The following is a 57671-nucleotide window of genomic DNA, read 5'->3' on the forward strand; positions in this document are numbered from 1 at the left end:
TATCGCACCAAGGTGTTCTTCGAACTGCCGAACAATCCGGCGATCAGCACGCCGGGCTACACGCTTGTCAACGCGCGTGCGGGGATCGAACTGGCCGGCGGCCGCTACAGCATCGGCGCATTCGCCCGCAACCTGACCGACAAGCGCTACCTGATCGATGCCGGCAACACCGGCGGCGGGTTCGGTATCCCGACGTACATCGCGGGCGAGCCGCGCCTGTACGGCGTCGAACTCGGCGCGCGGTTCTGACCGCGCACCCACCAGCACCATAGCATCAATGCGGCGGCATCGCCGCCACTCGGGGGACCATCATGACCACGATCTATAGCGACGGCGACATCGACACCAATCCGACGCTCAACCCGCACCTCAGCGACATGATCGAGGTGCGCTATTCGCGACGCCAGACGCTGATGGGCGGCCTCTCCGCGGCGACCGCGGCGGTGTTCGGGGGCATGCTGCTCGCCGGCTGCGGTAGCGACGACGGCGACGCGAGCCCGGTCAGCGTGAGCGCGACGGCCGGCGGCAGTTCGGCAGCCGGACGCGTCGCCACGTTGACGGGCAGTGCCATCGGTCAGGTCGACAGCGTCACCTGGACGCAGACCGCGGGCCCGACCGTCGAGCTTACCGGCGCGATGACCTCGGCCGCATCCTTCGTAGTACCCGGTGCCGCGACCGGCACGGTGCTCAGCTTCGCCTTCACCGCCAAATCCGCGAGCGGATCGACCGTCGCCACCGTCAACGTGACCGTGGGGGCGGCGTCGCTCGGCTTCACCGCGGTCGCCAAGAGCCTCGCCGACATGGTCTCCGTGCCCGCGGGCTATTCGGTCACCGTGCTGTACCGCCTGGGCGATCCGATCGCCGCCGGCGTCCCCGTCTATGCCAATGACGGCACCGACGTGAACTTCGCGCGGCGCGCAGGCGATCATCACGACGGCATGTCCTATTTCGGCCTGTCCGCAGGCGGTGCTCCCGACCGCAACGGCAACACCCGCGGCTTGCTGGTGCTCAATCACGAGAACATCACCCAGGCCTATCTCCATGCCAACGGGCCGACGACGGTGGGCGGCGCCCGTCCCGAGGCCGAGGCATTGAAGGAGATGGAATGCCACGGCGTTTCGGTGATCGAGACGACCCGCGCCACCGCCTGGAGCTATGTCGCGGCATCGTCGTTCAACCGCCGCATCACGCCGCTCACCCCGATGAACTTCAGCGGCCCCGTGCGCGGCGATGCGACCTTGCGCACCGCCTATTCCACCGACGGGACGGCCGGGCGCGGCACGATCAACAATTGCGCGAACGGCACGATGCCGTGGAACACCTATCTCACCAACGAAGAGAATTGGGCGGGCTATTTCCGCCGCGACACCGGCGACGCGGCGGTGCGCATCGCCAGCGGTCCGGCAGGGACCAAGGCCAACGCCTCGCTGACCCGCTACGGCATCCCCGAAAACCGCCCGGGCAATTACGGCTGGGCCACGGTCAAGCCTGCGGATACCACCAGCACGGTCTACAGCCGCTGGAACATCACCGCAGTCGCCGCGAACCCCGTCGACGGCAGCGGCGACTTCCGCAACGAAGCGTTCCAGTTCGGCTGGGTGGTGGAGATCGACCCGTTCAACCCTGCCTCGACCCCGCGCAAGCGGACCGCACTTGGCCGGATGAACCACGAAGGCTGCGAGTGCGGCCGGACGATCGCGGGCGTACGTCCGGCCTTCTACATGGGCGACGATGCGCAGAACGAATATATCTACAAGTTCGTCTCGGCGACCCCCTGGGCAGCCGCCGATGCCACCGCGACCGATCGGCTGGCGATCGGCGACAAGTATCTCGACACCGGCACGCTGTACGTGGCGCGGTTCAACGCGGACGGATCGGGCGAGTGGCTGGCGCTGGTGTTCGGCCAGGGGCCGCTGACCGCCGCCAACGCCGCCTACCCCTTTGCGAGCCAGGCCGACGTGCTGACCAACGCGCGGCTCGCCGCCGACGCGCTCGGCGCCACGCGGATGGACCGCCCCGAATGGACCGCGGTCAATCCCGCCACGGGTGAGATGTACTGCACGCTCACCAACAATTCGTCGCGTACGCCCACGAGCGCGAACGCGTCGAACCCGCGCGCCTATACCGATCCCAAGAAGCCACAGGGCGATCTCGTGAACGCCGATCCGCCGACCACGGCTCAGGCGACGCGCGGCAACGCCAACGGCCATGTCATTCGCCTGCGCGAAGCCGGCGACACGTCGGAAGCGCTGAGCTTCGGCTGGGACGTCTACGCGTTCGGCGCGGGCAGCGACCTCGACGCGACCAACATCAATCTTTCGGGCCTCGACGCGACCAACGACTTCTCCTCGCCCGACGGCCTGTGGTTCGGGTTGCCGAGTAACGCGTCGGGCACCGTCACCCCGGTGATGTGGATCGAAACCGATGACGGCGCCTATACCGACGTCACCAACTGCATGCTGCTCGCCTGCATCCCGGGCAGTGTCGGCGACGGCGGCACCCGCGTAATCAACAACACCCTCACCACCGCCGCCAACGTCACCACCACCAGTACGGTGACGACCCGAATCGGCAAGGCACCCGGCGCGACCCTGCGTCGCTTTCTGGTCGGCCCCAAGGAGTGTGAGATCACCGGCATCCACTCGACCCCGGACGGGCGCTCGTTGTTCGTCAACGTCCAGCATCCGGGCGAAAATGGCGGCCCGACCAACATCACCAGCAGCTGGCCGGCGAATCAGGGCGGCGCGGTGACGGCTCCCTCCCGTCCGCGTTCGTCGACGATCGTCATCACCAAGAACGACGGGGGCGTCGTGGGCCTATAGCCGCGTGCAGGCGAGGACCTGCCACCGCATCGTCTGCCGGACGGTGCGGACGCGCCAATCGACGCCCGTAGCATCGAGGAATCGGTGGTGGATGCCCTCCGCGCGCTGGACGAAATCGTAGAAGGTGATGCGATGGTGGGCGAGTACCAACGTCCGGCCCGGGCGAAGGAGTTGGGCCGCTTGACGGGCAAGCGGCTGCATCTCGCGGATCGGATCGAGATAGTAGAGCAGCTCGGCGATGACGATCGCGTCGTACTCGGCGCGCGGCGGCATCGCCGGTACGACCAGCCGCCTCGCGCGGGCTCGCGCCGCATGCGGGCGGATCGCGTCGGCTACCAGCGCGGTTCCTTCGCTTGTCGCCTCCGTCGCATCGAGGCGTAACGCCCGCGCAGCGAGCGAACGGCTGTTCGAGCCGTTACCCGCGCCCAGTTCCAAAACGCGCCCGATCGAACCCGGCGCCAACGCGTGGAGGATCGCAGCACGCTTCAGCGCCTCGTCCGGATTGGTCCAGGTGCGCCACGGATCGTCATCACCAGCGAACTTCGTCGCAAACCCGTCGAGGTCGATGGGCCTCATGACCCCACCTGAAAATCTTCGGTCGGCCGTACGAACGCCGCGAGATGATGCGCAGTGATGGTCATCCCCGTCGGCGAGTCCGTGATCCGTCCCGTCTGCGTTCGATAGGAACGAACGACGCGTTGCTTCATCGCGCGGGTGCGCAGATCGAGGGGAATACGCATGGGGCACGATCTGGACGTGCCGGCGGGCCACACGCGATAGCGGAGATGCAGCCCCCGATGTCGGTCGAGAGCCGACGCAACGGCCCGATGATCCGCATGAGCATCGCGGTTTACCGGGCCGACCAGCAGGTCCGGCCTCGGCATGCGCAACAGCTCCTTACGCAGCCGCCGCCGAACAATCGAGGCGACCAGAGCGCCGTCGGGCAGACCGAGGAAGCGAATGCGCGACGGCGGAACACCCAGGAACCGCATCGCTCGTCGCGTTTCCCGGCGCCGCTCGGCAACCAGTCGCGCCGGCGGCCACGTCGTGCTGCCAGGATGCGACGCGGCGCCGTCCGACACCACGATCACCCATAGCCGCGTGCCACGCCTGTGCAGCAGGTCCATCAGCCCCCATGCACCGATCGCCTCGTCATCGGCATGCGGCGCGACGATCAGGGCGTGGCGGATCGAAGACGGCAGGCTCCTCATAGCGCGGCAGCGAGCACGCCCTCCAGCACCGCCTTGCCGGCCAATAGTCGCTGCGCGTCGGGCCCAGGCTGGCGCAGATAGGCGTCGAGATCGCGCATCGCGGTGGACAGCGGGTGATCGTCGAACATGGCTTGGACGCCGACGGCCGCCGATGCGAGTGACAACGCCGCCTCGCCCGCCGAATAGACCGCGTTGCGCGCGGCGGCGACCCTGGCGACGGTGCCGGGCACGTCGATGTTCGACCAGCCGAGCGCCGCCCCACGAACCGCATCCGCCGCTGCCTGGGCATGGCGATGCAGGTCGGCCAGACGCACGCGTTGGAACGGATCGTCGCCGCGCTTTGCCCCGACCAGATGGTCGCGGACCAGATCGGCAAGCGCTGCAATGCCGCCCGCTTGCACCGCCGCGAAGCGGATCGCGCCGCCACCGAAATGAGGCTCACGCACATAGTCTCCGGGCGCGCCGATCAACGCGCCCTTCGCGACCGGCTGGTCGGCCCAGCGCGCCATGTGCGTCTCCGATCGCTTCATGCCGGTGACGCGCCACCAGGAGCGGTCCAGCGTCGGCCGCACCAGATCGAGGTCGAGAAGGATGAGCTGGCGACGACCTTCGACGTCGACCGAGATCAGGGCGTCGGTGACCAGGCCCGCCCCAGACGCGAACGCCTTGCCGCCCGAAAGCAACCCGGCGACCAGCAGCGTCGGATCGTCCAGCTGGTCGGCATTCCACACGCCGAACAGACGCCCGCCGCGTGCAGCCTCTGCGGCGCACTCAGCCTGCGCGGGCGAGCCGTAGCGGTGCACGATCTGCAGCGCGTCAACATGGCCTTCCAGCAACCTGCCCATCGGCAGGTCACGCCGGCCGACGTCGTAGAGAAGCTGCAGCAGCACCAGCAGGTCGGCGGGTGATTGCGGGTCGCCAAAGCTCGCGATCGCCGCCGACGGGCGCAACACCTCGGCACGGGACAGTGGCGCCCTCATGCGGCACCTTCCAGCATGTCGGCGTCCAACGCGGTCAGCACGATCTCGGCATGCGCCAAGGATATTTGACGCATGCCGCCCGGCGGTGCGCCGACGATGCACGCCGCAAAGGCGTCGGCATTGCGCGCCTGGTCCGCGCTGCGCTCGACATCGCACCGGCTCAAGCCCAGCAGGTCGGCGAGCAGTTGGAATTCACCGACCGCGAAGCTCGCGCGCGCTTGCGCATGCCGGTCATAGCGCCATGCTTCGTCCTCCGGGTGCGACACCGTCGTCGCAACACGCCCGGCATCGTGATCGGCGAGCATAGTCGCGAAGCCGCCCTCCGCACGTCCCTGCCGCCGCCCCGACGTACGCACGACCACCCGCGCGTCGCGCCGCAGCCGATACCCCTCGCGCCACGCCCGATCCGCGAAATCTGCATCCTCGCCACGCGAAAGCGGGAGAAATCCGTCGAGGCTCCGATAGGCGTCCGCGCGAACCGCAAGGCTGGTCGCGCTGGTCCAGTGATGGGTCGCGTCATCCTCCCATGCCACCGGATCGATGCGACGGCGGTAACGATGGAGCCTGTCGTAATAAGCAGCCAGTCGCTCGTGCAGCGATCCGGCGGCGGCACTCGCAATGACGATCTTGCCCGCGACTAGATCGGCTCCCTCGAGCGCGGCGCAGTTCGCCGCCACCCAGTCCACCGCCGGTTCACTGTCGGCGTCGGTGCTTAGTATCACGTCCGGCGCCAACGACAGGGCAAGCGCGCCGGCAGCCGCCCGCGCCCGTCCGGCGTTGGGCGGCGCAATACCCGCACTGCACCCGATTTCGATCCGGTAGCGCAATGTCGGCGCGATTTCCCGGACGACAGCGTGACTGTCATCGGTGCAACTGTCGAAAAACAGGGCTACGCCGAAGGTGGGAGCCTCGCACTGACGAGCCAGCGCGCGGAGCAGCAGGGGAAGATGAGCGGCTTCGTTTCGGACGGGTACGGCGATCGCACACGCTGGCGCCCCGGTCAGTCTTGGCAAACGCAACCCGATCGATTCCAGTCGTAGCTCACCGACGTCTCCAGCTCATGATCTATGTTAACGATCGGCTGAAGCTTTTGGTTTCTCGCACGGTGCACCGATACATCGGAGCCGCGACGGTAGCGGCGGTGCGTCTCAACCAGCCCGGGATGGAAGCTTACGGCGCTGCATCAACGCTGTGCCGGCTGCACGATCCGGAACTCTCCGCCAGCGTGCATCATGCTCATCAGGTAGAGCATGCCGTCGAAATAGCGCTGTTCGCCGGTCGGCACCGGCATGTCCCACAGCTCCTGCAGGAACGCCTTGGATACCGGCCCGGGCGTCGCGGCGAAGCCTCCTACCGCCGCTGCCGCGACCATGCCCGCCGAATGCCGGTCGGATAGTGGCTGGCCGTCGAGCGTGTACCGATCCGCAAACGTCTTGATCCCCTGACTCGACAGGAAGCGCTGATTGCGATCGCTCAGCTCCCGCTGGCGCGCATCTTTGCCGAACCACGCCCAATCGACCGACCAACTGCTCACCGTCCGCCAGCTGTCATAGCCGAATTCGACCGGTTTGCCGTCACGACCGATCACGGGGGAGCCGTCGAAGTTGCTGCGTTCCGGCGACAACGCCGTCTTCGGCCCAACGACCTTCACGAACAGGTCACGACTGACGTCCGCCGCCTTGGCCCAGAAGGCACGATCCGCCGCCGGCCCCCAGCGCGACCATAGCTCGTAAAAATGGGGAAGATGGTAGGATGCGTCGGTGGTGTTGATGTTCGTCTCCGGCACGAACCGGACCATGTTGTGGCTTTCCTCCACCATCGGACCAGCGGTGACCGGCGCGGCTTGGCGTGCCGTCGCGTACCAGGCCGGGGGCCAGCGTTCGCCCTTCTTCGCCGCCTCCGCAGCCGCCGTTCGATTGTTGGGGCTCGGCCATGGCGCGCTCGGCTGGACGAGCGCCGGTCCGTCCGGATGAATCCGGAATGGCGGCGAGCCCGTCATCGCGGCGCGGTGGCGCATGGCGGTGAGGATGTTGTCTGCCTCCGCCTTGTAGTCGTAGATCCCGGCGCCGTTGCCCCAGCGGTTTGCGGCGAAGTAGAGCGCCATCGCGTAGAACTCTTCTCCGTCGGGTGCCGCGCCGATCGATCGCGGCGTGCCGTCGGTGCTCATCGACCAGGCGAAATAGCCGAAGGAAGGGTTCGCCGGGTCGGTGACCTGCATGTGGGTCTTCGACCAGTTCCACAGCGCATCGAACTCGCACTTCCTGCCGAGTTGCACGGCGAGCATCATGCCGTAGCTCTTGCCCTCGGATCGGGCGTCGTTGTTGGCCCAGTCGGTGACGTAGGCGAGTGTCCCATTGGCGTTCGCGCCGGTCTCGAAATAGACCCGCTCCTCCTGACCGTCGCCGTGGAAGAAGCGGTCGAACGCCTGCTCGATCTTGGCGTGGGTCTCCGCTTCGGTTTTGCCGAGCTGTTCGACGAACAGGTTGCGATAGCGGCCGGTTGCGTACGCACCCTTGCCGTCGCCGGGAAACCGGCGGATCTTGCCGAGTGGCGCGTTGACGTGAGCCTGCTCTCCCCACGCGTTGGTCGCGGCGGCGGGCTTGGTGGCCGGGCGTGAAGTCTGAGCCAAAGCCGGGCTTGCGACCAAGATCGCGCCGACTGCGATTACCAGCGATGATCGCGATTTCACTTCATTCTCCATGACACCGGTCGCCCTGCCAACTTGGCTGTTAGTGACACGACTGTACCGCGCGCGGAAGCCGTAGGGATCGGAGAAGGCGGTGGAATAGCTGCAAGGCCGTCGGGTATTTAGCGCCAGCGCCTTATCTGCCTGATCTGCGGCCGATCTTGCGATCAGCCCAGGCAATGAAGTGGCTGATGTTGGGCGCATCGGTATGACCGCCGTCATGCTGGCGCCAGGCGAGGTCGCCTGCGAGCAGGTCGGTACCCTGCGACGGCATCACTGCCGTGGCGTAATCGTTGCCGCGGCCGAGATCATGCCCGCCCAGCAGGGTCCAGGCGCGCCCGGCTGCGATCGTGGCCATGTAGCTGCCCTGCTGATCGAGCCAGTTGGCGTCGCCCTGGTCCGGCACGCCGTAGCTGACGAAGGCGAGCCGCGGTGCCACCAGCGCCAGCAACTCGTGCGCATCCACCGGCAGATCGTTAGCGGTCTTGTGGCCAAGCCGCCCCCGCTCGGTTCCGTATTTCAGGAAGTTGCCTGCCATCCAATGATAGCCGCCAGTGCCGGTCAGATTCTCGACCTTCTCGCCGAAGTTGCGCCGATGCGGCTTGACCCCGCCCTCCCCCGACGACCCGATCAGTACCATCGCAAATCGTTCGTCGAACGCCGCCGTCACCAATGCCGCCTTGCCCCAGCGCGATACGCCTTCGATGCCGACATGCGCTGCGTCGACTTCCGGGCGGGTGCCGAGGTAATCCAGCAGGCGGCTTGCGCCCCAGCCCCAGGCGCGAAGCGCGCCCCATTGCGCGGGCGTTCGCGGTGCACCCTTGTTGACCAGGCCGATGATACCCTCGCGCAGCCCCGCACCGCTGTCGGGCTGGATGCTGGCCGTATCGAGCAGGGCGACGCCCCAGCCCGCGGCGATCAGCTTGGTCACCCGCTCATCCTCGGGCGGAGGCGGGAAGACGCTGCCCGGCTTGACGAGTTCGAACCCAGGATGCGCGGCGAAGATCGATGCGAAGGTCGGATCCCGCGAGATCAAGACCGCCTTCAACGCCGTGTCGAGCCGCGCCGCTTCTGCCGCGTTGGGCTGAGTGGGTGAGGGATACCGCGCCGGCGCGAACATCACCAGCAACGGCACGGTCGCTTTCGCGTCCGCCGGCAGTACCAGGGTCGCACGGACCTCGACCACGATCCCGGGCGCCGCACGATTGTCGACATGGCCAACGAGTTGCTGGGCCAGCACCGGGCGCCCGCCGAAATACTCGCGGTCCACCGACGCGACCCGCCACGTCATGCCCGCCACGCTCGCTGGGATGCGGCCATAGACCTCGCGTTCGAACAGGCCGATCAGCTCGGGCCGCCGCTGCTCCCGCCACATCGCGGCGGTGGTCACTGGCCGACCGTCCGCCATCTTCAGCAGATCCGGCCATGCCGGATAGGGGTTCGCCTTCGCTTCGTCGTAATTGGCCGCATCCGGCGCGCTCGGATCGCCATTCGCACCGGGGCGCAGTTGCGTGATGCCGAGTTGGCGCATCATGTCGGCATGGTCTTGCTCTACCGACCACGGGCCCGCCGCAAACGCGGTGGAGGCGAGAACCGCCACAACCAATGCACCACCGATGCGCCTGCCGATCATGGTCGCCCTTCATGGCCGTGCGATCGTCCGACCTTCCACGTCGCAGCGTTATGGATACCCCGATGGGAAGCAAGAGCTAAGCCACGTCATCATCTGCTACGCTGGGCGTGACGGCGTGGCCGATCTCCAGAAACCGTATGGATTGTGCTGCGAGATGGCACTTCCGGCCGGCCTGCGTTCGTCGTTATAACCGTCCGACGACCGTGGATGCCCGAAGGAGAGCGACGATGCGCGTGATGGTGTTCGTGAAGGCGACCGAGGACAGCGAGGAGGGCATGAAGCCCTCACCCCAGCTCAGCCAGATGTTCGCGGACATGGGCAAGTTCAACGAGGAACTGGTGAATGCCGGCATCCTGGTCAGCGGCGATGGGCTGAAACCCTCGTCGCACGGCAAGCGCATCGCGTTCGACGGCCCCGGCCGCACGGTGATCGACGGTCCCTTCGCCGCCACACGCGAACTCGTGGCGGGCTACTGGCTCTGGGAAGTCAAAGACATGGACGAAGCGGTGGAGTGGGTGAAACGCTGTCCCAATCCGATGTTCGGCCCGAGCGAGATCGAGATCCGCCCGCTCTACGAGGCGGAGGACTTCGCCGACCTCATCCCCGAAGAGGCTGCAGCAATCGAGGACGGCATCGGGACCAAGTCCGCGGAGAGGTGACGGGCACCCGTCGGCGGGCCGCTACGCCTCTTCGACGTGCAGGACACATGTCGTGCCCCGCTCGCGTCGGATGCTCACGGTCGCATTGATCGTGGAGGCGAGACCCGCGACCAATCGAGATCCGTCGCTCAGCGAACCAGAGGCGCCGCAAGTGCCATCGTCCGCGACGGTGACGATCAATGCTCGCCCGCTGCGTCTTGCAGCGACCTGGATGGAACCACGTCCGTCCGGAAACGCATATTTGATCGCGTTGACGATCCACTCGTTGACGAGCAGGCCGATGATCATGCCGGAATGCGCGGTGACCTCGATCGTGTCCGACGACACGTCGATGCCGACCTCCTCGGGCACGATGCCGTCCTTCAGCAGCGCGACAATGTCACCGAGATAGGCGCCGAGGTCGATACGTCCGCTGCGATCCTTCACCAGCATCAGGTTGCGATAGACCGATGCGATCGATCCTAGTCGTCCGGCGGCCTTGCTCAGTTCACGGGCGACCTGGGTGTTGTCCGACGCACGCGCCTGATCCGAGAGAAGGTGCGCGGCGATCTGGAAGTTGTTCTTGGTCCTGTGGTCCATCTCCCCGATCATCAACGACAGCGTCCGAACCTCCCGCCCGCACTGATTGCGAAGTTTCCTGGACACGGTGCGATACGACGCGACGACCCAGATGATCACCGCCAATGATCCGGTGGACAATATCAGATTGGCGATGTCGGTGACGGTCCCGCCATGTTCGACGGTCCAGTTCGGAAACACGAAGAAGGTCGTCAGCAACTGGCAGCCGATCGCAGCGATGCTACCGGCCCGCAGCCCGGAAAGCAGCGTTGCCGCGACGACGACGGGAAAAGTCAATGCGAACGGCGTGACTCCGCCGACGACCTGCTCGATGGCCACACGCGCGACGACGGCTACGGCGACCGCGATCGCGGCGACGACGAGATCGGCGAGCCAGCCTGGTTTGTCGCCAAGCTCGACGCCGTCCATGCTCCACTTCGGGATCATGCCGTGCGTCCATGATTTTCGGGCAGATCCTAGAGCCATCCCATTCCTCGGCATCGCGATTCCACGTGCCAACGCGCGCGAAACGAAAACTGGTCCGCTTGCGTCTCTCTCGTCGGTTTGACGTGCGTCATTGGCTACCGGCCCGAACTGCGGCAACAGGAGGAATGAAGGTTTTCCTCGATTTCGAAGCATCATCGCTGTCGAAGCACAGCTACCCGATCGAGGTCGCCTGGGTGTTCGAGGATGGCCGATCCGAGAGCCACCTGATCGCGCCGGCACCGGGCTGGGACGACTGGAGCGAAGCAGCGGAAGCGATCCATGGCATCAGACGCGATCTCCTGCTGGAGGAAGGCGAGCCGCACGACGCGGTGGCGAACCGGATGGTGGAAGCGCTCGGCAGTCATGACCTGTTCGCCAGCGCGCCATCGTGGGACGGCAAGTGGATGAGCTATCTGCTGCGCACCTCTGGCTTTCCGCGCCACAGCTTGAAGCTGCGCGACACGGACCAGGCGCTGCGGGAGACCGCGACCGAGATCCTCGGGGCCGCCCTGTCCGATGCTCAACTGAGTCTCGAGGTTCGCACGATCGTTTCACGCGTCGACGCTGCGATGGTCGGTAAGCCGGCACACCGCGCGCTGGCCGACGCGATCGGCGAACATGAGCGCTGGGTGAGCGCTCGCGACGCGGCGCGCGCGCTTCTGCCGCCGGCAGATCGATCACGCTGAGCTCGGCGCATCGCGGCCGTGACGGAACTGCGCAACGCTTTTCATGGTTAGACCTTCCACTGCCAGCACGGATCAGGAGGCGAAGTCAGCCCATGTCACTGAAAGACGTCGTCGAGAGCGTGATCACCACCGGCGAAACCGACCCGGTCTCGGCAAGGTCGGCAATGATCGACAAGCTTCGCCAGGCTCGCACCGCCTTCGACATGAAGCAATCCGAACAAGCTGGCGGCCATTGGCTCGCGACCAGCGACGAAGGGCGTGTGGCGTTCACGCCGACGCGTCCGGATGGACAGCCATTGGTGATCGGCGGCCAATCCGTCAGCTTTTGGCAGGTCGATGAGGTCCCGGCCCTGCTCGAAGCCTTCGAAGCCGCGATCACGCGCGGTGACCTCGACCCGCAACTCACCGGCTCCACCCCCGCCGGTCACTCCCTGCCGTTGAACATCCTCACCTCGCGATAATCGCAGTCGGAAGCTCAAAGCTGCCGACAGCGATATGCTCGGGACCTACTTCGCGGATCAGGAGTTGCGGTCGAAGCCCGGATGGCCGTGGTAAAAGGGGAGTTAAGTTCATGATCAAGAAGTGGGTTTTCGCGCTCGGCGTTCTCGGCACGGTGGCCGCTACGCCGGCATGGGCGGAACGCGATACCGCGCAGTTCACCTCGATCACCGTGTTCGGCGACAGCCTCGTGGATGCAGGCAATCTCTATTTGTCGAATGGCGGGACGAGGCCCGACCCGAATTTGGGTTACTTCCAGAATCGCTTCACCAACGGGTTCGACTATCCCGACCTGCTCTCGATCGACCTGTTCGGGGTGCCGACGACCCCCTCGCTCCAGGGCGGCGGTAATTTCGCCTATGGCGGCGCCCGCGTCGTCGACACGGGGGACGTCATTCCCGATCTCCAGGCCCAGCTCGGCGCGTTCCAGCAATCCGGCCGCGGCATCGATCCCAACGGCATCTACATCCTCAACTTCGGCGGCAACGACGTGTTCGGGGCCAAAGGGTTCTTCGGTGCGGAGGGCGCGATCGGCACATACCCCACCATCAGCAGCTACCTGCAGGCGGCAGCCGAGCTATACGTTTCCGGCGTGCAGACCCTGAACGATCTTGGCGCCCGCAACATCCTCTTCACGGATTTCCCGCTGGCAGGCGATCCGTTGACTACTGAGGCCAATGGGTATCTCAACACCGCCCTCGCGGGGCTCACGCTCGACGCCGATACCGATCTGCTCTTCTACAGCCTCAGCGACTTCAATCGTCGCGTGCTGACGAACCCGGCGCCCTTCGGCCTCCCGCAGCAGCGAACCGATACGACCTGCATCGCGGCGGGCGCCCAGACCTCCGGCTGTGTCGGCATCTTCTCCTTCGACGGCATCCACCCCACCGCCCCGATCCAGGCGGCGGGCTATCGGGAGATGAACCAGCGCTTCGGCCTGACGGCGGTGCAGGCGGTGCCGGAGCCCTCCAGCTGGGCATTGATGCTGGTCGGCTTCGGGCTTTCGGGCTTCGCGCTACGGCGTCGCGGTAAGATGCGGACCGTAGCAGCCTGATCACGAAAGACGGGTGGTCCTGTTCGAAGACCAACGGGCTGCGGTAACCGACCGACAGCTTCGTGCGGCTCTCATGGACAGGACCTCCGTCACTCGTCGTGCGTTCCCGGCCTATGCCTCACGCTAGCAACATCGTCATCTGCGACGGCCCCGACAGCGCGCATGCGTTCGACAACATCGCCCTGAAGTCACGAAACGGCATGTTGGACGCCCGCTGCCCGACGTGCCGCGGCTTCGGCGAATGGAACGTCGAGATCGATCTGGTCAGTTTCCGAAGCAAGCGCGCGGCCTGTGGTCGTTGCTATGGCGCGGGGTGGATCGAGACCGGCAACGATCCAATCGGCTTTCCCGACATCGAGCTATCGCCTGACGGGAAGCCGCAATGGGTCACGAATTACGTGCCGCATGACGCGGTCCCGGACGATCAGCTCGATGGCGGCAACCTACTTACCGCCAAGGAGTGAGCGTCGGGGTGTCCCACGGTCAGGCCGTTCTGCTTGGGTCCGTCAGCACCCGCTCAAGGCACGGATCGACTGAATGAAGCTCTGCCCCTCGCGCCGCGCGATCGCGACGACGGCCTCACCGTTGCAAGGCGTCTTTCCGGCGGCATAGCGGTAGCTCACGCGGAACGAACGGCTGTCCACCGGCTCGATCCGTGTCAGTCGGATCGGCTGCGGCAAGCCACCATAGAAGCGGGACATGGCGTCGGCCGAGAATGGAGGTGAGCCTCGTTTCTCAGGCACCACCTGAGCCGATGCTTCCGCGCCATCCCCTCGACTGAGGGCGGCATAGAAGGCGCGGACGGTGATTTCACCCGACCGATCGCCCGCAAACTCGGTGGTGCGCCCGGAGCTTACTCCATCATCCTGCGAGGAGGTCGGCCGGTCGCTACCTATCGGAACACTGGTCGGTAAACCCGACGAAGAGCCGTCACTCGCGCTGACCCTGCGCTCGTCGACGACACCCGGCTGGATCGGTCGATACCAAATGAGCGCCAACAGACTGACGACGGACAGCAAGATGATCGCGAAGGGAATGGCGCGGAAACGCCTCTGCCGTCTTCCGATCCGGATCGACGGCGTTCTCGGTATACCTGGGGGCGTAAAGTGCGCATCGGCGGCCGATCGAGCGCGCAGACCATTTTGGGGCGCACCGAAGATCGCTTCCATCTCGCGGTGAACGGCGTCTTCCGCGGTCTCGAGGGTTGCTGACATCGCGTCTCTGAACGCCTGTGCACGAGCAAGGGGCCGAGGCTATGCCCCGGCCCCCCCCTCTGCCATCCTACAGTGCGGTCTGGCGCGGATTGCCGATGCTGTGACCGCCGTTGCGATGCAGGATGCCGCGAACGTCTGCACCGTTGCCGGTGCCGTTGACGGTGATCAGCACGCCGCCGCGGGTCAGATGGTCGCCGTAATAGGACGCATCCTCTTCGCTGACGCCGTGGCCCTTCAACGTCTCGTTGAGCGTCCCGGCCGCCGCGCCGGCTGCCGCGCCGATCGCCATCGCGCCCGGCACCGCGGAGGCTGCGATCGCACCGGCCGCGACGAGCGGTCCGACACCCGGGATGGCGAGTGCGAGCACGCCGAGCCCGGCGCCGAGCGCACCACCACCAAGGATGCCGCGGACGATGCTCTCGTGATGCTCGTCGGTGACCTCGCCGTCGACATCGCGTGCCGTCGTTGTGCCGTTGTTCTTGGCGATCACCGACAGCGCGGAATCGTCGACACCCGCGCTACGCAAGTCGGCGACCGCACGCTGCGCTTCGGCTTCCGTGTCGAACATGGCCGAGACGGTGCCGCCGCTGCTGTACGATGCGCCGCCGACGCCGGCAGCCGTCGCTGCACCGCCAGTACCGCCAGTGACGGCATTCGCCGCACGGTCCAGCGGTCCGCGGTTCGGATCGTCGTGTCCGTGCAGGGCATTCGCCGCACGGTCCAAAGGACCACGGTTGGGATCGTCGCGTCCGTCCAGGGTATTTGCCGCACGGTCCAAAGGACCACGGTTGGGATCGTCGTGTCCGACCAGGGTATTCGCCGCACGGTCCAAAGGACCACGGTTGGGATCGTCGCGTCCGTCCAGGGTATTTGCCGCACGGTCCAAAGGACCACGGTGGGGATCGTCGCGTCCGTCCAGGGTATTCGCCGCACGGTCCAGCGGTCCGCGGTTCGGATCGTCGTGTCCTAGGGCCGCGTCGACGCCGCCGCTGCCGCCGGTGATCGCGTTCGCGGCGCGATCGAGCGGGCCGCGGTTCGGATCGTCATGTCCGTCGACTGCGCCCGACGTGCGCTCGGGAAGGCCCTGGCCGATGCCGTTATTGCTGTAGCCGCCTCTGTTGCCATCGCTCATACATGCTCTCCACTCGTAATTACACGTTTGCCAAGTCCATCCCGGCGCACGAGCGTCGTTCACCATCGATAGGCCTGGCGTACGATAAACGTACCAACGTGCACTGGGTTCATCCGGCGACGGTTCGGGAGTTTGGGCGCCCATTGCACTGCATCCAACCGACAGCGTTCGTTAGGATCGATGCACCAACGCGGGGGGCGCCAGGAGGTTCGTGACCACCGCGAGGAAGCATTTGCAGCGTCGACGCGCAGCCCTAATCATTGCGACATGCACCTGCCTCCATGCTTTCCGTGTCCCACAATCTTCGACACGGTAGTTACATGAGGTCGCCCGAGGACATGATCGACGAGGCATTCGCGCCAGCGCGACGGGCGGTGGCGAACTGCTCGCTACCCGGCGCGGTACTCGGCATCGTGACCGCAGGCGGGGAGCGAGCAGTTCGCGTGGCAGGGCTGGCGCAACGAGAGCCCGAGGAAGAGGCGCTAACGGTCGACCACTGGTTCGACCTTGCCTCGGTCAGCAAGGTGATCGCGACCACCAGCTTCGTGCTCGCGCTCGCCGATCAGGGGCGCGTCGGTTTGGATCGCCCGTTGACCGACGCGATTCCCGATCTGCGGCAGTACGACGTTGCCAACGCACCAGAACGGCGGCTGACGTTCCGCGACTGCCTGGCGCATCGCACCTTCCTGCCCGCAGTCGAGCCGATCTACACCTATGGCGACGATCCGGCACGGCTGCGCGCCTTCGCGCTGCAGCGGGCGTGGCGGCATGGGCCACCGGTCTATTCGGATATCAACTTCATCCTGCTCGGGATCGCGGTCGAGCGGCTGATCGGCGGCGCGCTCGACACGCTGCCGCTCGGGCCTGGCTTGAGCTGGGGTCCGCCACCCGGCCCCGCGGTCGCCACCGAGCGCTGCACGTGGCGCGGGCGCATGCTGAAGGGCGAGGTCCATGACGAGAACTGCGCCGCGATGGGCGGCCGGACCGGTCATGCGGGATTGTTCGGCACCGTCGCGGGGGTGCTCGGATTCGCCCACGGGCTGCTCGACGGCAGCGGCGCATCGGCCGCGGCGATCGCGGCGATGCGGACGCCGATCGAGGGGCACCGGACCGCCGGGTGGGAGAGTCGCCACGAGGGCTGGTCGGGCGGGCAGGCGTGTTCGCCCGCGACGATCGGGCATACCGGGTTCACCGGGACGGGCCTGTGGATCGATTTCGACCGCGGCGTCGCCTGGACCTTGCTCACCAACCGCGTGCACCCGACGCGGCACCGCGACAGCGGCATCTTCGCGCTGCGGCCGGCGACGGGTGACGCCGTGGTCGCCGCCTTCGACGGGGATTAGTTGGCGGCGGCGATCGCGAGCAGCGCCTTGTCCACCGCGTCCGTCGCCGACGCATCGTCGGGCATGTCGTTGGCGAGCGCGGAGAAGGTGAAGGTCCGGCCCTTCGCCGTCACCAGGAAGCCCGACAGCGCATTGGCGGCGTTCAGCGAGCCGGTCTTGGCGAACAGCTTGCCGTCGAGCGGCGTGCCCCTGAAGCGGCGTGCGAGCGTGCCGTCGATGCCGCCCACAGGCAACGTCGCGCGCCATGCCGCGCCCCAGGGCTGCGCCTGCGTCCAGCGGAGCAAGCGGACCGTCGCCCGCGGCGTCACGCGATTATAGTTCGACATCCCCGACCCATCGGCGAAATCATAGGCCCAGCGTTCGATGCCCGCCCGATCGAGCATCGCGATCACCGCCGCGCGTCCGTCCGCGACCGACCCGCTGCCGCCGACAGTGCCGACCCGACGCAGGAACAACTCGGCGTGGAGGTTCTGGCTGACCTTGTTGGTGAGGCGCAAATCCTCGGCGAGCGGCGGCGGCGCCAGCGTGGCGAGTACCGGCGCCAACGGCGGGCGAGCGACCGGCGTCGCGCCACGGGTCGCGGGATCGTCGGCGGGCGTCGGCGCGCGGTGACGAACGGCGATCGTACCGGTGACACGGACGCCGTTGGCGCGGAGCATCGCGGCGAAGAGCCATGCCGCGCGGTGGGCGGGATCGTCGATGCCGACGGTGACCACCTCCGTGGCGGCTCCGGCCGCTATGGTGCCCGCGATGCGCAGCAGATCGCTACCCGGCACGCGCGTCGCGGTCAGCGCGGTCTTGGTGCCACCGGCGACGGTCGAGCCCGCGTTCTCGACCCGGTAATAGCCGTCCCCCGTGATCGTCGGCGTCTCGCCGACGCCGCGCGGGGCGACCGTCAGCGTCGCGACATTGTCGTCGATCGTGAGCGCCGAGATCGCGGTCCCATACCGGCCGACTTGGTTGTTCCAGCTCATGCCCAACGGCCAGCGTTCATCGGGGAAGAAGGTGTCGTCGCCGATCACGTCTCCGACCACGCGGGTCTTGGCCGCGACCGCACGCGCGAGATCGGCGAGGCAATCGATTGTGCAACCAGCCGCGCTCGACAGGCGCGCGTCGCCCCGTCCGCTTAGCACGACGTCGCGCCCCTCCAACCGCACCGTGGCGCCACCCCCGCCGTCCGATGCAGCGACGTCGAGGGTGGCGAAGGCCGCCGCCGTGGTGAAGATCTTGGTGTTCGACGCCGGCACGAAGCGTTCGTCGCCGCGAACCGACACGATCTCGCGCCCATTTTCGTCGACGACGACGAGGCCGATCCGCGTGCCGACCGGTGCGGTGGCGAGTGCCCGATCCACTGCCCGATCCACTGCGCGGTCGGCTGCGACGGCGGGTGCGGCGACGAGCAGCACGGGAAGCAGGAGGCGCATCATTCGCTTTCGATGACGGTGTTCAGCTCGGCCAGGAACTCGATCGCGAGTGCGCTGGGCGGACGGTCGAGCAGGTGGATGGCATTGATGTCGAAGGTCAGCGACGGCTTCAGCGGGCGCACCGCCATGCCCGGCGTCATCCAGGCTGCGGCGGTGAAATTGTCGACCACCGTCATCCCGACGCCGGCGCGGACCAGTGCCGCGGCGATGTAGAAGGTGCGCGCCGATGCGACCTCGTTGAGGTCGAGGCCGAGCCGTTCGAGTTCGTTGGTGAAGAGGTGCCCGATGGGCCCGCTCGCGGCCGGGGTGATGAAGGGGCGGCCGGCGAGTTGCGACAACTCCACCCGCGGCGGCGCGTCGGGCATGTCCTCCTCGCGGTAGAGCATCACCAGTTCGCCCTCGCCGTGCCAGCTCTGGCCGAGCGGCGCACCGCGCGGGGCCTCGTACGCGATCGCGATGTCGGTCTCGCGCTCGTATAGCTTGCGCAGCAGATCGTCGTGATGGACGGTCTGGAGGTCGAAGCGGACGTCGGGCCGCTTCTTCAGGAACTGCGACACCGCGGTCGGAAGCGCGCCGAGCGCCAGGCTCGGCAGGGCGGAGATGCGCAGCGTCGCGCCCGCGCCCGCGCGCAGGTTGCGCCCCGCCTCCCGCAATGCGCGCACGCGCTCCTGGATGTCGGCGACGCCGCCGAACATCGCGTGCGCATCTTCGGTCGGCACCAGCCGCCCCTGCACCCGCTGGAACAGTTCTAGCCCCAGCAACGTCTCGGCATGGCGCAACGTCTTCGACACCGATGGTTGCGAGATGTTGAGCGCCCGGGCGGCGGCACTGACCGATCCGTTGACGTAGACCGCGTGGAAGATCTCGATATGCCGCAGGTTCATGTCGTCCGCCCGCGGAATACGGACTCGTCGAGCGCGCCTTCGCTACGCGCGACCAATGTCGCGACGGTGAGGTTGGCGGAGGCCGACGGCACCGTTCGAGTCATGTCGAGCAGCCGGTCGAACGGCAGCACGAGCCCGACGACGATCGCGGTCTGTTCGGCGCCGACCCCGACCGCGGACAGCATCGCCGCGAGCATGAACAGCGAGGCTGACGGCACCGGCGCGGTCCCGAACGCCGCGAGTGCGCCGGTGAGCAACATCACGCCCAGCATCCACGCATCGGGCACGATCCCCAATGCCTGTAGCGCGAACTGGCCGAGCAGCCCGACATACATCGCGGTGCCGTCCTTGCCGATGCTGGCGCCGAGGGGCAGCACGGTCGAGGCGACCGGGCGCGCGATGCCGAGATCGTCCTGCGCGACCCTCAGCGCCACCGGCAGTGTCGCGGAGGACGAGGCGGTCGAGAAGGCCACCACGAGCGCGTCGGCGATCCCGCGGAAGAAGCGCGCGACTGGCAGCCGCGCGACCAATGCGATCAGGCCGGCATGCACCACCAGCATCTGCACCAGCGATGCGGCGACCACGCACAACGCCAGCCAGCCGACGTTGACGAACACCGCGACCCCGCCGGTCGCGACCGCATTGGCGATCAGCGCGAGCACGCCGAACGGCGTCGCCTCCATGACGATGCGGACGATCTGGAGCAGCACGGAGGCGAGCCCCTGCAGCAGCGCCACCACGGGACGGCCTGCCTCTCCCGCGACGACGCTGCCGATACCGAGCAGGATCGCGGTGAAGATGATCGCAAGCATGTCGCCGCGCGCCAATGCCTCGACGATGTTGGCGGGCACGATGCCCAGCAACTGATCGGCGGGCGAGATCGCGGGGCCGAGCGGATGCGGCGCAACCCCGGCGAGCGCGATGCCCTCGCCCGGCCGGATCAGCAGCCCCGCCGCCATCCCGATCGCGACCGAGATCAGCGTGGTCAGCGCGAACAGGCCGACGGTCTTCCCACCGATCGACCCCAGCTGGCGCGGATCGCCCAGCGAGGCGATGCCGGCCGCGATCGTGATCAGGACGACGGGCACGACCAGCATCTTGATCAGCCGGACGAACAGGTCGCCGACCAGCTTGATCGCAGTCGCACCCTCCGGCCACAGAAGCCCGAGCGCGATACCGAGGACCAGTCCGCCGACAACCCGCTTCCACAAGGGGATCGCGAACCAGCGGCGCAGGATCGTCAAGCCGGCGTGCCCCAGAAGCCGGGTGCGGGCGGTGAGAGCATGCCGCCGTCATCGACGACGCCCCCCGCGCGATCGTCCGCCAGCCACAAGGGACCGTCGAGGTCGACGAACGCCGCGCCGCCCGCGATCAGCAGCGCGGGCGCGATGCCGAGCGACGAACAGACCATGCACCCGACCATCAACCCGAACCCCTTCGTGCGTGCAGCATCGACCAGCGCCAGCGCCTCGGTCAAGCCGCCGGTCTTGTCGAGCTTGATGTTCACATAGGCGTAGCGGCCGACCAGCGCGTCGAGATCCGCGGCGGTGTGCAGCGATTCGTCCGCGCAGATCGGCACCCGCGATGCGAAGCCGGCAAGGTCGCCGTCGGCACCCGCGGGCAGCGGTTGCTCGAGCAGGTCGACGCGGTGCGCCACCAGCAGGTCCTGGAGCGCTACGACCTCCGCCATCGTCCAGCTTTCGTTGGGATCCACGATCAGCCGCGGCGCGGGCGCGGCGGCACGGACCGCCGCGATCTGGGCGGCGGCGTTGTCGCGGTCGACCTTCACCTTCAACAGCGGCACCGCCGCCGCTCGCGCCGCTGCGGTCTCCATCGCCTCCAACGTGTCGATCGCGATCGTTATCGCCGACGCCACCGGGCCTGGCGCCGGGCGGTCGGCGAGCGTTGCGACGCTGGTCCCGGCGATCCGCGATTCGAGATCCCACAGCGCGTTGTCGATCGCGTTGCGCGCCGCGCCCGCGGCCATCGCCGCCGACAGATCCATGCGCGATCCGCCTCGTTCGATCAGCGGCGCCATCGCGGCGATATCCGCGAGCGCGCCCTCGATCGTCTCGCCATAGCGCGCATAGGGAACGCCCTCACCCCGACCCTCCTGTGCACCCTGGCGGATCGTCACGGTGATCACGTCCGCGGCGGTCTTCACCCCGCGCGCGATCCGGAACGGGGCTCTCAGGCCGAAGCGCTGATGGGTTGCGATGAGGGTGCGAAGCATTGCAGCATCCGATCGACGATGGGGTCCGCGCCGAAGCGGAACGGGTCGGTGCAGGGCAGGCCGAGCGCGGCTCCGGTATCGGCGCATAGTCGGCGGGCGCTAGCCTCGTCGAGCTTGACGGTATTGAGCGCGATCCCGACTGCCTGCACGTCCGGGCTGGTCAGCCGCGCGACCGACAGGTTGGCGGCAAGGCAATCCGCGAGATCGGGAAGCTGGAAATGCGGCAGGCCGCGCATGTGCGGGCGCGACGGATCGTGGCACAGCACGAGCGCCTTGGGCTGCGCGCCGTGCAGCAGGCCGGTCGATACACCGGCGAAGGACGGGTGGAACAACGACCCCTGCCCCTCGATCAGGTCCCAGCCGGTATCGCTGCGCGCAGGCGTCAACTGCTCGATCGCGCCGGAGATGAAGTCGGCGACCACCGCGTCGAGCGGCACGCCCGCCCCCGCGATCAGGATGCCGGTCTGCCCAGTCGCGCGGAAATCGGCAGCGACGCCGCGCCGGTTCAGCGCGTCGTGCAGCGCCAGCGTCGCATACATCTTGCCGACCGAACAATCGGTGCCGACGGTCAGCAGGCGGTTGCCCGCGCGTGGCCTGCCGTTACCGACCGGGAGGTGCGCGGGCGGATCGCGGACGTCGAACAGCGCGACACCCGCCTGCTCGGCGGCGCGCACCAGTCGCGGCTCGTCGCGCAGTCGGTGATGCAGCCCCGAGGCGACGTTCATGCCCGCCGCGACCGCGTCGAGCGCGTCGCGCACCAGCGCCTCGCCGAGCGTACCGCCGGCATTGGCGATGCCGAGCACCAGCGTCTTGGCGCCCGCTGCGCGCGCCTCGGCGACCCCCATCCGCGGCAGGCCGAGCGTCAACGGACAATCGTCGTGGCGCCATTCGCCCACGCAATCGTCCGGCCGGAAAATGGCCAGCCCGCGCGACGTCTTGATCCCCACCTCGTCATCCGAGTGACCGAGATAGAGGAGGAAGGGACCGGGGATCATCGCGTACCTTCATGACCGGGAGCGTAGGCTCGCGAAATAGAGCGGCTGGCACGATGCTGACCAGCCATGCGCGACGGCGAAGCCATAACCGCGAGCTATGGCTTGGCGGGTGCCCCGCAGTTCGCCGGCCGGGCTCGCAGCAGCACGCGCCCGGCGGCGATGCCGGTCGCCGCGCCCTTCGACAGCGCCAGCTTGCCATTGACGAACAGCGCCGTGACCCCGCGCGCAGGCACATTGGGGTGAACGTAATCCGAACCGGGCGCGTAGCGACCGGGGTCGAACACGACGACGTCGGCGTGATAGCCCGCGCGCAGATAGCCGCGACGATCGAGCCGGTACATGTCCGCGGTCAGCCCGGTCGAACGGCGGACGAAGTCGGCGAGCGACACCACCTTCCGATCGCGAACATACTCCCGGTATTTGCGCGGGAAGGTCGCATATTGCCGCGGGTGACCGTCCGACCCGTCCGAACTGGTCACGACCCAGGGTTGCTTCATGATCAGGTCGACGTCGCGATCGACCATGTTGAAGCTCGCGACGCCGACGCCCGCGGGCGCGGTGCCGTCGCGGTCGGGTACGCGTAGGATGCGGATCGCGGCGTCGATTGGGCTCAGCCGCCACAGTGCGGCCATCTGCGCGAGGGTCTTGCCCGTCCAGGGTTGTTTGGCGGAGGTGAGCAGCATCGACGCCGCGCCGCCGCGACGGCGGAGGTTTTCGCTCATCGCCGCCTTGATCCGCGGCAGGGTGGCGGCATCGTCGAACCGCGCGATCATCCGGGCATAGCCGCCGTCGAGCGCCCAGCCGGGCACCAGCGAGGCATCGACCGAGGTGCCCGAGGCGAGCCACGGATATTGATCGGCGGTGACGTCCTGCCCCGCCCGGCGCGCGGCCTCGATCGTCGCGATCAGTTGCGGCGCCTGCCCCTGCAGATCGACGCCGAGCGCCTTCAGATGCGCGAAATGTACCGGCATCTTCGCCGTGCGCCCGATCTCGATCGCCTCGCGGGTGCTGGCGAGCAGGCCGATCGTATAGTTCGCTTCGTCCCGCTGGTGGGTGTCGTAGATGCCGCCGCGCTTGCCCGCCTCGCGCGCGACGGCGACGACCTCCGCGGTCTTGGCGAAGCTTTGCGGTGCGTAGAATAGCCCGGTCGACAGCCCGTATGCGCCTTCGCACATGCCCCTCGCGACCAGCGCCGCCTCGCGCGCGAGCTCGGCAGGTGTCGGCGCGCGATCCGCCTGACCGAGCACGCGGGCCCGGATCGCGCCGAAGCCGATGAAGGGCACGACGTTGACGCCGATCCGGCTCGCCTCGAGCGTGCGTGCATCCGCCGCGACCTCGGGGGTGCCGCCACCGTCGACACCGGTCACGATCGTCGACACGCCCTGCGCGAGCCACGGCAGCGCGAGCCGCTCCGTGGCGATCGGCGAGCGGATATAGGTGTCGGGGTGGGTATGCGCGTCGATGAATCCGGGCGCGACGATCTGGCCGCGCGCATCGATCGTACGCCGGGCGGCGGTGCCGCGGGGTGCGCCGACATAGGCGATGCGGTCTCCGACGATCTCCACGTCGCCGACGATCGGCGGGGTGTCGGCACCGGTGTAGATCGTCCCGCCCCTGACGAGGACATCGGCTTGCGGCGCCGCGGCGGACGACAGCGCGGTCGCGAGGAACGCAGCGACCAGGCCCTTCACCGGCTGGTCCCCCGCGGCCGCAGCGTCACCCGTGCGGCGGCATGCGCGTCGACCGCGGCTCGCCCGAACAGCATCGGCTGCATCCGGCCCGCGACCCACGGCGCGACCTGATCCGCATGATGCGGCGAGCGCGGGTCGTTCGACTGGCCGGGCAGATTGAGCATCAGCGAATTATCCCACGCACCGACATCGATCACCTGCAGATAGCTCGCACCACCGCCGACGCGCCAGCCCGGACCGTTGCCCAGCCAGCGCGCCATGACGGTGTAGGAATCGCCGCCGGTGCCATGCCCGGTCATCGGCGGAAACGCGGCCGCGATCGCGGGAATGCGCGACAGCGGGTGCTGGATGACCAGCTGGTGGAGCTTGTCCCACCGCCACGCGGCCGGATCCGCGCCCATCTGCGCCGTCGCCGAAGCCCAGCTCGCGGCGAGCGCGGCGTCGACCATCGCGTCGCGCGTGGCGACCGGCGTCTTGCCGAGCCGCGCGTCGGGCCTCGCGAGCAGGTCCAGCAGCACCGACGGCGCGATTTCCGTCACCAGATCCGCCGCTCGATCCGGCACGATCGCGGCGAGCATGCGCGTGCCGAGGTCACGCCACAGGATCTCGAACAATGCCGCCGCCGCGCTGTCGCCGTCGAGCTTTGCGTCCCAGGCGCGCAGCATCGTGAGCGCCGGCCGGGCGGCGTCACCGACGCGGTCGGGCAGCAGCGCGATCAGCTGGCGAGCGGGTGCGGAGAACGTATCGTGCTGGAGCGCGACGCTATCCGCTAGCGTATGGCGAGCCTGCCGCGACAGGACATCCGCGACGCGCTCGTACCGATAGGGATCGCGGAACGAATAAGCGGGGACGCGGTCGGCGGGCCAGCCCTGCGGCAGGTTGTTCTGGTTGGCGGACGCGAACCAGCCCTTGGCGGGGTTGTACTCGCTCGGCAGCGCGCGGTGGTCGCGCATCCCGGTCCAGTCATACGCGCCGCCACCCGGGACGGGGAGCAGCCCGTCACCCTTCTTGCGGACCGGCACGAAGCCGATCACCTGCCAGCCGGTATTACCGTCGACATCGGCGTAATGGAAATTGGTGGGCGAGGGATGCAGCGAGAACGCCTTCTGCAAGCTCGCCCAATCTTGCGCGAGGTTGATCGCGATCATCGCGAACACCCCGCCGCCGCCGGGCTGCGTTGCGATCGAGGCGAGCGCCGTCGCACGCCGCTTGGCGGGATCGTGCGCGACGACCGGCCCATGCACCGAATAGCGTAAAGTCGCGGCCTCGGGCGGTGCCCCCTTCACGGGAATGGCGACGTCGATCCGTTCGAAGCGCTTCCAGCCGCCCGCATGACGATAACGCTCCGGATCGTCCTGGTGGAGATCGAGGACGAACAGGTCCTGCTGGTCGATGTGGAAGTTGGTGCGACCGAACGCGAAGCGATCGGTGTGACCCTGCATGATTCCGGGCAGGCCCGGCGAGCCGCCGCCGATCACGTCGAGTCCCGGCGCGGTGAGATGCGCGACGTGCCGGGGGCCGAAGCCGCCGATGCCGAGATGCGGATCGTTGGCGAGGATCGGGCGCCCGGTCGCGGTGCGCGCGGGTGCCACGGTCCAGGCATTGCTGCCCGCATTGGCGCGCTCGATCATACTTGCGGGATCGACCGCCGGTGTGTCGGGGCCGAACGGCAGCCGCCCGAGCCGGAGGATGCCGAGGTCCGCATCGTCCACCGCGGCGACGTCGAGCCCATCGGGCACGGCCATCCGGTGCGCGGGCCGCAACGGCGCGACCACCGCATCGAGATCGAGCAGCCCGAGCGCGGCGAGCTGCGCCCGCCGAACCTCGTCGTCGGCGTTGCCGATCGACGCGCCGCGGGTGATCACGAGATCGCGAACGGCCCATCGCAGCGGCGCGACGCCCAGAATCCGGTACTCCAGCGGCAGCAGCGAAGGATCCGCGGTGACCTCGTCGATTCGCGCATTGACCCCGGCGACATAGGCGCGTGCGCAGGCGAGCACGTCCGATGGCACGCGCTGCAATTCCGCCTCGAGGTCGCCCCGATAATGGAACAGCCGCGCCGCCGCGTCGAACTTGACGAACTGGCTGCCGAACGCCTCCGCCATCCGGCCCAGTTCGCGCCGCTGACTGAAGTCGATCTGGAAAAGCCGGTCGCGCGCGACGACATAGCCCTGGCCGAAGAACGCGTCGGGGATGGATGCGGCCCGGATATGCGGCACGCCGTAAGCGTCGTCGACGATCTCGATCGGTGCGACCAGGCCGCCGACATCGACGAAGCGCGAAGCCGGTGCAAAGGTCGGTTGCGCCTGCGGGGCGGCGCAGCCCCGACGCCCGGCGGCAAGCGCCAGCGTTGCGGCGGTGCCGAGCAGGAACGAACGACGATCGAGCATCGAAACCCTTTCCCTGCCGGTACGCGTCTGCCGGGGCGACCCGTATCCCGATCTAAGCCAAGCCGGCGCCAAGCGACAGGTCGGCGTCGCGGGCTTCCCATAGGCTACAGTTATGCCTGATGAAATTGCGCGAACATCGGGCCTTGACGCTCCCGCCCGCTGACGCGCACGTTGCCTGAGCAGGGCGTCCTACGCACGGTTCGCAAGAGACCGGCACCGACGCTTAGAGGACAGGGGCCATCTCGCGGCGACGGGCAGGCTACCGGTATCAAGCAAGCATTAGGGGGCTATAATGACGGTTTCAGGACAGATCCGGCGGCGCATGTCGGCTCAGCGCGGCCTCTGCAGCTTGCTCGCGATCGCAGTCGCGACCCCGGCGCTCGCGCAGACGACGACCGCCGACACCGCGGTCACCACTGCGCCGTCCAGCGTCGCCGACGTGCAAACGCCCGATCGGGTGGCCGAGCAGGAAGAGCGCGGCGGCGATATCTTCGTCACCGGATCGCGCATCGTCCGCAGCGGCTTCGAATCGCCCACCCCGCTTACCGTGATCTCCGCGGAGGAGATCCAGAACAGCGCGCCGACCAACAACATCGCCGATTTCGTCAACCAACTGCCTGCGCTCGCGGGATCGACCCGCCCCGCCAATTCGCGGCTCAACCTCAGCAGCGGCCAGGCCGGCATCAACGCGCTCAACCTGCGCAACCTCGGCGAGACGCGGACTCTGGTGCTGCTCGACGGACGTCGGTCGGTGCCGTCGACGATCACCGGACTGGTCGACATCAACACCATCCCGCAATCGCTGATCAGCAGCATCGAGGTCGTCACCGGCGGCGCCTCCGCCGCCTATGGCTCCGACGCGGTCGCGGGCGTCGTCAACTTCGTGCTCGACAAGAAGTTCACCGGGCTGAAGGCCGCGATCGACAGCGGCGTGACCACCTATGGCGACGGCGGCAATTATTCGGGCAGCATCACCGCGGGCCTGCCGTTCGCGGGCGGCCGCGGCCACATCCTGTTCAACGCCGAAGTCGCGCACAAGGACGGAATCTTCGATGTCGACCGCGCCTGGAACGCGACCGGCTATGTGCGGATCCAGGATCCCAACTGGACCGCGACCAGCACCACACCCCAATATCTGATCCGCCGCCAGGTCGGTGCGGTGAACTCCACCCCCGGCGGCATCATCACCGCCAACTCCGTGCTCGCCGGTAGCGGACTTTCCGCCAACAGCCTGCGCGGCCGGTATTTCGGTCAGAACGGCGCGGTCAACCAGTTCCAATTCGGCTCGCTGACCTTCCCCGCGGTCGGTGGGACGGCGGCGCCGGCGCTGACCCAGGGTGGCGACTGGCGGGTCAACGACACCGGGCGCCGAATCGGGCTCGATGCGCAGGACGATCGGCACGGTTTCTTCGGTCGCGCCAGCTTCGAAGCCACGCCCGGTATCGAACTGTTCGCGGAAGCGGCCTACAACCGCCAGCGCGTCGTCTTCAACGCCGGGCCGAACCTTTCCACCGGAGTCGTACTGCAAGCCGACAACGCCTTCCTGATCAACACCCTCGGCAGGGCGGCGCTGACCGGCGTCAACACCGTGACGATCGCGACTTCGGCGGCGGACCTGCCCTATCGCGGCGTCGACAACCGCCGTGAGGTGCAGCGCTACACGATCGGCGCCAATGGCGATTTCGAGGCTTTCGGCAAGCGTTCGGCCTGGAACGTCTACGGCCAATATGGCCGCGCGGAACTCCACGAACAACTGACCAACGTGATGAACACGCAACGGATGCTCAATGCGACCGATGCGGTGTTCGCACCCGCGGGCAATACGGCAGGCGTCGCCGCGGGGACCATCGTGTGCCGCACCACCCTTTCCGCGCCGACCAACGGCTGCGTGCCGCTCAACCGCCTCGGCATCGGCGTCGCCGATCCGGCGGCGTTCGCCTATGTGCTCGGCAGCCCGTACCGCGACGAGACGATCGAACAATATGTCACCGGCGCCAATCTGTCGCTGACCCCGTTCGCGACCTGGGCTGGCGATGTCAGCGTCGCCGTCGGCGGCGAATATCGCAAGGAACAGATCAAGGGCTTCGTTCCGCCCGAATTCAAGCCGACGGTCGGGCAGAACGCCACCATTAACCAGTGGTCGGTCGGCAACTACCTGCCGACCAATGGCAGCTACAATGTGAAGGAGGCTTACCTCGAGACCGTCGTTCCGCTGGGGCTGGGTGTCGAGTTCAACGGCGCGGTACGAGCGACCGACTATTCCACATCGGGCTATGTCACGACGTGGAAACTGGGCGCGACGTGGCAGCCGATCGAGGACATCCGCTTTCGCGTGACCCGCTCGCGCGACATCCGCGCGCCCAATCTGAACGAGCTTTACCAGGCTGGCGCATCGAACAGCGATTCGGTCCGCAACCCGTTCTTCCTCGCCAGCGATCCGAGCAGGGGGCCGGCGAGCTATTCCTATTCGGCGACAGTTACGGGCAACCTCGACCTGCGTCCCGAAAAGTCCGATTCCTGGAACATCGGCGGCGTGCTGACGCCGCGGTTCCTGCCGGGGTTCAGCGCGTCGGTCGATTATTTCCGTATCGAGATGGACGACGCGATCGGCAGCCTGAGCGCGCAGGAGATCATCAATCGCTGCTTCGAGGGCACCCAGGCCTATTGCGACGCCTATTCGCCCGATCCCACCAACGCGTCACGCATCCTGTTCCGCAGCCAGCCCTTCAACTTCACCCAGCAGCTGGTCCGCGGAATCGATTTCGACGCCAGCTACCGGTTGCCGCTCAGCCGCTTGTTCGACGATGCGAAGGGCAACTTCACGCTTCGCGGCGTGGCGACGCGCTACATCGACAACATCATCGACCAAGGCATCGCCGGGACGGTGCCGATCGATACCGTGGGCGCGAACGGCGGTCAGACGAGCACGCCGACATGGATATATCGATTCACCGCAGGCTATGACACGCCCGACTTCTCGATCACCGGCGTCGCGCGCGGGGTGAGTGCGGGCAAATACCTGGCAAACGCGATCGAATGCCAAACGGGGTGTCCGATCTCGTCGACCCAGTTCCCCACACAGGACGACAACGACGTCTCCGGGCTGTTCTACGTCGACCTGAACCTGACCCAGAAGATCGGCGGCGCTGACGGCGGACGCGGGGCCGAGTTCTTCATAAACGTCACCAACCTGTTCAACCGTTGGCCGCTGCTGCTGCCGGAGACCGGCCTTGCGGCGAACAGCACCTATTCGGACCTGCTGGGCCGTCAATTCCGTGTCGGGTTCCGCGTGCAACTGCGCTGACCCGGCAACCGCGAAGCGGGATCGCGCGCGACGTACGCGTTCGATCCCGCTCGACTCCTAACGTACTCGCCGCGATCGGTCCTGAAATCGCGCTATTTGCGGCCGCCGAGGATCGACCCGAGCATACCGCCGAGGCCGCCAACACCTCCAGCCGATCCGCCACCGGCCCCCCCGATGCCGCCGCCGAGACCGCCAAGCCCACCGAGTCCGCCACCACCCGCACCGCCGAGCCCGCCGAGCACGGTGCCGAGGATGCCGCCCAGCCCGCCCTGCTGCCCGCCCGATCGTCCGGCCAAATGGCCTGCCACCAGCATCGCCAGGATCGGCAGCATCTTCTGCAGCAGTGCCGGATCCAATCCGCTGCTTTGCGCCGCATGCCCCGCGACTTGACGGCTGACATCCTTGGACCCGAAAATCCCGCCGAGCAGCTGATTGCCCTGATCGACCTGCGTCGGCTCCGGACCGACCACGTTCCGCGCCAGGTCGGCCCCACCGAGCGCATCGACGTGGGTATCCAGATCGGCGGCGTTATCGCCCATGCCGCCGAGCACCGACGGCAGCAGGGCCTCGGCGCCGCGCTGCGCCTGGTCGCGCGGCAGACCGAGCTGAGCTGCAAGTGCGTCGATGCCGCCCGCCGGCAGTAATTGGTTCAGATCCATGTCGAACTCCTAAAGGTTGCCGTCACAACGCCTGCCGATAGGCTTGGGTCCTGGGTTCGATCGCGCCACCGATGCTCCCGGTGTTCCTGATCCCGGTTTCGGCGTAATGGCGATCGATGCTCGCGCCGACGCGTTGGCTGAGCGGAGCAAGGTCCAGATTGTCCAACAGCGAAGATCCTCGCATGGCATTGGCGGAGCGGCAGCTCCCCGGCGGTGGCGTCGCGCGCTACGAGCGGCCATCGGACCGGCTCCGCGACCTCATCACCGGCTATCATTTCTACCGGGCACCACGCGGCCAGGCGCGGTCCGACTGGTTTCTGCCAGGGACGGCGAACATCAGGATATCCTGGTACAACAAGCCGATCGCGGTGACGATCGGCGACCGGCATTTCGATCCGCTGCCGCCGGCCGCGGTCTTCGGGCCGACGAGCAAGGCTATTCACGCGACGACACGCGGCGGCTTCATGGTCGGCATCGGAGTGAGCGCGCTCGGCTGGGCGCGCCTGTTCAAGCAACCTGCGTCAGGGGTCGCCGATCAGATCGTGCCACTCGACACGCTGTGGCCCGTCGAAGATGTGATCACCCTGTGCGGGTTGCTGCAGGGCCATGACATCGACCGCCCCGTCGCCCCGCTGCTCGACGCCTTCCTGCAACCGCGCCTGCTGGAGCCGCAGCGCGACGATCGCCTTATCGCCGAACTCGCCAGCCTCGTGATCGACGAGCGCGTCACCCAGGTAAGCGACATCGTCGCAGCGATGAACGTCTCGGAGAGCCGGGTGCGTCGTCTGAGCTATCGGTACTTCGGTTTCTCACCGAGACTGCTCCTGTCGCGCACACGCTTCCTCCGCTCCATAATCCCCCTCACCCGGCCTGCTCCGGTCCCGGTGGCCCAGGCCATAGCGGAGACCTATTTCGACCAGTCCCACTTCGCCCGCGAGGCAAGGCGCGTCCTCGGCATGACGCCAGTGACCTTCGCCGAACTGGAGAAGCCGTTTCTCGCCGCGAGCCTGGAACTGCGACCGAAGGTCCTCGGCGCTGACACTCAGGCGTTGCAACCGGTCGGGAAATCGCGGCGAGATCGAGCGCGGTGAGTGAAACGGGCGGAGAACCGTGATGTCCACGAGAGTTGCCGATATATGGACTGCCGAGCGCGTGGTGCAGATCCGCCAAGGCGTGCGGCTCAGCCGATTTACCAGCGCATCCGAACACGAGTAACTCGTTCGGATGCGATCACTTAACCCAGGAACTCGCTGATGCTACGCTATCTCGCTCTTGCCGCTGTGCCCCTGCTCGCCGCCGCGTCGGAGCCCGATCCTCTATCGCCGGCTTCGCTATCGGCAGACGTGAAGATCCTGGCGAGCGAAGAATTCGGCGGACGTGCTCCGGGTACTGCAGGAGAGGCAAAGACCGTCGACTGGCTCGTCGCCCAGTTTCGCGCGGCAGGGCTGCAACCTGGCGGACCGAACGACAGTTGGACTCAGCCAGTGCCGCTCGTTCGAACGCAGCTCGGCGCCGGTACGATCAGCGCCAACGGCGTGCCGTGGACGCAGGGCAAGGACGTATATCTATCTAGTGTCCGTCCGGTCGATCGCGCAACCGTGGCGAACGCGCCGCTGGTGTTCGTCGGCTATGGCGTGAGCGCACCCGAGCGCGACTGGGACGACTTCAAGAAGGTGGACCTGAAGGGCAAGGTAGCGGTCTTCCTGGTCAACGATCCCGACTTCGAAGCGGTTGCGGGTGATGACGCGAAAGGCCGGTTCGGCGACCGCCGCATGACCTATTACGGCCGCTGGACCTACAAGTTCGAAGAAGCCGCTCGGCGCGGGGCGATCGCGGCGCTGATCGTCCATGACACGCCGGGCGCAGGCTATGGCTGGGCGACGGTCACCGCACCGGCCGGAGAGAATTACGACGTCGCACGCCCACCGGCCACGCGCGTGATGCTGCAGGGCTGGATCGAGGGGGGTGCGGCGTCTCGCCTCTTCGCTGCGGCCGGGCTGGATCTGGCGCAGCAGCGTGCCGCCGCTCGCCGTGCGGACTTCCACCCCGTTGTGCTCAAAGGCGACGGCTTCTCCGCCGACCTGCCGGTAACCGTCGTCCGCGCCGAAAGCCGCAATGTGCTCGCAAAGCTGCCCGGGCGGACGCGGCCGGACGAGGTTGTCATGTATGGCGCGCACTGGGATGCTTACGGCGAAGGCGCGCCCGATGCGCAGGGCCGTCGCATCCGGCCCGGCGCGAACGACGATGCGTTGGGGACCGCTGGTGTCCTCGCGATAGCGCGCGCCGCAGCAAAGGCTAGACCATCGGCGCGAACGCAAGTCTTCGCCTTGTGGACCGGCGAGGAGCGAGGCTTGCTCGGCTCGGAAACCTACGCCGCCAACCCCATCTACCCGATAGCCAAAACGGTGGCGAACCTGACGCTGGACATCCTCCAGACCGCCGGGCCTGCTCGTGACGTGATGCTGGTCGGCGCCGGGCAGAACAGCTTAGAAGACGCCTTGGCGTCAGCCGCCCGAGCGCAACGACGGGTAGTCACCCCCGAGGCGCTGCCGGAGCGCGGTCTCTTCTATCGCGCAGATCATTTCTCGCTGGCGCGCCGAGGTGTGCCGACGCTACTACTGATGGCGATCAGCGGCGCTCCCGACCTGGTCGACGGCGGCCGCGGCGCGGGCAAGGCGTGGCTCGACGACTATATGCGCTGCTATCATCAGACCTGCGACGCGTGGTCGGCGCAGTGGGACCTGCGCGGCGCCTCAGCGGATGTCGATCTTGTCCGCCGGATCGGGTTCGATCTGGCGAACGGGACTGTCTGGCCGGAATGGCGCGCAGGGTCCGAGTTCAAGGCCCTGCGGGCGCAGACCACGTCGCAACGGCGTTAGCGTGCGCGAGTTGCGCTTGGTACTTGGCGGCCAAGATTTGGGGCAGGTCACCGCCTGCCCCGGCATCGCTTAAAGACCGTAGGACAGACGCAGATAACCAAACCGGCCGGGAACGTCATAGGTCGTCGGATCGTAGTTGTTCAGGCTGCACGAGAAGCAGGCCGGCGGATCCTTGTCGAACACGTTGTTGACGCCGACCGTCAGCGCGAAACGGCTGTCGACCCACTCCGGCCGGATGATCAGCTGCGCATCGCCATAAAGGCGCTCCTTCAACTCGGTCGTGTTCTGGAATTCCCTGACATTGTCGATGAAGCGGCCCGTGATCGACGCGGTTACCGGGCCAGCCGCCCAGTCGATCGTCGCCAGTCCCTTGAAGCGAGGATAGGCCTGATCGGGGCTGCCCCGTTCGAACCCTTCGTAGCGGGTCGTCGTGGTACCGCTCGTGGCAGGCACCGTCTCCTGATAGCGCAGCAGGTAGTTGCCGATCACCGACAGACCGAACACGCCCGCACCTGTCTGGCGCGTCCGTAAGTTGAAGGTAGCATCGATCCCGCGGGTGCGGATGCCGCCGGTGTTGAGCAGGACGCCGTTGATCGCCGACACGAACCCGTTCGCGGTCCGCGTCGTCGCTGCGCAGGACAGCGGATCAGCCGCGACCGCGCAGCGGCTCAGCAGCACGTCGGCCGGGATGCCCGCGATCGCGCCACGTACCTTCACGTCGTAGTAATTGACCTCCAGGCTCAACGCGCTCGCGAATCCGCTACGTGCCCATGCCGGGCTGTAGACGCCACCGAACAGCAGCGTGCGGGCCTTTTCCGGCTGGAGCGCCGCATTGCCGCCGGTCAGCACGGGTAGCTGACCCGCCGGTTCGGCATAGCTGCCGTTCGCCGGCACGCCGTCCGCAATGCAGTTCGCCCGTGCGGTGGCGTTGGTCTGGAACAGGCTGCCTGCCACGTTGGAGCAGGGATCGGGCAGCGACTGGTCGAAGCGCGACTGGGCGCCGAACAACTCCCCGATCGATGGCGCGCGGACGCTTTCGGCATAGGAACCGCGCAACAGCAGGTCGGCGACCGGCTTCCACAACGCGCCGCCGGTCAGCGTCGTGTTGCCGCCGAAGGTCGAATAGTCGGAGTGGCGGATCGCGCCGTTGACTTCGAGGCTGCTGAAGAAGGGAACGTCCTTCAGGATGGGAAGGCGGATTTCGCCATACACTTCGTCGACGTTGAAGCTGCCGCGTGCGGCCTGCGCGGGGATGTCGGCGCCCAACCCCGCCTGGATCAGCGGATCAGGCGTGAAGCTGCCCGACTGGTACCGATGCTCGAAGCCGACAGCGATGCCGACCGGCCCGCCGGGCAGGTCGAACAGGTCGCCCGACAGGTTGGCGGTATAGTCGTTCAGCACCTGGTTGCTGCGCGCGCGCTCGTCGAAACCAATGAACCCGAGCATCGCCGGGGTGATCGAGCCGACCCCGCCGAAGACGTTGAGCGGCACGCACGCGCCGACGCAGTCGCTGATCGGGCCGAGCGCCTGCTGCAAGCGCGCGACGTTGACGTTGCCGGTGAACACCTGCTTGGCATCGTTGCGGCCGATCACCGCGCTGGCGTCCCAATACCAGTTTCGCCCCATCATCTGGAAACGGCCGTCGAGCGTGCCGGTCAGCGACATCGTGTCGACCGTCTGACTGTAGGTGCGCTGTCCGGCCTCCACGAGCCGGCGGAAAATCGCCGAATAGGTCGCCGGCTGGCCGTTGCCGCCACCGTTCAGGGTACGACCGAAGGGGTTGAACGGGTTGGTCGCATCAATTGAGATGATGCGCGTCAGCGGTCCGCCGCCCGCATCCGGCCCGATCGGCAGTGGCAGGAATGCCGCCTGGTTCTGCGAGGCACGGTGATTATAGACCGCCTTCACGCGAAGGTTGATCGCTTCCGAGAACTCGGCACGCGTGTTGATGAAGCCGCCATAGCGTTCGCTCGGCGTCAGGAAGTAATTGAACGGTGCGAAGTTGAAGCGATCGCCCGCGGTGAACGCTTTGAAATCACCGCCAACTAGGGTCGGGTCGTACACCGCCGGCCGGCCCGTGACCGGCCCGCGCAACGTCAGGTTCTGCCCGTTGATGAGGAAACGCCCGAGCGGCGTATAGCTGGAACAGCCGCCGATCGGTTCGGCGCAGCTGGTCTGACCGGGGTTCGGGAATTGCGAGATGTCGCGGTCGGCGGCGCTGACCGATTGTTGCTTGATGTAGAAACCGCCGGCAACGACGTCGACCGGCTGGTTCGATCCATTACCCCAGCTCAGCTGGTAGTTCTGCGTTTCGCCGTCGCCTTCCTTCAGGAACTGCCCATATTGCGCCTGCGCGCGGAAGCCGTCCTGCGTCGATTTGGTGATGATGTTGACCACGCCCGCGATCGCATCCGAACCGTAGAGCGGCGACGCACCCGATTGCAGCACCTCGACCCGTCCGATCATGACGTCGGGGATCGAGTTCAGGTCGACCGAGGCGGGGATGCCGCTGGCCGAGGCGCCGTTGACCCAGCGCAGGCCGTCGACCAGCACCAGCGTCCGCTTGGCGCCCAGGTAGCGCAGATCGATCGCCGCCGATCCGGCGCCGACGCCACCGCCATCAGGCGGATTGCCGAAATTGCCCGAATTGTTGAACTTGGTGTTCAATCCGCCGGCGGAACTGGGAATGCGTTGCAGGACGTCGGCGATGGAGGAAAGACCCGTGCGCGCGACCGCCTGTTCGTCGACGCTGATGACCGGGGACGGCTGATCGAGCGGATCGCGGCGAATGCGCGAACCGGTGACGAGGATGTCCTCACCTGCCCCAGCATCGTCGGCGACATTGGGGCTGGACACAGCCGGCGCGGTTTGTGCGTGAGCGGACGCGGTCAGGCCGGCGAATGCAATGGCCAGGACGGCAGCGCCCGACATGACGGTCGATCGGATGGACGACATGATAAAGATTTCCCCGGTTGGCGCTTTTGCGCATTACCGGCAGCCTCGCGGCCCCGTCCCCACGATGCAAGCGGGCAACCCCGATATACGACCGAGTCAGTCCTATTTCGGTAACCATGTTGCTCGATAGCACCAGTATCATAGTGCAAGCCGTGCATTTGTCCGACAGAGGAGGCTCCGACTTTGCATGGTGGCCGCCGCACTTGTCCGGCGACGCTATGACCGAGATGGGGTCCGCTTGCCGGCCATGAAAACGCGTGCGATGCGCCCGCCGGTTCCGCCCAGGCGGCGAACTTCGGGGATCAGCATATGGAAAACGGTCTCGCCCCTCGCGCGCTCGGGCTGGATTTCGGCACGACCAACACCGTCGTCGCTCTGGCGGACGATCATGGCGGCGCCGAGCTCGTCGCGTTCGCGGGCGAGGAGGCGACCGGCCCGGTCTTCCGCTCCGCTCTCTGCTTCTGGGAGGACGAGCGCGGCTGGAACGGGATCGCACACGAGGCGGGGCCATGGGCGATCGCCGAATACCTTCAGGCGCCGCTCGACAGCCGTTTCGTCCAATCCTTCAAAAGCGTCGCCGCCAGCCCGTCCTTCGAACGCGCGCTTATCTTCGGCAAGCCGTTCAGGTTCGAAGACATGGGCAGGCTGTTCCTGCAAAAGCTCGTCGCGCATTCGGGTGGCCGTCTCGACCAGCCGCCGCGTCGAGTAATCGTCGGGCGTCCGGTCGAATACGCGGGTGCACGACCAGACGCGGCACTCGCCCGTCAGCGTTATGACCTGATGCTGCAGGCCTTCGGCACCGAGTTGCATTATGTCTACGAACCGCTGGGCGCAGCGTACAGCTACGCCGCCCGGCTGACCGAGCCGGCAACCGTTCTGGTCGCCGACTTCGGCGGTGGTACGACGGACTTTTCGGTGGTGCGCGTCGCAGAACCCGGCGCGCCGCGGCGCTGCACGCCGCTGTCCTCTGCTGGCATCGCGATCGCCGGCGACCGCTTCGATCAGCGGATCGTCGATCGGGTGGTGCTTCCCCTGCTTGGTAAGGGCGGGACATACCGATCTATGGGCAAGCTGCTCGACATTCCGGGCGGCTGGTTCGCCGACTTTTCGGACTGGTCGCGGCTGGCGCTGATGCGCAACCGGCGAACGCTGGAGGATCTGCGCCGTCTGCAATCCAGCGCCGTCGAACCAGAGCCAATCGGCCGCATGCTCGCGCTGATCGAGCATGAACAGGGCTTTCCGCTCTATGACTCGGTCAGCCGGCTCAAGCGCGCCTTGTCCACCGCGGACCATGCCGCGTTCCGCTTTGCAGGCGGCGGCGTTTCTATCGAGGCCGAGGTGCGCCGGACCGAGTTCGAGCGATGGATCGCCGGCGACCTCGTCCGTGTGGAGACAATTATGGACGTAGCGCTCGCGCGCGCCGAGGTCGATGCCGCCGATATCGATCGCGTCTTCCTGACAGGCGGATCCTCACTCATCCCCGCGATCCGTGCGATCTTCGATCGACGCTTCGGGGAGGAGCGGATCGCGACTGGCGGGGAGCTGACGTCGATCGCGCACGGCCTGGCCCTGATCGGCGCGGAAGCGAATCTGGAGGAATGGACGGCGTGATCGCTTGCTGCCTTCGGCATGCGCTCACCCGCCGTTCGAGATGCCGCGGAACGCTTCGCCTTAGATGATCGCCAAGGGATCATCTCGGCTGCTGGCGTGTTGCGCGTAGACCGAACCACTGCTTACGGCGTTCAGATGACTGCACAAAGGATCGCGCTCGTCGCGACGATGCGCAACGAGGGTCCTTTCATACTCGAATGGGTCGCCTATCACCGGCACATCGGCTTCACCGAAATGCTGGTATGCACGAACGATTGTGTCGACGGTTCGCCCGACCTGCTCGACCTGCTCGAACGCCGGGGTCTTGTTCGGCATCTTCGTTGCTCGCCGGCCGCGAACGACAAGGCGCAGCTTCACGCATATGCGCAAGCCACGGCGTCGCTCGAGCCGAGCTGGCCGGATGTGCTGATGGTGCTGGACGCAGACGAGTTTCTCAACATCCACGTAGGTGACGGCAAGGTTCCGGCATTACTGGCGTCCACGCCCGAAGCGACCGCGTGGCTCGTCAACTGGCGGACATTCGGCGCTTCGGGGCACGAGCATTGGGCGCCCGATCTCGTCCTCAAGCGCTTTACCCGTGCCGCGCCGCTGCACCACGGTGTCAACTGGTCGTTCAAGACCCTCTTCACACATCCCGAGGCGTACCATTGTCCGCTGCTGCCACACGGTCCGGGGTTCGCGAGAGCCGAATGCGTCGGCGGATTGCGACCCGTCGATGGCGGTGGCCACAGGCTGCCGTCGCGCTATGCTCGCTCCGAGCAGTTCCTGCAGACCGAGCCGGGCCAGGTCACTTGGTCGCTCGCCCAGGTCAATCATTACAACACACGGTCCTGGCAGGACTATTTGGTCAAGCATGATCGCGGTGGCGGGCTCGGGCCCGAGCGCTGGGCGCGCGACGAGAATTGGGAGACCTTCAACCGCAACGAGGAGCAGGATCTGAGCATCCAGCGCCATCTGCCTGCCGTGGAGAGTGCGATCACCGCGCTGCTCGCTGATGACGAGATCCGCGCCGCGCACCTGCGATGCTGCGCCTCTTACGGCGATCATGTGCTGAAGCTGGACCGGGTAGCCGCGTGACCGAGCCATTCACCTTCGGCATCCCGTTGATCGCTCGTGAATCGTCGGGGAACTGGCCGCTTGTCGAGCGCCTCTTCGAGCTCACGCTTCGCTCGGTCCAGGCGCAGAGCGATGCTGACTTCCGCGTGCTTTTGGCCGCTCATGATGTGCCGGCGAGCTGGCGATCGGTGGCAGCAGATCCGCGCTTCGTCCTGTTGCAAGCGGACTGGCCGGCGGAACAGCCGACCGTCGCGAACGATGACGGCGGCCGCAAGAAGTGGCTGATCAAGCAGGCGGTCCGTCGATCGGGCGGTGGATTGCTGATGTTCCTCGATGCCGACGATTGGGTGTCGATCGACTTGGTACGAACCGCGCGTTCGACGATGAAGCCGGACGACGTCGGCGCGATCGTAAGCGACGGCTACGCGCTCGATCACGCCAGCCTGCGGGTGCAGCGTTTCCCGATCGGAGGCGCCTTCGATGGCGCGTTTCACGAGCTTTGCGGATCGAGCACCATCGGCAGGGTCGTTCCAGATAGCAGCGACCTCGTTAGGCTTGATCCACACGCGGCCCTTGGCTCTCATCATCGGTGGCTGGAGAGCGCCGCAGAGCAGAACGTGTCGCTGGCGCGGCTAGCGACCGCTGGGATGTACCTCGTCGGCACCGGTCAGAACCATTCCGAGCAGCATGGTCCGAACGCAGTTTGGCGCAAGGACGTGACGACGGTGGTGCGACAATCGGGAAGGCCGATCGACCCTGGCTTGGCAGCCGAGTTCGGGCAGAGCGGCAACAGCCTAGCTGCGATGTCGGCTCTGGTCTTGGCTTGATCCGGTCATGCTCGCGCGCCGTTGTTAGAGCCGTTTCATCGCCATCGCCCCTGCCAACACCTGCCTGGCTTTCGTCCAGTTGATCTCCGGGTAACGATCATTGTCGAGCGGCTCGAGCTTGCCGGTCCCGTCCATCATGTCTCGCAGATACTGCATGCCTTGCCACGCTGGGAACACCGCACCGGGTTGCGGCGCGAGTGTCCGCGTGAGCCTGATCATAGCGCTGAGGACCGGGACGCCGCCCGGCTTCGCTAATCGGAATCGTCGACCGGTCAGCAGTTGCATGGTGGCGGCGAGATCGCGCGGACTCACGCTATCACCCGCGATCCGCAAAGTTCTCGGTGTATCGGGATCCAGTGCGGCCGCTGCTGCATAGGCGGCGACATCCTCCTTGGTAGTGAAGTCGAGCAGTTGGTCAGGGCTTCCCCAATGCAGAACGATCCGCGGTCCAGGGAGAACGATCGGCGCCTGTCCGGCGAGCAGATCGGCAAACGCGCCGTTGAGGATCGAAGTCGCGCGGATCGGGGCTGCATCGACCTTAGCCATGAAGCGACGCCTGAGGTCCAGGTTGCGGTTGCGACCGGGCTTCGTCTTCGTGAAATCGAGTGAATAGTCCGACGGAATGAAGCGCGGAACGCCCGCAACGACTGCGGCGTCCAGCACGCGACTTTGACGGCCGATGATCGTGTCCTCCAGACCGTTCAGCGCCGAGATGACGCATGAGGCGCCATCCAGAGTGCGCCGCAATGACTGCTCGTCGTCGAAGTCGATCTTCTCGACGGAAACGCCGGTATCGGCCAACGCCGCGGTGTCTCCGCCTTGGCGGGCGAGCGCCAGCACGTTCGCGCCACGTGCCGCAAGCGCACGCGCGATCCGCAACCCAAGGTTGCCCGTACCGCCGACGAGCACGACCCGTCCCTGCCCTGACCCTCTGATGGAATTTACGATGTCGCTCTCCTCGTCGGGACACCTTGCGGATAGATGGGTAAGCTTCGTCTTGTCCGCTTCTTCATGCGCCCATTGCGCTGACGTCGTTCAGGAAGGCGACCGTTTGCTCAAGACGTAAGGTGCCGCAAGCGAAGCGGCCGCTTTGCGGCCCAGCGTCTCCGCAAGCACCGACGCGCGGTCTCGCGACCAAGTTTTTCGACTTCGCCGAACGAACGAATTATCGACAAGCCAGCACTTGGCACTCAGCCCTTAGCGCGCGAGGGCGAGTGTAGGAAAGGCGGCCTTGAACGCGGCGACCTTCGGCTTGTCGATCGTCACAATGTACGGGTGCCGCGGATTGCGGTCGTAGAAGTTCTGGTGATACGCCTCGGCCGGGTAGAAGCCGCCTTGCTCCAGCTTAGTGACGATCGGCGATGTGAAGCTGCGCGCCGCTGTCAACTGCGCGATATAGGCCTTGGCCGCGGCCGCCTGTTGCGGCGACTGCGGGAAGATCGCGGAGCGGTAGCTCAGCCCGCTATCCGGCCCCTGACGATTGAGCTGGGTGGGATCGTGCGCGATCGAGAAATATACCCGCAGCAAGGTCGCATAGCTCACCTGACGCGGGTCGTAGGTCACCTTCACTGCCTCGGCGTGGCGGGTGGTCTCGGTCGAGACGGTCTCGTAATTGGCGGTCGCCGCGCTGCCGCCCGCATAGCCGGCCTGAACCGACCGGACGCCCTTCACGCGTTCGAAAACCGCCTCCATGCCCCAGAAGCAGCCGCCCGCGAACACCGCAGTCTGCATGCCCGTACGTGGCGTCGGATCGACCTTCGCAGCGGGGATCACGACCGCGCGCTCGGCCTGCGCACTAGATTGTACGGCGACGATCGCGATCAGCGAAGCCGCTGCGGCGGCGAGAATTGTCTTTGTCATGCGACCGATATGGGGAGGCGCGGCGACGGCACCAAGGTCAGCATCGGGGTCAGCGCTGGAAGTGCGCGACCGGATCGAGATGGTGGATGAAGCTGTGGCGCGCGTCGGCCGGCTGCAACGCCACCAGGCCGAGCGTGCCGAGCACGAACCCGCCGGCGAACTGCCACAGGAAGCTGGACTTGAGAATGCTGCGCATGAGCCTTGCCTTTGTCGTTCAGGGGAGGCGGACGTGCCGCACTCCCTACCCGCCAGATCGTGCACCGGCGCGGTTTCCGCAATGCGCGTTCTATGAAACGCTGCGTTAACGCCCGCTGGCGGGCCTGTTCATCCCCGAGTCCGGATCAGCGCAGCGCGGCGCAGGCGGTCTGGATCCGGGTGCACGCCTCACGCAGCAGCGCGTCCGACGTAGCATAGCTGATCCGCATCGCCGGCGAGAGGCCGAACGCCGCACCCTGCACTGCGGCGACCTTCGCGTCGTCGAGCAGATAGCCCACGAACGCCTCGTCGGTGTCGATCAGGCGGCCCGCCGGCGTGGTCTTGCCGATCAGCCCGGCGAAGGTCGGATAGACGTAGAACGCACCCTCGGGCAGCGGGCAGCGCATGCCGTCGATCTCGTTCAGCATCGACACCACCATGTCGCGCCGGACCTGGAAAGCGGCATTGCGCTCGGCGAGAAAATCCTGCGGGCCGTTCAGCGCCGCGGTCGCCGCCGCCTGCGCAATCGAACAGGGGTTGGAGGTCGATTGCGACTGGAGCTTGGCGATCGCCTTGATCAGCCACGAAGCACCGCCAGCATAGCCGATCCGCCACCCGGTCATCGCATAGGCCTTGGAGCAGCCGTTGACGGTCAGCGTGCGGTCGTACAGCTCGGGGCAGACCTGCGCGATCGTCGCGAAGCGGAAGCCGTCATAGACGATGTGTTCGTACATATCGTCGGCGAAGATCCACACCTCGGGATAGCGCGCGAGCACCGCGCCGAGCGCCTTCAGCTCGTCCGCGGTGTAGCCCGCACCGGTCGGGTTCGACGGCGAGTTCAGGATCACCCATTTGGTGCGCGGCGTGATCGCGGCTTCGAGCGCCTCGGGCGAAAGCTTATAGCCCTGATCGGGGCCGGCGGGGGCGATCACCGGGGTGCCGCCCGCGAATTGCACCACATCGGGGTAGCTGACCCAATAGGGTGCGGGGATCACCACCTCGTCGCCGGGGTTGATGGTCGCGACGATGGCGTTGAACAAGGTGTGCTTGCCGCCAACATTCACGGTTACCTGATCGGGCGCGTAGGTCAGGTCGTTGTCGCGCGCGAATTTGGCGACGATCGCCTGCTTCAGCTCGATCGTGCCGTCGACATTGGTGTATTTGGTCTTGCCGTCGCGGATCGCCTGAATCGCGGCGTCCTTCACGAAATCGGGCGTGTCGAAATCGGGCTCGCCCGCGCCCAGCCCGATCACGTCGACCCCGGCACGCTTGAGCTCGATAACCCGGCTGGTGATCGCGAGCGTGGGCGATGGATTGATGCGGCCGAGGGCGATCGAAGGGGTCATTGGGCAGCCTTTGCGCGGGATAGGCGCGCGGGCCTATAGCGGGCGCCGCGGCTCTTTCGCAACCGCAACGATGGCGGGCAGCAGGCCGCGCACCGCATTGCCGACGAAGAAGCCCCCCGCGAGATCGTCACGGGTGAGGTCGCCCTCGATCGCGCGTCCCTCTGCGATCAGGTCGGCGCGGAGCACGCCCGGCAACAGCCCGTCGCCACGCGGGGTGACGAGCACGCCGCCGCGATCGACGAAGACCGAGGTGAAACTGCCTTCGGTGAGCAATCCGTCCTGTTCGAACACCACCTCGAACGCACCCGATGCGATGCGCGCATCGTCGTAGAAGGCGCGATCGCTGGTCTTGTGACGCAGCCGGAAGTCGGACCGCGCGACCGGCAGCGGCAGGATCGCGACGTCGACCGGGCCCGGCGGCGGCGGCGGTATGTCCGCCACCTCGATCGCGACCGACCCGCTCGCCGCGAGCAGCAGGCGGATGCGCTTGGCGCCGCGCAGCCGGAAGGTGGCGGCCTGGAGCTCGTTGCGCGCGGCGTGGCGATCGAACGCGAAGCCCAGCGCATCGGCACTCGCCTTCAGCCGGGCGAGATGCGTCTCCAGGCGCAACAGCCCGATCTCGGGATCGAACGCCATCGTCTCGATCAGGTCGATGCGGCGCTGCCCGGCGGTGACGAACGCGCCCTTGGCGAGGCATTCGGCCCATTCCTCGTCCGCGCGACTATCGGCGACGATTCCAGACCCGAGCCCGAGCGTCGCCCGCGCGCCCTGTTCGGGCACCACCAGCGTCCGGATCGCAACGTTGAACGACGCGCCCGCCGGGTCGATCCGTCCGATCGAACCAGTATAAGCGCCGCGGGCAGCGGGTTCGAGCTCGGCGACGATCTCCATCGCGCGCTGCTTGGGCGCGCCGGTGATCGATCCGCACGGGAACAGCGCCTCGACCACGTCGATCGCGTCCTTGCCCGGCGCCAACGTCGCGGTGACCGTCGACGTCATCTGGTGGATCGTCGGATAGGTCTCGACCGTGAACAGTTCGGGTACCGCGACGCTGCCTGGCACCGCGACCTGCGACAGATCGTTGCGCATGAGGTCGACGATCATCAGGTTTTCGGCACGCTGCTTGGTGTCCATCGCCAATGCCGCCGCCCGCTTGCGATCGTCCGCGGCGACCGGAGCGCGGGTCGCGGTGCCTTTCATCGGCCGGCAGGTGAGCGCATCGCCCTCGGCCTCGAAGAACAGCTCAGGCGACAGCGACAGCAAGATCGTCGATCCGGTTGCGACGACGCCGCCATGCCCCGCGCGCGCGCCACGCCGCAGCCGGGCGTAGAGCGCGAGCGGATCGCCAAGGAACGGCACCTCAGCGCGAAAGGTCAGGTTGGCCTGATAGATGTCGCCGGCGCGGATGTAGCCGAGCACCCGGGCCAGCGCGGCGTCATAGTCGGCCTGCGCGATCGTCGGCACCGGCGCCCCGGCCCACGCCCCCGCAGGATCGGGCAGCAGCGCCTCGACCCCCTCGCCCGACAGCGGCTCGTAGCCGTCGAACAGCCCGAACCAGAGCAGCGGCGCGTCCGTCACCGCGGGGGCACGCGCGACCAGCGCCGCGCCCGCCTCATACGCCAGATAGCCTGCGACATGCAGTCCCTCGCCCACCGCTGCGCGGACCTCGGCGAGTGCGGGGCGAACGGCGGCGGTGGTGGTGGCGGTGACGATGCGGATCGGATCGCGGTACAGCCGCGCAGGTGCGCCGCCGTCACGTGCATCGTCGAGCAGCACGAAGGGAGGGGCGGGGAGCATCGTCACGGAAATGCACTGAGCGCCCGCGCAGGGCAAGACTCGGGTAGTACGCCGACGTTCTAATCGCGCTCATCAACTGTCGGGGAGGCCCTGCTTGGTCTGGACTGGTCGAGCCCGCGACCGTATCTCAGGCGTCCGCCCCCGCCAGTCCGGAACCGCATCATGACTCCACCGCTCCGCGCCACGATCGTGCCGGTCACGCCGATCCAGCAGAACTGCACGATCATCTGGTGCACCGCGACGATGAAGGCCGCGGTGGTCGATCCCGGCGGCGATCTGCCGCGGATCCATGCCGCGATCGCGCAGGCCGGGGTGACGGTGGAGAAGATCCTGCTCACCCACGGCCATATCGATCATGCCGGCGAGGCCAAGCCGCTCGCCGACGCACTGGGCGTCGCGATCGAAGGACCGCACGAGGCCGACCGCTTCTGGCTGGCCCGGCTTGCGGAGGACGGCAAGACGTATGGCATCGACGGCGTACCGTTCGAGCCCGACCGCTGGCTGGTCGACGGCGATACCGTGACGGTCGGGGATCTGGTGCTCGACGTCTACGAAACGCCGGGCCACACGCTCGGCCATGTGATCTTCCATCACCCGGCGTCGAAGCTGGCGCTGGTCGGCGACGTGCTGTTCCAAGGCTCGGTCGGGCGATCGGACATGCCCGGCGGCAATCACCAGCAGCTGATTCGCTCCGTGGTCGATAAGCTGTGGCCGCTGGGCGACGAGACCGCGTTCATCCCGGGCCACGGCGCCGCGAGCAATTTCGCGCACGAACGCCGCACCAACATGTTCGTCAGCGACGCCGCGCTGGCTGCTTGAGCGTGTAAGTCGCTCCGCTCATGTGTCCCCGCGAAGGCGGGGACCCAGTACTGGGCTCCCGCCTTCGCGGGAGCACAATCGGATCGACCTCACCGGCCCCGATGCTTGCAACCCGCGGCGAATTCGCTATAGGCCCGCGCTTCGCGATGCGTCCGGCCGTTCAGGTGCGTCCCGCGCGGCCGGCTTTCGAGTCGGTTGCCGTGGCGCCGGGCCGGGTTCATCGGAAACCCGATCGATCAAAGAACAAGGTGCCGCAATGGCCGTCCCAAAAAGAAAGACTTCGCCCTCCAAGCGCGGCATGCGCCGTGGGCACGATTCGCTCACCGTCGCGTCGTTTCAGGAGTGCCCGAACTGTGGCGAACTGAAGCGCCCGCACAATCTGTGCGGGTCGTGCGGTCACTATAATGGTCGCGAGATCATCTCGGCCGAAGGCTAAGCCTTAACTCCCGGAACCCGTCTTATCATGCCGGACACTTCAACGATCGCCGTCGATGCGATGGGCGGCGACGGGGGTTTGGCAGTCATGCTCGCCGGCGTCGCACGGGCGCAGGGCCGGCATCAGGGCATGCGCTTCCTGCTGGTCGGCGATCAGGATGGGATCGCGGATGAGCTGAAGCGTCACCCGACGCTCGCGGCTCATGCCGAGATCGTCCACGCACCGGAAGTCGTCGGCGCAAGCGACAAGCCGAGCCAGGCGATGCGCCGCGCGAAGACGACGTCGATGGGCGTCGCGATCGCGCTGGTGAAGCAGGGTCGTGCCGGCGCTGCGGTGTCCGCGGGCAATACCGGCGCGCTGATGGCGATGGCGAAGCTGACGCTGCGGACGCTGCCCGGCATCGACCGGCCGGCGCTGGCGGCGCCGTTGCCGACGCTCGGCAGCAACGACGTCGTGATGCTCGATCTCGGTGCGAACACCGAATGCGACGCGCAGAACCTGATCCAGTTCGCGGTGATGGGCGCGGCCTATGCGCGCGTGATCCTCGATCTCGAAAGCCCCCGCGTCGCGCTGCTCAACATCGGCAGCGAGGACCAGAAGGGCACCGACGAGATTCGCGACGCGGCCGCCGTGCTGCGCGCACAGACCCATCTGCCGCTCGACTTCACCGGCTTCGTCGAGGGCGACAAGCTCGCGCGCGGCGATCACGACGTCATCGTCTGCGACGGTTTTGCGGGCAACATCGCGCTGAAGAGCGTCGAGGGCACCGCGCGGTTCGTCGGCGACCTGTTGAAGCGCGCCTTCTCGTCGTCGGTACGTTCCAAGATCGGGTTCCTGATCTCGCGCCCCGCGACCGAACTGCTGCGCGATCACCTCGATCCCAACAACCATAATGGCGCGGTCTTCCTAGGGCTTGGCGGGATCGTGGTGAAGAGCCATGGCAGCGCCAACGAGCTTGGCGTCGCGACCGCGATCGGCAATGCCGCCAAGATGGTCCGCGCCGATCTTACCCACCGCATCGCGGAGGATCTCGGCAATTTCGAAGCCAAAGTGCAGGTAGGCCACGCATGATACGCTCGGTCGTCATCGGCACCGGATCCGCCCTGCCCGCCCGGCGCGTGTCGAACGCCGAACTCGCGGAGCAGGTCGACACCAGCGACGAATGGATCGTCGAGCGTACCGGCATCCGCTTCCGCCATCTCGCCGCGCCTGAGGAAACCACCGCGACGCTCGGCGCCGATGCCGCGCGCGCGGCGATCGCGGCTGCCGGCCTCGACGCGACCGATATCGATTTGATCGTGCTGGCGACCGCCACGCCCGATCAGACCTTTCCCGCCTCCGCGACCAAGGTCCAGGCGATGCTCGGCATCGACGATTGCGTCGCGTTCGACGTCAACGCGGTGTGTTCGGGCTTCCTCTACGCGGTCCAGGTCGCCGACAGCATGTTGCGCACCGGCGTCCACCGCCGCGCGCTGGTGATCGGGTCGGAAACCTTCAGCCGCATCCTCGACTGGGAGGATCGCGGCACCTGCGTGCTGTTCGGCGACGGCGCGGGCGCGGTGGTGCTGGAGGGGCAGGAAAGCGACGCCGACACCGGCCGCGGCATCCTCGTCACCAAGCTCCACGCCGATGGCCGCCACAACGACCTGCTCTATGTCGATGGCGGCCCGTCTACGACGGGCACCGTCGGCAAGCTGCGGATGAAGGGGCGCGAGGTGTTTCGCCACGCGGTCGTCAATTTGGCGAGCGTGATGGACGAATCGCTCGGGCTGGTCGGAATGACCTCGGCGGACATCGACTGGCTGGTGCCGCACCAGGCCAACGCCCGGATCCTCGACGCGACCGCGCGCAAGCTCGGGCTGTCACCGGACAAGGTGGTCGTCACGGTCGACCAGCACGCCAACACCTCCGCCGCATCGGTGCCGCTCGCGCTCGACGTCGCGGTGCGCGACGGCCGCATCCAGCAGGGCCAGATCGTCGTGCTCGAAGCGATGGGCGGCGGCTTCACCTGGGGTGCGGCGGTCCTGCGCTTCTAGGCCGGCCTGCGCTTCTAAGTAGTTCCATCTTTTTCCTTCCGATCAATGCCAAGCTATTGTACTCTCCTTGCGGGGAATTGGGCATAGGAGTGGCAAATCGTGTTGATGAACACGACCGGGACGTTGACGAGAGCCGATCTGGCCGAGTCGCTCCATCGGGAGATCGGATTGTCGCGCGCGGATTCGGCGAAGATCGTCGAACAGATCCTCGCCGAGATGTGTGGCGCGCTGTCGCGTGGTGAGAACGTCAAGATATCGGGCTTCGGGACCTTCGTGCTCCGCGACAAGGGCGAACGGGTCGGGCGCAATCCCAAGACCGGGATCGAGGTACCGATCGCACCGCGGCGGGTACTCACCTTCCGCGCCAGTCACATGATGCGCGAACGCATCGTCAGCGCCGGCTGAGGCGGGTGCCAGAGAACACCCCCAAGGCAAGCGGGGCGTTCAGGACGATCGGCGAACTCTCCAGCGAAACCGGCCTGCCGCCGCATATTCTGCGGTATTGGGAAACCCGGTTCCCGCAGTTACGCCCGCTGACCCGCGCGGGCAATCGCCGCTACTACCGGCCGCAGGACGTCGCGCTGGTGCGCCGGATCGACACGCTGCTGAACCATGAGGGCTACACCGTTCGCGGTGTCCAGCAGCTGCTCGCCCGCGGCGCGCCGACCACCGAACCATCGGTGGAGGCCACGCCTGCGCTCACCCCGCCTGCCGCGGACCTGACGCATGCATTGCGCGCGATCCGCGACCTGCTTGCCGCGGCGCTGGCCGAGGATCTCGCCTAGGTTCCGTCCGGCTCGTCGAATGCGGCGAGCCGAGCGACAACGGCAAGGATTTATCGAGGTTTAGCCGCTAAGGCCGCGCTTGATCGATAGCGGACATCGATTGCAAGGCGCCCTGCGTATATGTGTCACTACGGTACGCAGGGCGTTTCCTCGATCAGATATCGACCGGGAAAGTCGGCTCGCGCCGTAAGGCCACGATATCGGCCCAGACCAGCGGCCGCGGTGCGCCGCAGCAGTCGATGCACACCGGCAGCACTTCCTCTATCCCCGAGTCGGTCGCGAGCCGCACCATCTCCTGGAGCGAGCCGTGCGCGATCTCGGTCTGCTCCGCGGGTTGCGGCCCCTCTCGCACCCGTCGCAACAACAGCCTGGCAGGCATCCTCCACAGCGCATTTTCCACGGCACCGGACTCCATTCCGCCGAAGCGGCACGATGGGATGCGACCTGCCCGCCTTGTCGACGGCATTGGTATGCCTACGCGCGATATGCGTGCCGTTCTATAACCGGGATTAGTCGCCGTGATCATCGGAAACCGTCAGTGTTTGGTATGCAGCGATGTCGAGTCGTGCAGCTCTCGCGAGCTTGCACGCCAAGAATTCCACGATGCCAAGTCCGATGTCTTCGCCCTCGCGAACGGGACCGAGCCGCTGGCCGAAAGGTCAGCGGTTCTTCTACGATCTAGCTGTCCTCGACACGCCGGAGCGTGACCGCGATCGGTCGCCACCTCTACGAGCGCGAGGCAGAACGCCCTTCGAAGCCCAGCATCGCCTTCGCGGCATCCTTCGCGCTCGTCAGCGCCTTCACCAGACCGCCTGGTGCCGGCTTGTCCCGCTTGGAGGCATTCGCCTCGCGGTGGTGATTACGACTGTCGATGCGCGAGCGATAAGGTTTGGCCATGCCGCTCCCTAGGCTCCGCGCATCGAGCAGCACAACAATCCAGATCAGTGTCGCACCGCCTCAAGCTCAAGATACCTTGGTTCATAAGCACCTAGGCGACGGGCACCGGTGTCTCAGTCGGCCCGCCGACTTTCTGCCGCGTGAACGTGTCGCGCACCCGTTGTTAAGGAGCCGACTCATAGTGCCGCTTGGCGATCCGCTGCAAAGGGTCGCCCTAGAAACTGGCGCTCGTCACCCGTGGCTTATCGTGGCGGGCGCCATTTTTCCGTTGCCGTCGCGCAGACCTGCCGACCCGCTCACATGCACCTTGTCTAGCTTGCGGCATGCCAAGGACATGGCTGGTCCACAGACCGCTTGGAAACCTGTTTGCTGGTCGACCCGCAGCGACATCGACCGTCGGACGGGTTGACACGCCAACGCTCCGGATTGATAAAACAACTTCCAATAAGTATTGCAACATTCTGTAGCAGCATCGCGCGCGAAGACCCGTGAGCTGTCGTAAAAGGGAGAGTCGACGATGAAGAGGCCAACTGTTCGCACCGCGCTGCTCGCGGCGGTCTCGCTGGGCGCTTTGTTGCCCGCCACCGTCTTCGGGCAAGAAGCACCAGCCGCCGACCAGTCCGTGCCCACCGGCAACGCCGCCGCGGCGGTCGCGACCGATCAGGATCCGGTGGCGGCACCCGACCAGTCGGCGCAGGAGTCGGACATCGTCGTCACCGGCATCCGGGCATCGCAGGCGCGCTCGATCGACGTCAAGCGCAACGCCGACAGCGTCGTCGAGGCGATCAGCGCGCAAGATATCGGCAAGCTCCCCGACGTCACGATCTCCGACTCGCTTCAGCGCATTCCCGGTGTCCAGATCCGCCGCAGCGCGGGCGAAGGCGCCGAAGTGAACATTCGCGGCCTGCCGCAGGTGACGACGCTGCTGAACGGCGAACAGTTCCTCGGCGCCAATTCGGTGACGACGGTGCAGCCGAACTTCACCGACATCCCGTCGCAGCTCTTCTCGGGCGCGACCGTGTTCAAATCGCCGACCGCGTCGTTGCAGCAGGCGGGGCTCACCGGGACGATCGATCTGCTGACTCGCCGTCCGTTCGACCTTAAGCAGGGCCTGACCTTCTCCGCCGCGGGCGAAGGCCAATATGGCGACCGCACCGACAAGTGGAATCCGTCGTTCAACGGCCTGCTGTCGTACAATGCCGGTCGGGTCGGCCTGCTGGTGTCCGCCGCCTATAGCGACCTGGACCTGTCGAACAGCTTCCGCGGCATCCAGGATTACGGCGTCGCCATTCGCAGCGAGCGCAACTATGTCGACAATGGCGTGGTGCGGAACGACTTCGGTGTCGGCCTGCCTGCCGGTCAATTCCGGGGCACGCCGATCAGCCAGAACGGCGCGGTCATCGGCTACGACGTGAACGGCGACGGCGACGCGAATGACGGCTTCATCACGCCGCAGTCGCACACCGCCTGGAACCGCATCACCAGCCGCGAGCGTTTCGGCGCCAATGCCTCCCTCCAGTTCCAGATCAACGATTCGCTGAAGCTGACCGCGGACGGCTTCTACACGCGCCAGACCCAATATGATCGTACCGCGGGTTTCCAGTTCCAGAACATCGACTGGCAATCCTCGCCGTATCTGCCGACCGGCTCCACCAACACAGGTGCGCGGATCGGGGACCAGCACGGCGCTACCGTGGATCTCAACACGGTCCAGGCCTACCGGTACGACATGCCGAACTTCGACAGCTATTCGGAGACGTTCCGAGTCAAGTCGAAGTCGCAGAACTACAATCTGCAGCTCGATTGGGACAATGGCGGCTCGCTGACCGCGACCGTGCGTGGCATCTATGGCAAGGCCAGCCGCAAGTCGGATCAGTCCTACGCGCAGTTCAGCCTGACCAACGGTACGCAATGGGCCTATTCGGGGGTCGGCAACTATCCGGCCTCGCTGGGCGGCGACGTCCGCTTCAACCCGACCGGCTATGCACCGTACAGCCAGCAGGCCACGGTCGATTATTCGAGCGGGGCGCCGGTCTTCACCTTCCCGCAGGCGTTCCTGACCCAGACCCAAGATACGTCGCGCTATGGGCTGAAGACGATCTCGTCGGAGAACAACGTCTATCAGGACGGCGAGATGTACGCGTTCCGCGGCGATGCGGAGTGGAAGCCGTCCGATCAGTTGTCGCTCAAGTTCGGCGGCCGTTACGGCAAGCGCAGCGTCGACCAGTTCACGTTCGAGCGGGTCTCGCCCTTCTATGCCGGCAACACCGACAATCCGGCGAACCCGGCCGCGGGGTGCCTGGTCAAGTGGAAGGCGTTCGACGTCAACTTGAACGACAATGCGTGCAGCGTTCGCGACGCTCAGGGGAATGCCTACACCGCCGGCTATACCCGGTTGGCAAGCGATCCGGCGTTCGCGGGCATCATCAAGCAATACCAGCTGCCAGCGGCCGGCACGCCGTCGCTGTACGTTCTCGACCCGAAGGCGATGGACGATTCCGAATCGTTCCAGAACCAATTCTACCCCGGCAGCATCAACAACGTTAACCCGGCGGATTCCTTCAGCATCGATCTGAAGCAGCTGTCCGGCTACGCGCAAGTGAGCGGCGAGGGCGAGGTGTTCGGCCTACCCTTCCGCGCGAATGGTGGCCTGCGCGTCGTCAACACGCGCTTCACCGTCCGCCAGAACATCGTCGGCGCACCGCAGCCCTACGGCTTGTCGGGCAAGGACATCGGCGACGCGTTCACCAAGCGCGACTTCACCGATTTCCTGCCGGCCTTCAACGTCGCGTTCGACCTGACCGACAAGCTACGTCTGCGCGGTGCTTTCTCGAAGACGATGACGCTGCTCGACTTCGTGCAATGGGGTGGCGGCCTCAACATCAACTATGCGATCGATACCAACACCAATCCGCCGCTGTTCCGGGCAGCGGGCGGCAACTCGCGGGGTAATGCGCAGCTCAACCCGTGGCGCGCCGACAATGCGGAGGCGAGCCTCGAATATTACACCGGTCGATCGAGCCTGGTGTCCGCGGGCGTCTTCTACATCAACGTCGACAGCTTCATCACCAACGGCACCGAGACGCGCAACGACATCCCGGACAATGACGGCGTGATCCGCAACCCCGTGCCGATCAACACGATCGGCCAGGGCGAAGGCGGTACGCTGAAGGGTGCCGAACTGTCGGCGCGGCAATCGCTGGCCGATTACGGCGTGAATGGGTTCTTCGGCGGCTTCGGCCTCGACGCGAACTACACCCTGTCGCTTGGTGATGCCGGCCGTGTCGACCTGGCAGGCAACAAGCAACCATTCCAGGACAACTCCAAGCATCAGGCCAACGCGGCGCTCTGGTACGAGCAATATGGGATGCAGCTGCGCGTCGCCTACAATTACCGGTCGAAGCGGCTGGTCTCGTCCGACTACGGCGGCATCACCGGGCTGGCGCAGTATCAGAAGCCGACCAACTATCTGGATGCGTCGATCAGCTACGACGTCCTGCCGAACGTCACGCTCTATGGCCAGGCGTCGAACCTCACCGCGGAAACCGAGCGCTATTACCTGACCTACCCCGATCAGGTGCTGTTCGAGAACATCTACGAACGGCGTTTCATCGGCGGCGTCCGCGTCAAGTTCTGAGTTCCCCCCACTCCCGCCGCTGCTGTAAGAAGCAGCGGCGGGATTTTTCATCAGATCGGGGCGAAGGCCATTGCCGGCTGCAATCATGAGTGACGGTGGCGAGGGGGCCGGCGGTGTCCGGCGGATCGTGATCGTCGGCGGCGGCACCGCTGGCTGGATGTCCGCCGCCTATCTCGCGCGCAAGCTCAGCCACCTCCCGATCTCGATCACGGTCGTCGACAGCGCGGCGATCGGCACGGTCGGGGTCGGCGAAGCGACCGTTCCCGCCATCCGCGACTTCCTGGCTGCCGTCGAGCTGGGCGAGCCCGATGTGCTGGCGGCGACCGAAGGGACCATCAAGTACGGCATCCGCTTCGTCGACTGGGGCGGCCCCGGCCACAGCTTCTTCCATCCGTTCGGCCTCTACGGCGTTCCCGCTCGCGGTGTCGCGTTTCACCATTATTGGCTGAAGATGCGGGCGGCCGGTCATGACCTGCCCCTGTCGCGCTACTGCGTCGCCACCCAACTCGCCGAGCGCGGCCTGTTCCTGCCGCCGACGGACCGCCCGGTGAACGACCTCGGCGTGTTCAATTTCGCACTGCATTTCGACGCATCGAAGTTCGCCGCGATGTTGCGCCGCCTGTCGGTCGCGAATGGCGTGGAACATATCGATGCGCAGATCGAGGACTTCGATCGCGATCCGGAGAACGGCCGCCTCGTCGCCGTGCGAACCGCCGACGGACAGACCATCGCCGGCGATCTATGGGTCGACTGTTCGGGCTTTCGCAGCCTGTTGCTGGGCGAGGCGATGGCGGTGCCGTTCGTGGATTGGCAGCACTGGCTGCCCTGCGACCGCGCGATCGCGCTGCCGTGCCGCGCCGCCGGACCGCACAAACCAATGACCACCGCCACGGCGCGGCCGGCCGGGTGGCAATGGCACATCCCGCTCCAGCACCGCGTCGGCAACGGGCATGTCTATTGCTCCGCCTTCATGAGCGACGAGGACGCCGAACGCACCCTTCGCGACAATCTCGAGGGTGAGGTGATCGCCGAGCCCAACCGGCTGCGCTTCGCGACCGGGCACCGCGCCCGCTTCTGGGAGGGCAACGTCGTGGGGGTGGGCCTGTCCGCTGGCTTTCTCGAGCCGCTCGAATCGACCAGCATCGTCCTCATCCAGTCCGCGCTGGAGCGCTTGGTGGCGCTGTTTCCCGCTCACGACATGGATCCGCGACTGGCGACGACCTACAATCGGCAGTCGCTACTGGAGTTCGAGCGCCTCCGCGATTTCCTCGTCCTGCATTACCTCCGCAATCGCCGCATTGGTGAGCCCTTCTGGGATGCGATGCGCGAGATCGCGTTGCCCCACGGCTTGCAGGAACGGATCGACGCCTGGCAGGCCGGCGGCGAGTTCGTGCGCCGCGAATGGGACACGTTCCAGGATCCCAGCTGGCTGAGCATGTATGCGGGTTTCGGCGACCTGCCGGACCGCCACCACCCTCTCGCGGATCAGTTCGGCGTCGCGGAACTGACCGACAGTTTCGATAGGATGCGCGCCGCCATCGATGCGACGCTGCGTCATGCAGAGCCGCATGCCGACTTCATCAAGCGTCACCGGGCAGCTGCGGCATGACCACCCCCGCCCACACCCGCGCGGTCGCGGCGATGGCGCTCGGCGGTCTGTTGTTCGGGTTCGACACCGCGGTGATCTCGGGCGTGACCGGCGCCCTGCGTCTGCGTTTCGCACTCGGACCGGCCGGGCTGGGCGTCGCCGTGTCTGCCGCGCTCTGGGGTACGCTCGCGGGCGCGCTGTTGAGCGGCGCGCCGGGCGATCGATACGGCGCGATGCGGGTCCTGCGGGTGATCGGGCTGCTCTATCTGGTGTCGGCGATCGGGTGCGCCCTATCCGGCGGACTGACCGCCTTCGCGGCCTTTCGCTTCATCGGCGGGATCGCGATCGGCGCGTCGTCGGTGCTGGTGCCGGTTTATATTGCCGAGATCAGCCCGCCCGCCCGGCGCGGTTTCCTGGTCGGGCTGTTCCAGTTCAACATCGTCCTCGGCATCCTCGTGGCCTATGCCAGCAACTACGCCGTCAGCCAGGTCCTCACGGGTGACGCAGCGTGGCGCTGGAAGCTCGCCTCCGCCGCGATCCCCGCCACGGCCTTCCTGTTGCTGCTCACGGGCGTGCCGCAGAGCCCCCGCTGGCTTCGCGCCAAGGGACGCACCCTGGAGGCGGATGCCGCCGCCGCACGGTTCGGCCTCGACGTACAGGAAGCGCCACCGGCGGCGAACGCGACCGGCCGGCTCAGCTGGCATGCGCACCGCAAGCCGATCATGCTCGCGATCGCGATCGGCCTGCTCAACCAGCTGTCGGGCATCAACGCGATCCTCTATTATCTGAACGACATCTTCGCCGCGGGCGGGTTCGTCGGCCTGTCGCCCGACGTGCAGGCGGTGGTGATCGGCGCTGCCAATCTTGCCGCGACGATGGCGGCGATGACGATCATCGACCGGGTCGGCCGCAAGCCGTTGCTGGTCGCGGGGGGCGTCGTCACCGCGGTCGCGCTGGGGGGCGTGGCGCTGGTTTATGCCGGGGTAGCGTCCAACGCGCTGCTGCTGCCGCTGCTGATCCTGTTCGTCGTCGCCTTCGCGATGTCGCAGGGCGCGGTGATCTGGGTGTATCTAAGCGAGATCTTTCCGACCGATGTCCGCGCCAAGGGGCAGGCGATCGGCAGCGGCACGCACTGGGTCGCTAACGCCGTCCTGTCGCTCGCCTTTCCCGTGCTGGCCCAATTTGATCGCGCGCTGCCCTTCTGGGGCTTCGCCGCCGCGATGCTCCTCCAGGTCATCGTCGTCGCGCGCTGGTTCCCGGAAACCAAGCGACGATCGCTGGAGGCGATCAGCGGCGGCATGGCGAGCCGATGACCGGATCGTCAGCGGTCGGCTTTAGGCCCACGATCGTCACGCAGCCCTAGCTTCAGCATCCTGTCGGCGACGTTCCATCCGCGCACGCTCAGCGTGGCGGGGCGGCTCGCGTCGGGCGACCGGATCGTCACCTCGCGAGATTCACCGGGCAGTAGCGAGACGTAGTTGTCGCTGAGGTAGGCCGGCAGGATCCGGTCACCCTCCGCATCGAGCAGCGTCAACTTCGCTTGCAGCGCCGCCACCTTGGCCGGATTGCTCAGGCGGACCATCAACGTCCGCTCGCCGTCGACCGGTGTGCCCTCACGCGCCATGATGGCGAGGGACACCTTCGGCAACGCGTCGAGTGCCCTCAGATCGACTGCCTCGTCCGCCTGCCAGTAAAGGTTTTCGGACAGCGTCTTGCCGCCGGCGTCGCTCGCGGTGAGACGGACGAGCACCGGACCTTGCTTCATCAGAGCGGCGAGATCGAGCTTCAGCGCCTCGGCGGTGCCGTTCGCCGGCACGTCGATGCGCGCGTCACGGGTCAGCAGGACGCGATTGTCGAGCGCGACGACACGGGCGCTGACGAGGATTCCGGCCAATGGTGCCCGGGTGGCGTTGACCATCAACACGCGGTGGTCGGGCAGGTTCAGCTGGACGTGGACCGGCTCGGCGCCCTTGCGGGTGCCATAAAAGGACGCGTGCGTGTCATAGTCGGAGGAGTAGATCTGGAAATCGGCCGAGGGCCACGCCGGATGCGACATCCACAGCATGCGCGCGCTGTTCGTCGTCCACAGCCCGGCATTGAACCCTTCGAAGATTGCGCGATGCGACTCGTAGTTGAGCATCTGCGCCTTGCGTTCGAAATCGTCGAAGCCGGCGGGCGCGCCGAAGCGAGTCGTCAGCGCGTCCATGAAGCTCTGCACCGACACCGCGCGTTCCTGGTGCCAGTCGTGATAGGCCCAGCTGTCATTCACCGGCCAGCGATCGGCCGCGGGTATGAAACTCGACCAGGCCTCCCGGGTGGGGAAGCTCGGCGTGCCGACCTCGACCGCGAACCCCTTGGCGAAATCGGTGAAATAGCCTTCGGGCGCGCGCCAATTGTAGGGGCCG

Annotated in this window: 49 protein-coding genes and 1 pseudogene (2 of these 50 only partly in view); 23 read left to right on the forward strand and 27 right to left on the reverse strand. The window is 66.8% G+C overall.

The window, feature by feature from the left end; translation table 11 throughout:
- Together ACFE77_RS01240 and ACFE77_RS01245 are read left to right on the forward strand one after the other, a co-directional pair.
- Positions 1-249, forward strand: the final stretch of a protein-coding gene (locus ACFE77_RS01240) for a TonB-dependent receptor (RefSeq protein ID WP_375419797.1). Its footprint begins 2127 nt before the window's first position; the window shows 249 of its 2376 coding nt (coding positions 2128-2376); its start codon lies beyond the left edge, outside the window; the stop codon is at positions 247-249.
- A gap of 62 nt (positions 250-311) precedes the next feature.
- Entirely contained in the window at positions 312-2822 is a 2511-nt protein-coding gene (locus tag ACFE77_RS01245) for an alkaline phosphatase PhoX (RefSeq protein WP_375419798.1), read from the forward strand.
- On the opposite strand, the gene ACFE77_RS01250 is transcribed toward ACFE77_RS01245, so the two are convergent.
- From ACFE77_RS01250 to ACFE77_RS01275, 6 genes are all read right to left on the reverse strand, one after another.
- Positions 2817-3398: an SAM-dependent methyltransferase gene (locus ACFE77_RS01250; protein WP_375419799.1), complete on the reverse strand. Its 582-nt coding sequence runs from the start codon at positions 3396-3398 to the stop codon at positions 2817-2819. The two genes, ACFE77_RS01245 and ACFE77_RS01250, sit on opposite strands and share 6 nt — an antisense overlap.
- Positions 3395-4033 carry a PIG-L deacetylase family protein gene (locus tag ACFE77_RS01255; protein ID WP_375419800.1) on the reverse strand — a complete coding sequence of 213 codons (639 nt, stop codon included), beginning with the start codon at positions 4031-4033 and terminating at the stop codon, positions 3395-3397. Before ACFE77_RS01255 ends, ACFE77_RS01250 begins: the two co-directional genes overlap by 4 nt.
- Positions 4030-5013: an acyl-CoA dehydrogenase gene (locus tag ACFE77_RS01260; RefSeq protein ID WP_375419801.1), complete on the reverse strand. Its 984-nt coding sequence runs from the start codon at positions 5011-5013 to the stop codon at positions 4030-4032. The genes ACFE77_RS01255 and ACFE77_RS01260 overlap by 4 nt, the downstream gene beginning before the upstream one ends.
- Positions 5010-6032, reverse strand: coding sequence for a glycosyltransferase (locus ACFE77_RS01265; RefSeq protein WP_375419802.1), 1023 nt, complete (start codon positions 6030-6032; stop codon positions 5010-5012). The genes ACFE77_RS01260 and ACFE77_RS01265 overlap by 4 nt, the downstream gene beginning before the upstream one ends.
- 164 nt (positions 6033-6196) lie before the next feature.
- Entirely contained in the window at positions 6197-7702 is a 1506-nt protein-coding gene (locus ACFE77_RS01270) for a glycosyl hydrolase family 8 (protein WP_375419803.1), read from the reverse strand.
- A 133-nt stretch (positions 7703-7835) separates the two neighbouring features.
- Positions 7836-9332 carry a hypothetical protein gene (locus ACFE77_RS01275; protein ID WP_375419804.1) on the reverse strand — a complete coding sequence of 499 codons (1497 nt, stop codon included), beginning with the start codon at positions 9330-9332 and terminating at the stop codon, positions 7836-7838.
- A gap of 227 nt (positions 9333-9559) precedes the next feature.
- On the opposite strand from ACFE77_RS01275, the pseudogene ACFE77_RS01280 reads away from it, so the two are divergent.
- Positions 9560-9910, forward strand: a pseudogene (locus ACFE77_RS01280) (YciI family protein); the annotation flags it as partial.
- Between the two features lie 102 nt (positions 9911-10012).
- Here ACFE77_RS01280 and ACFE77_RS01285 read toward each other — a convergent pair.
- Positions 10013-10996, reverse strand: a complete 984-nt coding sequence (locus ACFE77_RS01285) for a sensor histidine kinase (RefSeq protein ID WP_375419805.1) — start codon at positions 10994-10996, stop codon at positions 10013-10015.
- 65 nt (positions 10997-11061) lie between these two features.
- Here ACFE77_RS01285 and ACFE77_RS01290 point away from each other — a divergent pair, with 65 nt between their 5' ends.
- The 4 genes from ACFE77_RS01290 (at position 11062) to ACFE77_RS01305 (ending at position 13737) form a co-directional block, all read left to right on the forward strand.
- Positions 11062-11721, forward strand: a complete 660-nt coding sequence (locus ACFE77_RS01290; RefSeq protein ID WP_375419806.1) for a transcriptional regulator — start codon at positions 11062-11064, stop codon at positions 11719-11721.
- Between the two features lie 92 nt (positions 11722-11813).
- Positions 11814-12182 (forward strand): hypothetical protein, encoded by a 369-nt coding sequence (locus ACFE77_RS01295; protein ID WP_375419807.1) that lies wholly within the window; start codon positions 11814-11816, stop codon positions 12180-12182.
- 110 nt (positions 12183-12292) lie between these two features.
- Positions 12293-13273 carry an SGNH/GDSL hydrolase family protein gene (locus tag ACFE77_RS01300; protein ID WP_375419808.1) on the forward strand — a complete coding sequence of 327 codons (981 nt, stop codon included), beginning with the start codon at positions 12293-12295 and terminating at the stop codon, positions 13271-13273.
- A 200-nt stretch (positions 13274-13473) separates the two neighbouring features.
- Complete coding sequence (locus ACFE77_RS01305) at positions 13474-13737, forward strand: hypothetical protein (protein WP_375419809.1); 264 nt, start codon at positions 13474-13476, stop codon at positions 13735-13737.
- Between the two features lie 42 nt (positions 13738-13779).
- Here the strand turns inward: ACFE77_RS01305 and ACFE77_RS01310 are convergent, their stop codons facing one another.
- Positions 13780-14487 carry a hypothetical protein gene (locus ACFE77_RS01310; protein ID WP_375419810.1) on the reverse strand — a complete coding sequence of 236 codons (708 nt, stop codon included), beginning with the start codon at positions 14485-14487 and terminating at the stop codon, positions 13780-13782.
- Between the two features lie 67 nt (positions 14488-14554).
- The gene (locus tag ACFE77_RS01315; protein WP_375419811.1) at positions 14555-15619 is read right to left on the reverse strand and encodes a hypothetical protein; all 1065 of its coding nucleotides are present in this window, start codon (positions 15617-15619) and stop codon (positions 14555-14557) included.
- 320 nt (positions 15620-15939) lie between these two features.
- Between ACFE77_RS01315 and ACFE77_RS01320 the strand changes: the two genes are divergently transcribed.
- On the forward strand, positions 15940-16962 hold the full coding sequence (locus tag ACFE77_RS01320; protein ID WP_375419812.1) for a serine hydrolase domain-containing protein: 1023 nt from the start codon (positions 15940-15942) through the stop codon (positions 16960-16962).
- On the opposite strand, the gene dacB is transcribed toward ACFE77_RS01320, so the two are convergent.
- From dacB to ACFE77_RS01355, 7 genes are all read right to left on the reverse strand, one after another.
- Positions 16959-18389: a D-alanyl-D-alanine carboxypeptidase/D-alanyl-D-alanine-endopeptidase gene (gene dacB / locus ACFE77_RS01325; protein WP_375419813.1), complete on the reverse strand. Its 1431-nt coding sequence runs from the start codon at positions 18387-18389 to the stop codon at positions 16959-16961. The genes ACFE77_RS01320 and dacB overlap by 4 nt on opposite strands.
- Positions 18386-19270: a LysR family transcriptional regulator gene (locus tag ACFE77_RS01330; RefSeq protein WP_375419814.1), complete on the reverse strand. Its 885-nt coding sequence runs from the start codon at positions 19268-19270 to the stop codon at positions 18386-18388. Before ACFE77_RS01330 ends, dacB begins: the two co-directional genes overlap by 4 nt.
- Positions 19267-20514 (reverse strand): dicarboxylate/amino acid:cation symporter, encoded by a 1248-nt coding sequence (locus ACFE77_RS01335; RefSeq protein WP_375419815.1) that lies wholly within the window; start codon positions 20512-20514, stop codon positions 19267-19269. The genes ACFE77_RS01330 and ACFE77_RS01335 overlap by 4 nt, the downstream gene beginning before the upstream one ends.
- On the reverse strand, positions 20511-21503 hold the full coding sequence (dgcA, locus tag ACFE77_RS01340) for an N-acetyl-D-Glu racemase DgcA (RefSeq protein WP_375419816.1): 993 nt from the start codon (positions 21501-21503) through the stop codon (positions 20511-20513). Before dgcA ends, ACFE77_RS01335 begins: the two co-directional genes overlap by 4 nt.
- Complete coding sequence (gene dgcN / locus ACFE77_RS01345) at positions 21461-22498, reverse strand: N-acetyltransferase DgcN (protein ID WP_375419817.1); 1038 nt, start codon at positions 22496-22498, stop codon at positions 21461-21463. Before dgcN ends, dgcA begins: the two co-directional genes overlap by 43 nt.
- A gap of 95 nt (positions 22499-22593) precedes the next feature.
- Positions 22594-24180, reverse strand: a complete 1587-nt coding sequence (locus tag ACFE77_RS01350) for an amidohydrolase family protein (protein ID WP_375419864.1) — start codon at positions 24178-24180, stop codon at positions 22594-22596.
- 5 nt (positions 24181-24185) lie between these two features.
- The gene (locus tag ACFE77_RS01355) at positions 24186-26579 is read right to left on the reverse strand and encodes a penicillin acylase family protein (RefSeq protein WP_375419818.1); all 2394 of its coding nucleotides are present in this window, start codon (positions 26577-26579) and stop codon (positions 24186-24188) included.
- Between the two features lie 322 nt (positions 26580-26901).
- Here ACFE77_RS01355 and ACFE77_RS01360 point away from each other — a divergent pair, with 322 nt between their 5' ends.
- A complete protein-coding gene (locus ACFE77_RS01360) occupies positions 26902-29883 on the forward strand; it encodes a TonB-dependent receptor plug domain-containing protein (RefSeq protein WP_375419819.1) in 2982 nt (993 codons plus the stop codon).
- 92 nt (positions 29884-29975) lie between these two features.
- On the opposite strand, the gene ACFE77_RS01365 is transcribed toward ACFE77_RS01360, so the two are convergent.
- Entirely contained in the window at positions 29976-30542 is a 567-nt protein-coding gene (locus ACFE77_RS01365) for a DUF937 domain-containing protein (RefSeq protein WP_375419820.1), read from the reverse strand.
- Between the two features lie 22 nt (positions 30543-30564).
- The gene (locus ACFE77_RS01370) at positions 30565-30708 is read right to left on the reverse strand and encodes a hypothetical protein (protein WP_375419821.1); all 144 of its coding nucleotides are present in this window, start codon (positions 30706-30708) and stop codon (positions 30565-30567) included.
- 16 nt (positions 30709-30724) lie between these two features.
- On the opposite strand from ACFE77_RS01370, the gene ACFE77_RS01375 reads away from it, so the two are divergent.
- Entirely contained in the window at positions 30725-31633 is a 909-nt protein-coding gene (locus ACFE77_RS01375) for a helix-turn-helix domain-containing protein (protein ID WP_375419822.1), read from the forward strand.
- A gap of 162 nt (positions 31634-31795) precedes the next feature.
- On the forward strand, positions 31796-33421 hold the full coding sequence (locus ACFE77_RS01380; RefSeq protein ID WP_375419823.1) for a M28 family peptidase: 1626 nt from the start codon (positions 31796-31798) through the stop codon (positions 33419-33421).
- 69 nt (positions 33422-33490) lie between these two features.
- Here the strand turns inward: ACFE77_RS01380 and ACFE77_RS01385 are convergent, their stop codons facing one another.
- Positions 33491-36376 carry a TonB-dependent receptor domain-containing protein gene (locus ACFE77_RS01385; protein ID WP_375419824.1) on the reverse strand — a complete coding sequence of 962 codons (2886 nt, stop codon included), beginning with the start codon at positions 36374-36376 and terminating at the stop codon, positions 33491-33493.
- A gap of 309 nt (positions 36377-36685) precedes the next feature.
- Here ACFE77_RS01385 and ACFE77_RS01390 point away from each other — a divergent pair, with 309 nt between their 5' ends.
- From ACFE77_RS01390 to ACFE77_RS01400, 3 genes are read left to right on the forward strand one after another with little or no spacing between them, the layout of a single operon-like run.
- Entirely contained in the window at positions 36686-37987 is a 1302-nt protein-coding gene (locus ACFE77_RS01390) for an Hsp70 family protein (protein WP_375419825.1), read from the forward strand.
- Positions 37988-38005: 18 nt separating this feature from the next.
- Positions 38006-39064 (forward strand): glycosyltransferase family 2 protein, encoded by a 1059-nt coding sequence (locus tag ACFE77_RS01395; RefSeq protein ID WP_375419826.1) that lies wholly within the window; start codon positions 38006-38008, stop codon positions 39062-39064.
- Positions 39061-39870: a glycosyltransferase gene (locus ACFE77_RS01400; RefSeq protein ID WP_375419827.1), complete on the forward strand. Its 810-nt coding sequence runs from the start codon at positions 39061-39063 to the stop codon at positions 39868-39870. Before ACFE77_RS01395 ends, ACFE77_RS01400 begins: the two co-directional genes overlap by 4 nt.
- Before the next feature lie 24 nt (positions 39871-39894).
- Here the strand turns inward: ACFE77_RS01400 and ACFE77_RS01405 are convergent, their stop codons facing one another.
- The 5 genes from ACFE77_RS01405 to pabB form a co-directional block, all read right to left on the reverse strand.
- Positions 39895-40779, reverse strand: coding sequence for an NmrA family NAD(P)-binding protein (locus tag ACFE77_RS01405; protein ID WP_375419828.1), 885 nt, complete (start codon positions 40777-40779; stop codon positions 39895-39897).
- Between the two features lie 288 nt (positions 40780-41067).
- Positions 41068-41730, reverse strand: coding sequence for a peptide-methionine (S)-S-oxide reductase MsrA (msrA, locus tag ACFE77_RS01410; protein WP_375419829.1), 663 nt, complete (start codon positions 41728-41730; stop codon positions 41068-41070).
- A gap of 49 nt (positions 41731-41779) precedes the next feature.
- A complete protein-coding gene (locus ACFE77_RS01415) occupies positions 41780-41926 on the reverse strand; it encodes a hypothetical protein (RefSeq protein ID WP_375419830.1) in 147 nt (48 codons plus the stop codon).
- A 145-nt stretch (positions 41927-42071) separates the two neighbouring features.
- Positions 42072-43271: a pyridoxal phosphate-dependent aminotransferase gene (locus ACFE77_RS01420; RefSeq protein WP_375419831.1), complete on the reverse strand. Its 1200-nt coding sequence runs from the start codon at positions 43269-43271 to the stop codon at positions 42072-42074.
- A gap of 33 nt (positions 43272-43304) precedes the next feature.
- The gene (gene pabB / locus ACFE77_RS01425; RefSeq protein WP_375419865.1) at positions 43305-45068 is read right to left on the reverse strand and encodes an aminodeoxychorismate synthase component I; all 1764 of its coding nucleotides are present in this window, start codon (positions 45066-45068) and stop codon (positions 43305-43307) included.
- Positions 45069-45230: 162 nt separating this feature from the next.
- Here pabB and ACFE77_RS01430 point away from each other — a divergent pair, with 162 nt between their 5' ends.
- From ACFE77_RS01430 to ACFE77_RS01455, 6 genes are all read left to right on the forward strand, one after another.
- Positions 45231-45887 (forward strand): MBL fold metallo-hydrolase, encoded by a 657-nt coding sequence (locus tag ACFE77_RS01430; RefSeq protein WP_375419832.1) that lies wholly within the window; start codon positions 45231-45233, stop codon positions 45885-45887.
- Positions 45888-46143: 256 nt separating this feature from the next.
- Positions 46144-46323 (forward strand): 50S ribosomal protein L32, encoded by a 180-nt coding sequence (gene rpmF, locus ACFE77_RS01435; RefSeq protein WP_375419833.1) that lies wholly within the window; start codon positions 46144-46146, stop codon positions 46321-46323.
- Positions 46324-46350: 27 nt separating this feature from the next.
- Positions 46351-47394: a phosphate acyltransferase PlsX gene (gene plsX, locus ACFE77_RS01440; protein ID WP_375419834.1), complete on the forward strand. Its 1044-nt coding sequence runs from the start codon at positions 46351-46353 to the stop codon at positions 47392-47394.
- Entirely contained in the window at positions 47391-48359 is a 969-nt protein-coding gene (locus ACFE77_RS01445; RefSeq protein ID WP_375419835.1) for a beta-ketoacyl-ACP synthase III, read from the forward strand. The genes plsX and ACFE77_RS01445 overlap by 4 nt, the downstream gene beginning before the upstream one ends.
- A gap of 105 nt (positions 48360-48464) precedes the next feature.
- Positions 48465-48764, forward strand: coding sequence for an integration host factor subunit alpha (locus ACFE77_RS01450; RefSeq protein ID WP_375419866.1), 300 nt, complete (start codon positions 48465-48467; stop codon positions 48762-48764).
- Between the two features lie 5 nt (positions 48765-48769).
- Complete coding sequence (locus tag ACFE77_RS01455; protein ID WP_375419836.1) at positions 48770-49144, forward strand: MerR family transcriptional regulator; 375 nt, start codon at positions 48770-48772, stop codon at positions 49142-49144.
- Between the two features lie 154 nt (positions 49145-49298).
- Here ACFE77_RS01455 and ACFE77_RS01460 read toward each other — a convergent pair whose 3' ends face one another.
- Positions 49299-49523, reverse strand: coding sequence for a hypothetical protein (locus tag ACFE77_RS01460; RefSeq protein WP_375419837.1), 225 nt, complete (start codon positions 49521-49523; stop codon positions 49299-49301).
- A 347-nt stretch (positions 49524-49870) separates the two neighbouring features.
- Entirely contained in the window at positions 49871-50041 is a 171-nt protein-coding gene (locus ACFE77_RS01465) for a hypothetical protein (protein ID WP_375419838.1), read from the reverse strand.
- Between the two features lie 517 nt (positions 50042-50558).
- Here ACFE77_RS01465 and ACFE77_RS01470 point away from each other — a divergent pair.
- From ACFE77_RS01470 to ACFE77_RS01480, 3 genes are all read left to right on the forward strand, one after another.
- Complete coding sequence (locus ACFE77_RS01470; protein ID WP_375419839.1) at positions 50559-53678, forward strand: TonB-dependent receptor; 3120 nt, start codon at positions 50559-50561, stop codon at positions 53676-53678.
- An 85-nt stretch (positions 53679-53763) separates the two neighbouring features.
- Positions 53764-55287: a tryptophan halogenase family protein gene (locus ACFE77_RS01475; protein WP_375419840.1), complete on the forward strand. Its 1524-nt coding sequence runs from the start codon at positions 53764-53766 to the stop codon at positions 55285-55287.
- Positions 55284-56579 carry a sugar porter family MFS transporter gene (locus tag ACFE77_RS01480; RefSeq protein WP_375419841.1) on the forward strand — a complete coding sequence of 432 codons (1296 nt, stop codon included), beginning with the start codon at positions 55284-55286 and terminating at the stop codon, positions 56577-56579. The genes ACFE77_RS01475 and ACFE77_RS01480 overlap by 4 nt, the downstream gene beginning before the upstream one ends.
- A gap of 8 nt (positions 56580-56587) precedes the next feature.
- On the opposite strand, the gene ACFE77_RS01485 is transcribed toward ACFE77_RS01480, so the two are convergent.
- Positions 56588-57671 carry the end of a LamG-like jellyroll fold domain-containing protein gene (locus ACFE77_RS01485; RefSeq protein ID WP_375419842.1) on the reverse strand. It continues 2474 nt past the right edge of the window, so the window shows 1084 of its 3558 coding nt (coding positions 2475-3558); the start codon falls outside the window, past its right edge — the gene reads right to left on this strand; it ends in the stop codon at positions 56588-56590.

The sequence above is a fragment of the uncultured Sphingomonas sp. genome, assembly GCF_964243315.1.
Lineage (GTDB): Bacteria > Pseudomonadota > Alphaproteobacteria > Sphingomonadales > Sphingomonadaceae > Sphingomonas.

What these genes read in the sequence shown, in the direction of transcription:
- ACFE77_RS01245 (WP_375419798.1), top strand. Translation starts at nt 312, where the DNA reads ATGACCACGATCTATAGCGACGGCGACATCGACACCAATCCGACGCTC.
- ACFE77_RS01250 (WP_375419799.1), bottom strand. Translation starts at nt 3,398, where the DNA reads ATGAGGCCCATCGACCTCGACGGGTTTGCGACGAAGTTCGCTGGTGAT.
- ACFE77_RS01255 (WP_375419800.1), bottom strand. Translation starts at nt 4,033, where the DNA reads ATGAGGAGCCTGCCGTCTTCGATCCGCCACGCCCTGATCGTCGCGCCG.
- ACFE77_RS01260 (WP_375419801.1), bottom strand. Translation starts at nt 5,013, where the DNA reads ATGAGGGCGCCACTGTCCCGTGCCGAGGTGTTGCGCCCGTCGGCGGCG.
- ACFE77_RS01275 (WP_375419804.1), bottom strand. Translation starts at nt 9,332, where the DNA reads ATGATCGGCAGGCGCATCGGTGGTGCATTGGTTGTGGCGGTTCTCGCC.
- ACFE77_RS01285 (WP_375419805.1), bottom strand. Translation starts at nt 10,996, where the DNA reads ATGATCCCGAAGTGGAGCATGGACGGCGTCGAGCTTGGCGACAAACCA.
- ACFE77_RS01295 (WP_375419807.1), top strand. Translation starts at nt 11,814, where the DNA reads ATGTCACTGAAAGACGTCGTCGAGAGCGTGATCACCACCGGCGAAACC.
- ACFE77_RS01300 (WP_375419808.1), top strand. Translation starts at nt 12,293, where the DNA reads ATGATCAAGAAGTGGGTTTTCGCGCTCGGCGTTCTCGGCACGGTGGCC.
- ACFE77_RS01305 (WP_375419809.1), top strand. Translation starts at nt 13,474, where the DNA reads ATGTTGGACGCCCGCTGCCCGACGTGCCGCGGCTTCGGCGAATGGAAC.
- ACFE77_RS01310 (WP_375419810.1), bottom strand. Translation starts at nt 14,487, where the DNA reads ATGTCAGCAACCCTCGAGACCGCGGAAGACGCCGTTCACCGCGAGATG.
- ACFE77_RS01315 (WP_375419811.1), bottom strand. Translation starts at nt 15,619, where the DNA reads ATGAGCGATGGCAACAGAGGCGGCTACAGCAATAACGGCATCGGCCAG.
- ACFE77_RS01320 (WP_375419812.1), top strand. Translation starts at nt 15,940, where the DNA reads ATGAGGTCGCCCGAGGACATGATCGACGAGGCATTCGCGCCAGCGCGA.
- dacB (WP_375419813.1), bottom strand. Translation starts at nt 18,389, where the DNA reads ATGATGCGCCTCCTGCTTCCCGTGCTGCTCGTCGCCGCACCCGCCGTC.
- ACFE77_RS01330 (WP_375419814.1), bottom strand. Translation starts at nt 19,270, where the DNA reads ATGAACCTGCGGCATATCGAGATCTTCCACGCGGTCTACGTCAACGGA.
- dgcA (WP_375419816.1), bottom strand. Translation starts at nt 21,503, where the DNA reads ATGCTTCGCACCCTCATCGCAACCCATCAGCGCTTCGGCCTGAGAGCC.
- dgcN (WP_375419817.1), bottom strand. Translation starts at nt 22,498, where the DNA reads ATGATCCCCGGTCCCTTCCTCCTCTATCTCGGTCACTCGGATGACGAG.
- ACFE77_RS01355 (WP_375419818.1), bottom strand. Translation starts at nt 26,579, where the DNA reads ATGCTCGATCGTCGTTCGTTCCTGCTCGGCACCGCCGCAACGCTGGCG.
- ACFE77_RS01360 (WP_375419819.1), top strand. Translation starts at nt 26,902, where the DNA reads ATGTCGGCTCAGCGCGGCCTCTGCAGCTTGCTCGCGATCGCAGTCGCG.
- ACFE77_RS01365 (WP_375419820.1), bottom strand. Translation starts at nt 30,542, where the DNA reads ATGGATCTGAACCAATTACTGCCGGCGGGCGGCATCGACGCACTTGCA.
- ACFE77_RS01375 (WP_375419822.1), top strand. Translation starts at nt 30,725, where the DNA reads ATGGCATTGGCGGAGCGGCAGCTCCCCGGCGGTGGCGTCGCGCGCTAC.
- ACFE77_RS01380 (WP_375419823.1), top strand. Translation starts at nt 31,796, where the DNA reads ATGCTACGCTATCTCGCTCTTGCCGCTGTGCCCCTGCTCGCCGCCGCG.
- ACFE77_RS01385 (WP_375419824.1), bottom strand. Translation starts at nt 36,376, where the DNA reads ATGTCGTCCATCCGATCGACCGTCATGTCGGGCGCTGCCGTCCTGGCC.
- ACFE77_RS01390 (WP_375419825.1), top strand. Translation starts at nt 36,686, where the DNA reads ATGGAAAACGGTCTCGCCCCTCGCGCGCTCGGGCTGGATTTCGGCACG.
- ACFE77_RS01395 (WP_375419826.1), top strand. Translation starts at nt 38,006, where the DNA reads ATGCGCTCACCCGCCGTTCGAGATGCCGCGGAACGCTTCGCCTTAGAT.
- msrA (WP_375419829.1), bottom strand. Translation starts at nt 41,730, where the DNA reads ATGACAAAGACAATTCTCGCCGCCGCAGCGGCTTCGCTGATCGCGATC.
- ACFE77_RS01415 (WP_375419830.1), bottom strand. Translation starts at nt 41,926, where the DNA reads ATGCGCAGCATTCTCAAGTCCAGCTTCCTGTGGCAGTTCGCCGGCGGG.
- ACFE77_RS01420 (WP_375419831.1), bottom strand. Translation starts at nt 43,271, where the DNA reads ATGACCCCTTCGATCGCCCTCGGCCGCATCAATCCATCGCCCACGCTC.
- pabB (WP_375419865.1), bottom strand. Translation starts at nt 45,068, where the DNA reads ATGCTCCCCGCCCCTCCCTTCGTGCTGCTCGACGATGCACGTGACGGC.
- ACFE77_RS01430 (WP_375419832.1), top strand. Translation starts at nt 45,231, where the DNA reads ATGACTCCACCGCTCCGCGCCACGATCGTGCCGGTCACGCCGATCCAG.
- rpmF (WP_375419833.1), top strand. Translation starts at nt 46,144, where the DNA reads ATGGCCGTCCCAAAAAGAAAGACTTCGCCCTCCAAGCGCGGCATGCGC.
- plsX (WP_375419834.1), top strand. Translation starts at nt 46,351, where the DNA reads ATGCCGGACACTTCAACGATCGCCGTCGATGCGATGGGCGGCGACGGG.
- ACFE77_RS01445 (WP_375419835.1), top strand. Translation starts at nt 47,391, where the DNA reads ATGATACGCTCGGTCGTCATCGGCACCGGATCCGCCCTGCCCGCCCGG.
- ACFE77_RS01450 (WP_375419866.1), top strand. Translation starts at nt 48,465, where the DNA reads ATGAACACGACCGGGACGTTGACGAGAGCCGATCTGGCCGAGTCGCTC.
- ACFE77_RS01460 (WP_375419837.1), bottom strand. Translation starts at nt 49,523, where the DNA reads ATGCCTGCCAGGCTGTTGTTGCGACGGGTGCGAGAGGGGCCGCAACCC.
- ACFE77_RS01465 (WP_375419838.1), bottom strand. Translation starts at nt 50,041, where the DNA reads ATGGCCAAACCTTATCGCTCGCGCATCGACAGTCGTAATCACCACCGC.
- ACFE77_RS01470 (WP_375419839.1), top strand. Translation starts at nt 50,559, where the DNA reads ATGAAGAGGCCAACTGTTCGCACCGCGCTGCTCGCGGCGGTCTCGCTG.
- ACFE77_RS01475 (WP_375419840.1), top strand. Translation starts at nt 53,764, where the DNA reads ATGAGTGACGGTGGCGAGGGGGCCGGCGGTGTCCGGCGGATCGTGATC.
- ACFE77_RS01480 (WP_375419841.1), top strand. Translation starts at nt 55,284, where the DNA reads ATGACCACCCCCGCCCACACCCGCGCGGTCGCGGCGATGGCGCTCGGC.